We start from the raw sequence: 56,816 nt of genomic DNA, 5'->3' as shown, positions 1-56,816 counted from the left end.
CCCGTAGAACAGGGCCTCCGGAAACTCCCGCAGAATATCGTCCACTGCGTGCAGGGCGGCGTCCACCATTAGGGCTTTATCGGCACCGGCGGGGCTGCGCTCGCCGGCTTCGGCGGTCACGGCAGCTGGGGCAAATTCGTGGTCGGCAAAGGTGGCCGGGTCGGGGTTTGGGGCGGCCAGGGCCTGCTCCCAATCGGCCCGCACCAAAGCCGTAGCTTCGCTGGCAAGGGCATTGAGCTCTTCTGCGGTAAAGCCTTGCCGGAGCAATTGCTGGTGCAGGCGCGGCAGCGGGTCTTGTTCCTGGTGGGCGCCGAGGTCGTTGCGGTACCACTCGCGGCGTACCCCGCTGGTGTGGTGGCCCAACAAGGGACATTTGGCGTGCACCAGCGCGGGCCCTTTGCGGGCCCGGACGTGGGCAAAAGCGTCGCTCAGGCCTTGGTGCGACGACCCAAAATCGGCACCGTCCACTTGCAAACGCAGCATGCCCGGAAAGCCAGCCGCAAACTCGTACGCATTCATGGCGCGCATTTCGCGGCCCGTGGCCGAAATCCCCCAATCGTTATCCTGCACCAGGTAGATGATGGGCAGCTGGTGCAGCACGGCCATTTGCAGGGCTTCGGCAACTTCCCCCTCCGTCATCGCGCCGTCGCCAATGGAGCAAAGCACCACCGGGTTTGCAGCCGAATTCTCAGTATTCAGGCGCTGATTTGGGCTTCCCACCTCCTCGTTTCGGGGATACTTCAAGCCCTGACTTTCAAAATAAGCCAAGGCGTGCGCCATGCCCGTGGCCGGAATTGCCTGCATGCCCGTAGCCGAGCTTTGGTGCGGAATAACCGGTATGCCAGCGCGCCGCAACGAAGGGTGCGAATAGTAAGTGCGCCCCCCACTGAAGGGGTCATCGGCCTTGGCGAGCAGCTGCAGCATCAGCTCGTAGGGCCGCAGGCCCAAGCCCAGCAGCAGGGCATCGTCGCGGTAATAGGGCGCGGCGTAATCGGTTTCGGTGAGCAGAAAGGCGGCGGCCAGCTGCACGGCTTCGTGCCCACGGGCCGTAGCGTGCACGTAGCGCGAGGCGGTAGCCTTTTCTTCCTCATAGAGAGCAGCCATCGCGGCCGCCGTGTGCATGAGCCGGAAGGCCCGCCGCTGCAACTCTTTATCGAGGCCGGGCGCTGGGGCCGCGGTGGGGGTGGTAAACGCAGCCGCAGCGGCCGCGGCGGCCGCCGTAACACGGGTAGAAGCCAGGTTGGCGGTATCAGAAACTGCAAATTCGGACATCAGAAGCGTGAGAAGTTAGGCCACAAAAGTACACCCCACCCGCGAGCCTATCTTTGTGGCCGCATGAGCAGGCCGCTGTTTTTGCCTCATTCGCTGTGCTCCCCTTGCAGAGTTTTCCCTGTATTCCGCATTCCAATGCCCGCTGCTCCTACATCCTCCCCCACCATTCGGCCCGAAATTGAAATGTGGTTGGCTGACTTTCAGCTGCGCCTCTGTCAGCAGTTGGAAGCTGCCGACTCCGGCGCGGTCCACTTCCTCACCGATACCTGGCAGCGCGAAGGCGGCGGCGGCGGCCGCTCCAAAGTGCTGGAAAAGGGCCATATTCTCGAAAAAGGCGGCGTCGGTTTCTCGGCCGTTTGGGGGCAAATGAGCGAGGCCGCCGCCCGGCAGCTGCACATGCCCGACCCTTCTTTTTATGCTACTGGTGTGAGCGTGGTGCTGCACCCGCGCAGCCCGCAGGTGCCCATTATCCACATGAACGTGCGGTATTTTGAGGCCGGAAACGGCGAAAGCTGGTTTGGTGGGGGCATCGACCTCACGCCCATTTACGTGAACGAGGCGCAGGCCCGTCGCTTCCACGCCCGGCTCCGGGAAGTGTGCGACCGGCACAACCCGGCCTACTACCCCAAATTCACCCGCTGGGCCGATGATTATTTTTTCCTGCCGCATCGCCAAGAAACCCGGGGGGTGGGCGGTATTTTCTTTGACCGGCTGACGGTGGGACCGGACGGTTCGGCGGAAGCGCTGTTTCAATTCGTGCAAGACGTGGCCGAGCTGTTTGGCCCTTTCTACACCGAAATCATGGCCGAAAACCACGCCCTGCCGTTTGGGGAGCGCGAGGAAGCCTGGCAAAGCCTGCGCCGCGCCCGTTACGCCGAATTCAATCTGGCGTTTGACCGCGGCACACGTTTCGGACTGGAAACCGGCGGCCGCACCGAGTCCATTCTCATGAGTCTGCCGCCGCGCACGGGCTGGGCCTACAACCCCGCTCCGCCCGCACCGGGCTCACCGGAAGCCACCACCTTGGCATGGCTCCGCAAAGGAGTAGATTGGCTGGCCAATGCTTGAATTCATCAAAGCCCTCGACATTCAGCTCTTGCTGGCCGTGAACCGGGCCCAAAATCCGTTTCTGGATGCCGTTATGGGGTTCGCTTCCGAGCGCACGGCCTGGATTCCGGCCTATGCCCTGCTCATTGGCTTTCTTATTTACTTGTTTCGCCGACAGGCTTTGCTGCTGCTTCCACTGGTAATCGGGGCCGTTGGCTTGGCCGATATCATTACCAGTCGCTTATTCAAGCCTTTTTTTGCCCGGCTCCGGCCCTGCCACGACCCGCAACTCAATGGTTTGCTTCACCTGCCCAATGGCTGCGGCGGCCAGTTTGGATTTTTATCGTCGCACGCGGCCAATTCTTTTGCGTTAGCCGTTTTTCTGGCGGTGGTGCTGGCCCCGGGTCGGTTTCGGGCCCTTAAAATTGCGGCTTTTCTGTGGGCGCTATTAATGTCGTACAGTCGCATGTATCTTGGCGCTCACTATCCGACTGATGTACTGGGCGGCGCCGCTCTGGGCAGCCTGTTGGGCTGGGGGGCCGCCACGGCTTTCCGGCACTTGGCGGCTCGGGGCCGGCCGCTTCCCACTTAGGCAACATTCTTTATGTCTGACTCAGCCCGCCGCTTTCTTTTTCTGCTTTCCAGCACCCGTCGGCTCGGAAATAGCGAGCAGTTGGCGTACTGCGCCGCGCATCCACTGCCCGCTCAAACCGGACAGCGCTGGCTGCATTTGAGCGACCACGCGCTGCCAGAGTTTGTGGACCTGCGCCACACGGGCGCGTTTCACGCCCCTACGGGCAACGCCCAACTGCTGTTGGAAGCTACTCTCGACGCAACGGATGTGGTGCTCGCGGCGCCGCTCTACTTGTATAGCTTGCCGGCTGCGGCCAAACATTACCTCGATTATTGGAACGCCTGGCTCCGCACTCCCAACATCGCTTTTAGCGAGCAGATGCAGGGAAAAACCTTGTGGGCCATCATCGTGAGCAGCGGCAAGCGAGACGAAGCCAAGCCACTAGAGGCCACCCTCCGCCTCACTGCCCAATTCATGGACATGCGATGGGGCGGCATGCTCTACGGCACCGGCTCCCGACCCAACGACATTCAGCAGGACGCAGCAGCCTTAAAGCAGGCGCAAACCTTCTTTCTCAACCCAGCCACAACCTAACGGGCATCGGCTGGCCGCAATTTGCGCGGCCAAAAGGCGGACGGGGCTCAACGCCCCAGCAGTTTGGCCACGTATTTTCCCACAATGTCAAACTCCAGATTCACGGTCTCGCCCGCGCGCAGCTGGTGAAAGCTTGTGTGCTCGTAGGTGTAAGGAATAATGGCTACGGTAAAGTTCTCGTCCGTGCTTTCGAAGCAGGTCAGGCTGGTGCCATTCACGCAAATGGAGCCTTTCTCCACGGTCAGGCGACCGGGACCGGGCGCGTGGCCAAACCGAAACAGCCAGGAACCCTGCTGGTCGGTCACACTCAGGCAAGTGGCCGTGGCATCGACGTGGCCTTGCACAATGTGCCCATCGAAGCGGCCATTGGCCGCCAAGCAACGCTCTAAGTTGACGTGCCGGCCGGGTTGCCAGTGCCCCAGGTTGGTCACGCGCAGGGTTTCGTCGATGGCCGTGACGATGTGGGTGCCCGCCGCGGCGTCTACGGCCACCACGGTCAGGCACACGCCGTCGTGGGCCACGCTTTGGTCGATTTTTAATTCGGCGGCAAACGGCGACGCGACGGTAAAGTGTCGGTTGCTGCCTTGGGTATCGACGGCCACAATGGTGCCCAACCCTTCAATAATTCCAGTAAACATCCTGTCTTGAGTTAAAAGCAGGGGGCAAGCGCCCCGGATTCAAATGCAAAGAACGGCACCCGGAAGCCAGGGGCCGTTCTTGAGACTTAGTGCAAGCACAACCGCGCGGGCGGCCGATTGATTAAATGATTAGCGGTCGGATTTATCCATGGCCCGCCAGTCGAGTTCGCCGCCTTCGCGGCGGCGCAAAAACACCGTTTGGTCGTCCTTCTGGGTTTTGCCGAAGGTCAGGTCGGCCCGGCAATCGAGGCATCGGATGGAGGTGTACTTGAATTTATCCTGCGCCACGCGACTCGTCAGGTCCAGGTTATCGGAACCACAGAGGCCACAAGCTGCTACATCCGAGAAGCTGAGCCGGTCGTATTCGGCTACGGTTTCATGGAAATTATTCCCCTGCACGGTGAAGTGAAACTGCTTGCGCCCAATGCGCTTGGAAATCATCATTTGCAACATGAAATGCAAGAAATAGTAGGTGAATTGAAGGTTTAAAATTACGAAATATCACCCTGATAAACAAGCGGATATTCAACCTAAAAAGCAATAAAAAAGGCGCTGTGCAGCGCCTTTTTTATTGCTGCGAAGTGTGGCGGTTATTGCTGCACAAACTTGACGGTGCGGCGCACGCTTCCGGCACTCACTTCACAGAGGTAAGTCCCTTTTGCCAAGCGGCCAAGTTTCAAGGGAGCTGTGGTGGCCGTGCTTGCCGCCAGCTGCTGCCTGCCAACCACGGCCCCGCGGGCATCCAGCACGCGCACGCTCAACGGCTTGCCCCGCAGCTCGGCGGGCAGGGCCAGCGTCAGCAATCCGTCGCCAATGGGATTCGGAAACAATCCCAACTCCTCGCCACTGGCGGCCCGGCCGTCCGTCGTATCCAACGGGGTGCCGGGATTTAACGCGTTGTAGGCTTTTACAAAATTTGGAATGCCGTAGCCCAGGCTGGCATTGGGCGCGGTGCTTTGCGAAGCGGTGTTGCGCAATGCGGCAATTACTTGCTGGGCGGTGAGCGTAGGGTTGGCTTGCCAGAACCCGGCCACCATGCCGGCCAAAATGGGGCAGGCATAAGAAGTGCCGTTGCCCCGGAACGCCGTGCCATTCGGTGCCAGCACGGCCGCGGCGCGGCCCATGGCCGCCAGCGTGGGCTTCACGCGGCCGTCGGAAGTTGGCCCGTAGCTGCTAAAGCTGGCCCGGATGCCCAAAGAGTCCACCGCACCCACCGAAATGATAGAATCGGCATCGGCCGGGGCCGAGATGTACCGCCAGGGGTTAGCGCCTTCATTGCCGGCAGCACTCACCACCAGAATGCCCACGCGGGCCGCAATGGTGGCAGCGCGCGAGCTGATGGCCGTTTTGCCGTTCATATCGGCGTAGGTGTAGGATACCGACGGTGCATCGAAGGTGGTGTAGCCCAGCGAGGAACTGATGATATCCACGCCCACGGAATCGGCGTACTCTGCCGCGGCCAGCCAATTGGCTTCTTCAATGGGATGCTCGGAATTCACGTCTTCGGTGAGGCACAAATGGAACGTGGCCTTGGGCGCGCTGCCGATGTAGAATCCTTCCTGATTGCCCGCCATGGCCGACAAGCAGTTGGTGCCGTGGCTGCTGCGCTGGTACACGTCGCGGCCGCCGTCCACAAAATTGCGGGTGCTCACCAAGCGCTGCTCCTGGTAGAGCGGCTGGAGCGCCGGAATCTGGTTAACTCCCGGGAATCCAGCGTCGAAGACGGCAATCTGCATGCCTTCGCCGCGAAAGCCGGCATCGTGCATTGCCAGGGCGCCAATCTGCTCGTTTTGGCGATACGCCATGCCGTATTTAGCGCGCGTAGCCACGGTGCCGCGGGCCGCCGCCGGGGCCACTTGCTCCGGTGGCAGCGTGGGCGATACGCTCCGGAAGCTGCGGTTGAGGGTAGCGGCACTGCGCACCGCAGGCAACGCCGTGATGCGGGCCAAAGTGGCCGAATCGCAGGACACAACCGCGGCGTTGAACCATCGAGACGTGTACAGCACCTCGGGCCGGCCGCTGACGCCACGCACCTGCGTCACGTAAGCGGGGTTCACGGGCAGGTCGCGGGGAAGCACGGCAATGCCTTGGCGGGTGCGCCGGGCCACCGAGCGCGCCGAAAGAAAGGCCTGCGGCTGGGCCACCGAAAACGGCGTTCCCGCTTTGTCACGGAAGTAAACCAAATGGCGCCGTACCGTGCCTTGCGCCACAGCGGGGGCCACCGCCAGCACGTTGAGCAAGCCAGCCGCCAAAACTACTGCCAGGCTTTTTGCTAAAGAAAATACCATCGAGAACCAGAACTAAGAGGAAGGAAGTGAGCAGACCGCCTAGCGGGGGCCGTAATCAATCAGTGTTTCTTCGCGCGAAAAACCCAATGTGTACGCACCGGGCGGATAAACCTGATTCCCGTTGAAATCAACATAGGTGTAGGGAAGGATGTTGACCCGGCGACGAAAAACCGGCCCCACGCCCTTGGCAAACACCTGCTGGTAGCTGGAACGCTTTACCAAACTGTTTTCGGCCGCGGCTCCGGTGTTTTTGGTGGTCAGGGTTTCGGCATAGGTCTGTGCGGGCGCACTGCCCACCGCGGCCGTGGTAAAGGCCTCCCCAATCCGGCTGTACTGGCGGGTTTCGGCGGTAATGGTGTCGTTGAAGTTATTATTGAAGGCGTTCAGGTTCCACGAACGGCCTTCGCGCACCGGGAAGATTAGCTCCAGCGTGCGGGTGTTGTTGCGGTTCAGGGCCACAAACTGGTCAGTGGCACTCAGCACAAAAACGCTGTCGTTCCGGAAGGTCGTACTCGGCGGCACTTTCACGGAGCGCACCATGCGGTACGCCGTTTTGCCGGCCGCATCGGTGAAGGTTTCGTTGATTGTCTCCTTGAATTCGTACACGGTTGCGGTGGGCACGCTGGTTATCAGCCCCGAACCCTGGCCCGTTGCCTGGCTCCAAGTAGTGTCCACAACGGCATAGGTCCAGAAATTCCCCACCGCAATTGGGTAGAAGTCCTTCCCCGTTTCCGGTGCCGGCATGGTTTCATTCTTACAGCTAGCCAGGCACAGGGCCGCCGCTACCAGCGCCAGCCCCGCACGGCCAGCAGCCGCTTTCGCCTTCAAAGTCGATACAAAAAAATGCATATAGGGGCAGAAAAGGAGCTGGATTGACTTAGCGGATAGATTCCGCAACAGCAAAAGGTAAGGGGAATTCTCCAATTACGTGGCGCTCAATCCAACCGCCGCCCAGTACGTCCTGGCCGTCGTAGAACACGGCCGCCTGCCCCGGCGTGATGGCGTGCACCGCCTCCTCGAAATAGACCCTGATTTTACCGTCTACTTCTTCCAAGAACGCGGGCGAGCCGTCGTGGTTGTAGCGCACTTTCACCACGGCCGGCACTAGGCCCAGGCCCGCGAGGCTGGCTCGCTTGCCCATGTTGAGCTTGCCCACCACAGTGGCTGTGCTGGCCAGTTCGTCGTAGTTGCCCAACACCACTTCGTTGGTATCGGGACGAATTTCCAGCACGAATGCGGGGTAACCGAGCGCCACACCCAGGCCCTTGCGCTGGCCAATGGTGTAAAACGGATAGCCTTCGTGCTTGCCGATGACGCGGCCGTTTTTGGTCACGAAGTTGCCGCCGGCCACGCGGGCTTCCAGGCCCGGCACGCGCCGCCGCAGAAAGCCCCGGTAGTCGTTGTCGGGAATAAAGCAGATTTCGTAGCTCTCGGGCTTGTTCACCAACTCGGTGAAGCCGCGCCGACGGGCTTCGTCATAAATTTCGGTTTTGCGCATGCCGCCCAGCGGAAACAGCGTGCGGCTCAAGCTCTCTTGGCTCACGCCCCAGAGGGCATAGCTTTGGTCTTTGTTTTCGTCGAGGCCTTTGCTCACCACAAAGCGGCCGGTTTCGGCATCCTTGCGGATGTTGGCGTAGTGGCCGGTGGCAATGAACTGGCAGCCGAGTTGGTCGGCGCGGCGCAGCAGGGCATCCCACTTGATGTGGGTATTGCAGAGCACGCAGGGGTTGGGCGTGCGGCCGGCGAGGTACTCATCGGTGAAGTTGTCGATAACGAAGTCGCCAAACTCGTCCCGGATATCGATGATGTAGTGCGGAAAACCCAGCTGCACGGCAATATCGCGGGCATCGTTGATGCTGTCGAGCGAGCAGCAGCCGGTTTCTTTTTTGGACCCGCCCGCGCTGGCGTAATCCCAGGTTTTCATGGTCATCCCGACCACTTCGTAGCCTTGCTCGTGCAACAGCACGGCGGCGACACTGGAGTCAATTCCGCCGCTCATCGCGACGAGTACTCTTCCTTTTACTTCGGTATTCATATGTGTGGTGCAATTCACCCGGAGCTTGAAAGGTTCCGGCCGGCAACTGCAAAGGTAGCTGGCAGCACAGGCTTTGGCTTGGGCCTCCCCACACTATACAGTTGCGGCCGGAGTTTAACACCCCGATTTACTTCCCGCGCCCCTCCATAATAATCTTCAGCGTGTAAAGCAATACGCGGAAATCCATGGCCAAACTCATGTTCTCAATATAGAGGATATCAAATTTGAGCCGCTCCACCATTTGCGCCACGGTTTCGGCATAGCCGTACTTCACCTGGCCCAGCGACGTGAGACCGGGGCGCACGCGGTGCAGGTGCCGGTAGTGGGGCGCAATTTGCACAATCTGCTCGATGAAAAACTGCCGCTCCGGCCGCGGTCCCACAATGCTCATGTCGCCTTTGAGCACGTTCCAGAACTGGGGCAGTTCGTCGAGGCGCACCCGGCGCATGAAGCGGCCCCAGTTGGTGATGCGGGGGTCGTAGTCGGAGCTCAGGGCCGGGCCGGTTTTCTCGGCATCCATCACCATCGACCGGAACTTGATGATGTTGAACGGCTTCCCGTTTTTGCCAATCCGTTCCTGCCGGTAAAACACCGGGCCGGGCGACGACAACTTCACCATTAGGGCCGTGAAGGCATACACCCAGCAAGCTAGTACCAAGAACAGCACGGAGCCCACCACATCGATAAGTCGCTTGAGCACCACCTGCCACACGGGCAACAAATCCTGTTTGATTTCAATGAGTGGCGTGCCAAACATGTGGGTCACTTTCACCGACCCCAGCAGCATCTGGTACAGGTCGGGCAGGATGCTTACGCGGGCCCGCGTCCCCTCCAGCAGAGCCAAAATATCCTGAATGAGCCGATGCTCGCTGGGCTCAATGGCAATGACAATCTGCTCAATCTGGTGGGCTTGCACCAACTCCGGCAACTGGTGGTACGCACCTGGCGTGGGCAGCGCCAGCGCCAGGTCCGGGTCTACGGTATCGGCCACGGGCGTGAAGCCGACGAGCCGCAAGCCCAGGTGCCGACTGGTTCGCGACAGTTCGTAAAACGTACTCATAGCCAGTGCGTTGGAGCCCACCAGCAGCGTAGGGAAGTATATGCGCCCCTTGCGAATCTGGCGTTGGATGCTACTCACGGTCACCGTGCGGAAAACGGCAGAAATGAAAAAATGCAGCAGAAAATACGCCGTTATGGTTTTGTAGTACAGCCGGTAATTCACGACTCCTTCGTCATCGAGCAGCAGCGCGAAGAAGATAACGACGGCGCCCAGCAGCGAAACCCGGGCCAGGCGGATAATCTCGGACAGCCGCGACTTGCGGTAGATGTCGCGGTATTCGCCGATGAGAATGTACAGAACAGTCCAAAAAATGGCAATGGCCAGGGCCGAAGCCGTCAGGTCGAACAGGGCGCCCTCGTTGAAGTGGTAGCCCGTCAGTTCGTTGAGCAAGTACTTGCGCAACAGGAAAAAGCACATCCAAGCCAGGAGCGCTGCCCCAAAATCGGCAGCCACGAGCTTAAAGTATTGGAAGCGGCGAATCAGCAGCAAAGTATCGGGTCGGGTAGTATTTTAGCGGCCAATGGGTGGAAAACGCGCCGGGCAAAGGTAGGGCCACGGGCAGTGTGTAATTATCACTTCACCGCATCCGGGTTGTTACAAAAGGTGGCCCGCCCCGTTTCCAATCTGTTGATTTCTTTTTTACCCAGGAGCACAGCCCCGGTACCCCGGCCGCTGTTCTGCTCCTGACCAAGCTTCTTCCTGTGACTTCCTCTGCCGATACTTACCGCCACCAAGGCCAGCGCCGGGCGCTGGTCCGCGAACTGCGCCAGCGTGGCATCCACGATGAGCGGGTGCTTGCGGCCATTGCGGCCGTGCCGCGGCACCTGTTTTTTGAGCCGGCGTTTGAGGCCCACGCCTATCAAGACAAAGCCTTCCCCATTGGCGAAGGCCAGACCATTTCGCAGCCCTTCACGGTAGCGTACCAAACCCAGCTGCTTAAGCTCCAACCCACCGACCACGTTCTGGAAGTGGGCACGGGCTCGGGCTACCAGTGCGCGGTGCTGCTGCGCCTCACGCCCCACGTCGATAGCATTGAGTTCAACGAAGTGCTTTTTGCGCGCACCCGGCAACTGCTGGCTCACTTGGGTGCCAGCGGCGCCCGGCTGCACTGCGGCGATGGCTCCCTGGGCCTGCCGGAGCGCGCGCCTTTCGATGCGATTCTGGTGACGGCCGGGGCTCCGTCGTTGCCGCCGGCCCTGTTGCGCCAGCTGCGCGTGGGCGGCCGCCTGGTTATCCCCGTGGGCGATAACCAAACCCAGCGCATGGTGCGGGTCACCCGTGAGGGGGCCGAGTCCTTCGTCCGCGAGGAATTTGAAGAATTCCGCTTTGTACCCCTGCTGGGGGCCAGCGGCTGGCAACAATAGCCGCGCCGCGAGGAGTCGCGCGGGAAGAAATTGTTCTCCCACTGCCCTTCCCAGGGGGATTTTTCGCGTTAACCAAAGCTGATTTCTGGGCGGTTTATTAATGCAATTAAGTGGATTGAACCGCGTGCCTTAGTCGCGCGTTCGGTATCCAACTCGCTTTCCCGACACCGGAAATAAAGGCAGTTGCAGCGAGCAAAGCTGCGGCAATCATCGATAACTTTGGCTACGAGCCTTTCCGTCGTTTGCCGGGGCCGTGGTTTTTTCTTGGGTCCGACTATTTTCTTTAGTGCTCATGCTGAAAAATCTTTTACCCTCGGTGCTGCTTGTCACCTTTGCTTGCTGTAGCTGGAACGCCAGCGCCCAAACACTGGCTCAAGGCCGCGGCCGAAACTGGTGCGGGGCCACCGCCGAGCAAGAGCGCTACTTCGCCGAAAACCCCGGCGCCCGAGCCGCCGCCGACGCATTTTACCAAAGCGTGGAGAACCAGCTGCTGTTTCAGCAGCGTGGCATGGCCGTGGCCCCGGACGTAACCATTCCCGTGGTGGTGCACGTCATTCATGCCGGCGGGGCCGATAACATCAGCGACGAGCAAATATTCAGTGCCCTGGAGGCCCTAAATACCGATTATCAAAAGCTCAATCCTGACACGGTGAGCACCCTGCCCCTTTTCCAGCCCATTGCGGCATCGGTTGGGTTTCGGTTTCGGCTGGCCAAAAAGGACCCGAACGGTAACTGCACTACCGGCATCACCCGGCACTACGCCCCCACTCTGGTGAACGACAACCAGAACGGCGCCGTGCAGGCCGTGGCCATTTGGGACCGCGCCCGCTACCTCAACATTTGGGTGGTTAACAGCATTGGCACCCCAACGGGCAACTACGGCATTGTGGGCTACTCCAATCTGCCGCAAAATTCCTCCGCCACCCGGGACGGCTTTGTTGTTCGGGGCGACTATTTTGGCAACCTGGGCACCAGCAATCCATCGCGCGCCCTGAGCCGGGTGGCTACCCACGAAATTGGTCATTATTTTGGGTTACGGCACACCTGGGGCAGCGGCAACAACCCCGAAATTGCCGGCAATTGCAACGACACCGACTTTGTAGCGGATACCCCGCCCACCAACGGCACCTACGAATGTGATTTGAACTACGCCCCTTGCGGCACCGTGGCCAACGTGCAGAATTTCATGGACTACGCGTCTTGTCCGACCATGTTTACCCAGGGCCAGCGCACGCTGATGCGCACCGCACTTAATACGTATCGCACGGGCCTCACCACCGCCGCCAATCTGGTAGCCACGGGCACAAACGACGGCTACGCGGCCCCCAATTGTGCCCCTATTGCGGCCTTTGGCACCGCGCCCGGCGCCCGAACCACGGTGTGCGTTAATACCCCGGTGACTTTGCGTGACTACTCGTCGAATGTGACGGCCAGCGGCGGGCCGCTTACTTACACGTGGTCCTTCCCGGGCGGGAACCCGGCCACAGCCACCGGCCAAACCGTCTCGGTGAGCTACCCCACGGCGGGCTTTTATACCGTAACCGAAACGGTGACCAACAGCGCGGGCAGCAGCACCAGCACCGCAACCAATCTGATTCGGGTGGAAGGACCAACTGGCGGCGAAATGGCCCCTTTCACGGAGTCGTTTGAGAACCCCGGCTTCCCAAACATATTCCCGGCACCCTCGCTGCGCAACTACGAATTATCGGGCCTTACGGCCACCGGGGTGCCCTCTAATTACCGGTGGGTGCGGCAGGCAGGCCTGCCCGCTGCCACCGGCGATGCGTACCTGGTGGTAAACAACCGGCAGTATCCAACCGAGGCAGTAACCACCCTCATAACGCCCAATATCAACCTCAACGCCGTGCCCACTCCGGCCGTTTTCAGCTTTGCCCGCGCCTATGCATTGCGAACCGCCAGCACTAGTGACCAGCTCCGCATTTCGTTTAGCAGCGACTGCGGGGCGAGTTGGTCCAGTCCGGTTGTGTATAGCGCGGCAGAGCTGAGCACGAAAGGCCTCACGCCCATTGACGGTTTCCAGCCCGCTACCCCCACGGATTGGCAAACCCTGAGCGTGCCGGTTCCGGCGCAGTTTCAGGGTAATGGCTTGTTCAAAATTCGCCTTCAAATGGTGAACGGAACCACGCAAGCCAACAACTTTTTCCTGGATGACCTGCGCATTTCTGGCCCGCTGGGTACCAAAGCCGACGCCCTAGCCAACCGCGGCATCAGCGTTTACCCCAATCCGCTCACCCACGAAACGGCCGTTCACCTCAACCTGACGGCCCCTACCCAAGTGCAGCTCCGGCTGACCGATGTGCTGGGCCGCGACGTGCTCACCCTCCCCGCCAAAATCTACGGCGCCGGCCTCCAAACGCTGCCATTGCTCGCCACCGGCCGCTCGCTACGGGCAGGTATTTACGTCGTGCGTATTTCTCTCGACGGCGAACTATTCACCAGCAAGCTCACAGTGGAATAATCGTCCTGAGGCAAACAAACTGTTCTAAGATTATAAAAGCCCCGGTTGCTGGCTGGGGCTTTTGCGTGCGCGTGGTACGGGCTGATGGCGGGCTGTACCTTTGCGGCGCTGCTGCCGGGCTTACATTTTTGGCAGCAGTGCTCTTCATCACCCGTTATAGCTCCCTTTGCTGATGCGCAAGCAAAAAAACGTGGCCGATTCCTTTGTCATCATGACGGAATTGGTGCTGCCCAACGACACCAACACGCTGAATAACCTGATGGGTGGCCGCATGATGCACCTGATGGACATCGCCGCCGCCATTTCCGCCCAAAAGCACTCCAATCGCATCGTCGTGACGGCCTCGGTCGACAACGTTTCTTTTCGCGACAGCATCCGGCTGGGCAACGTGGTCACGCTCCAGGCCCAAGTCACGCGCGCCTTCAGTTCCAGCATGGAAGTCCACATCGACGTGTGGGCCGAGGACATTCCCAGCGGCACCAAAGTAAAAACCAACGAAGCCTTTCTGACTTTCGTGGCTGTGGACCAGGCCGGCCGGCCCATCGACGTGCCCGAAGCCATTCCGGAGTCCGAGGAAGAAATACGCCTTTACGACGGCGCTTTGCGCCGCCGGCAGCTCCGCCTCGTGCTGGCCGGCCGCATGAAACCCGACGAAGCCCAGGAGCTAAAAGCCCTTTTTGCCCTGGACTAGTCGCGTCTGCTAATTGCAACTACCAATCAAATCAGGCTCATCTGTCAATTTAAATTCACTTCCTCATGTCTGCTGAAAAGCTTGCCTTCCTGCAAAACTTCTACACCGACGTGACCCTCTATGTGCCGTCGGAGCCAGCCCCGGCGCCCGCACCCGAAGCCCCACTACCCGCCAAAGTACCCGACCCGCCCCAGAAAGCGGTGGTAAAGCCGGTGCGTGAAGTGCAGCTGCCTTCCAGAGGCTATAGCAACCCCTCGGCAGGCCTCGAACGGCTCGCCAGCAGCTACGTCCACCCCCAAACGATGCCCGAACCAGCCTATCCGGCTGCAACTCCTTCCGTCGAGCAGCCGGCCTTGCCAGTTGCAGTAGCCCCTATCGCGGCGCCCCTGCGGCCAATGGTGCCTCCGGCCACAGAGCCGCCCGCGGTGCCCGCAGTACCACCGGTAATGCTTACCCCGTTTACCACGCTGGGCAGCAATGCAGCAGGCGTGATTTTCTTGTTCCGGTTGCCGCAGGAGCAATTTCTTAAGCTGCACCGCAACGTTTTTTTGAATAAGATGCTCCAGGCGCTGGGCCTGGTAATGGCCGATGTTGTCCTCGTCAACGTGGAATCGGACCTGCCCGTCGCGCTTGTGAACCTGCGCCGGGAGCTAGCTGCCACGCACATCGTTGCCTTCGGCAAAAACCTGCTGGATACCACCATCCGCAACACGCAGATATACGAACCGGTCCTTTTCCCCAGCCTGAACCTCTCCTACCTGTCCTCCGCCACCGTTGATTTGGTCGAATACGACGTTAGCCTGAAGAAGCGTCTCTGGCCCGGCTTGCAGCGCATGTTTCTGGGCTAAGTTGACCAACAGCAGCAGCGGCCCTCCCATAGAACAGAAAGCCGCTTGGGCAATTCTATGGAGCGTTTGCAGCCAGGCATGCTGCTTTATAATTTAATTCTGAACAACAAAAAAGGCCCGTCTGCATGCAGACGGGCCTTTTTTGTTGTTTAAAAGCAATTACTTGAGCACCTCGGCCAGCTTGGCGGCGAGGGCTTCGCCGCGCAGGTTTTTGGCGATAATCTTGCCTTGTGGGTCAATCAGGTAAGATTGCGGGATGGATTTTACGCCGTAGGCTGCTCCACCTACGCTATTCCAGCCGGCCAGGTCCGAAACGTGGTGCCAGGTCAAACCGTCGGTCTGAATGGCTTTTTCCCATTTGCCTTTGTCTTGGTCCAGCGACACTGAATAAATGGTAAAACCCTTGTCCTTAAACTGATTATAGGCCTTTACCACGTTGGGATTTTCCTGGCGGCAGGGGCCGCACCAGCTGGCCCAGAAATCCAGCAACACGTACTTCCCGCGCAGGCTGCTAAGGGCCATGTTGCCCCCCGTTGGCTTTGCTAGGTTGATTTCCGGGGCCATGGCGCCGGTGGCCGTCGCCCGCATAGGCTCTAATCGCGCCGTTAGCTCCTTGGTGAAAGGAGAATTGGGATTGGCCTTGCGCTGAACGGATGCAATGGAATCAGCGAACTGAAATTCTTCGTCCGGATTGAGGAAGGCGCCGACCGCGAAACCGCCTACCACCGTCGTGGCGTTCTGCCGAATCAAGGTTTTAATCTTGTTGTTGTTGCGGCCCTGAATGGTATAGAACTGCTGTTCGATGGCCTTCATTTCGTCGGCTTTGCCCGCCTGGCCAGCCGCGTTGTAGCGTTGGCCCAGGCTTTCCATCTCGGTTTTGGAGCCCTGCATCACTTGCGTGAGCTGCCGGAGCACTTCGGCATCCTTGCTGCCCTTCACGGTGTAGGTCACGGGCAGGCTTTTGGCATCGCCACTGAGTTGCACCTTGGTTTTGTTGTCCAGCATCAACAGCACCTGGTTGGCGTCGTCCACCTTCAGCTGGAAAATGCCCGCCGTTGGGCTGGTTCCTTTGAGGGTAAATTTACCCGAGGCGTCGGTTTTGGTCTGGCCTTTTTCTACAAACTGGTTCGACACCAATTCGGAGAGCCGGATGACGGTACCGGCCGGCGCGTTCTTTAGCTGGCCCGACACTTCGTAGCCATCGGCGGCATCGGCGTTTTGGCAAGCATTGGCCAGGGTCAGCACCGTGGCGGCCAGAAAAACAGATTTAATCATAGTGGAAGGATGTAACATACGCTGATGCTTGTGCATATAAATGGCCAACGCACGGGGGAAAGTTTATTGTTCCAGGGCTTGAGTCACCAAGCCCTGGTATGCGCACAACTAAACTGAGTGCAATGCGCGGCAGTTCGACAACCTACCCGTCCAGCGCCGTACGCAGCAGCTGGTTAGCCAGCTTCGGGTCGGCTTTGCCGCCGGTGAGCTTCATGAGCTCGCCCATGAACATGCCCGTGAGCGACTTTTTGCCGGCCCGGTACTCCTCTACTTTGGCGGGGTTGGCGGCTAGCACTTGCTGCACCAGCGTGGCCAGTTCGCCGTTGTCGGCTTGCGTGAGCAGGCCCAGGCTTTCGGCCGCGCCGGTGGCGTTGGCCGAGGGATGGTCGAGCAAATGCGGAAAGAGCTGTTTAGATGCCACCGAATAATTGAGCTTGCCCGCATCAATCAGCTCAATGATACCGGCCAGTTGGGCGGTATCGAGCGGAAAATCGGCCATGGTCAGGGCCCGCTCGTTGAGGTAGGATTTCACGGGGCCCATCACCCAGTTGGCGGCGGCTTTGGCGTTGGGCGTGAGGCGCGACAGCTCATCAAAGAACAAGGCCACTTCCTTCTGGTCCACCAGCACCGAGGCGTCGTAGTCGCTCAGGCCCAGCTCGCCTGTGAAGCGCGAATACAGCTGCTGCGGCAGGGCCGGCAGTTCGGCGGCCACGCGGTGCAGCCACTCATCGGAAATGATGAGCGGGGGCAAGTCCGGCTCCGGGAAATAGCGGTAGTCGTTCAGGGTTTCTTTGCTGCGCTGGCCGTTGGTGGTGCCGCTGGCCGCGTCGAAGCCGCGGGTTTCGCTGTCCACCTCCCCACCGGCTTCGATGATGGCAATCTGCCGCTCGATTTCGTAGGCAATGGCGCGCTGCACGTTGCGGAAGGAGTTCATGTTCTTCACTTCCACCTTCATCCCGAACTTCTCGGCGCCTTGCAGCATCACCGAAATGTTGGCGTCGCAGCGCAGCGAACCTTCTTCCATGTTGCCGTCGCAGATGCCGAGGTACTCCACCAGCTTCTTTATTTCGATGAGGTAGTTGTAAGCCTCCTCGCCGGTGCGGATGTCCGGCTCGCTCACAATCTCAATCAGCGGCACGCCGGCGCGGTTCAGGTCCACGAGGGTTTCGGTTTCGCCGGCCAAGTGCATGCTCTTGCCCGCGTCTTCCTCCATGTGAATGCGCGTGACGCCGATTTTCTTCACCGAGCCGTCGGCCAAGCGCACGTCAACGTGGCCGTCGTGGCAAATCGGGGTTTTATCCTGCGTAATTTGGTAGCCCTTGGGCAGGTCGGGATAAAAGTAGTTTTTGCGCGCAAACAGGTTGTCGCGCCGAATGGTGCAGTTGGTGGCCAAGCCCATTTTCATGGCAAACTCCACGGCCGTGCGGTTAACCTTGGGCAGCGTGCCGGGGTGGCCGAGGGTAATTACCGAAAGGTTGGTATTCGGCGCCACGCCGTATTCGTTTTCGTCGGCCGAATACATTTTGCTGTGCGTGAGCAACTGAGCGTGTACTTCGAGGCCGATAACGGGCTGGTATTTGGCAAGGGTGGCTTCGTCCATATCAAAAAACGCGGGGTAATAGTGGCTATTTGCCCCTAAAGGTAACGCGTAGGCCGAAGCCGACCACGCGGCCCTTGGTCTGGTTTAGCAAGCTTGAATACTGAAAGGAGAAACCCCAACTGGGCACGAAAACTCGTAACGTGCCCTGCCGGGCGTGGCGTTGCCCTGCAAAATTTGCGTTGCACTGTTTCAATGCTTATTTCAATGCTTACTGAATGGCAAACGTTATGGGCAGAGTGTAGGCAACGGCCACCGGCTTGCCATCCTGGTGGCCCGGCTTAAATGGTTTTAGCTGCTGAACGGCCTGCACCACTGCGGCATCAAGCGACGGGTAAACGCCTTGCACCACCTTGATATCGGCCACCTTTCCCTCGTCGGTGACGTTAAATGAGACGATTACCTTGCCCGATTTTCCAGCTTTGAGAGCATCACGCGGATACTTTACCGCCCGTTGAATGGCGTAAACCACGACTTTGCTGCCGCCGTCACCGACTGAATAAATGGGCATCTGCTCGAACTGAAAAAACGGAACGGGTTGGCCGTCTTCCCCGAAGCACTCGCCGGTTGACGCAAAATCACTACCCTTGGCATCATACGTTTCGCGGCGCTTCAATTGGCCGTTGGAATAGTACGTCCGGAGTACTCCTGACCGTTTTCCGTGCATGAATTCTTCGTGAAATTGTATCTGACCGTTGTCGTGCCATCGCTCGGATACACCATCCAGGATTCCCTTGCGGAAATGCTCAAACGACCGCACGCTAACGAGTTTGCCCGGCATGGCGTAGAACCTGACTACCGCGCCAACGCTATCGGTGGGTGCGATTTCGCGGCGATAGCGGGCGCCCGCTGCCGACGGCAGCACCACGTAGGCAGAATCCAAGAATTCTGTTTTTGCCGGCGGATTTATTTGTTGCCCCAAAGCGCTGGTTGCCCCGAAGCTACCCAGCAATCCCAAAAACAGCACTAGCTTTTTCATCAATATGCGTCCCACGCGACGATGCTTTTACTGACCGATTAGCCCTTCTGCCTTGGCAATGGCCGCCGCCAGCCCGGCCACGTTCTTGCCGCCGGCCGTGGCGAAGAACGGCTGCCCGCCGCCGCCGCCCTGGATTTCCTTGGCCAGCTCGCGCACCAGCGTGGTGGCGTTGAGCTTGCCGGCCCGGGCAATTTCGTCGTCGAGCATCACCGCCAACTGGGGCTTACCGTCGATTTCGGCCCCGAGCACGGCCACGAGGTTGGGCACTACCTGGCGGAGGTCGTAAGCTAGTTTCTTCAGGCCCTCGGCGCTGCTGGCTTGCACTTGCGCGGCCAGGAAATTCACGCCATTCACAGCCTTCACTTGCAACACCAGCTGGTCCTTCTGCTGGTTGAGGCTTTGCTGCTCAAACTGCTCCAGCTGCTTGCGCAGGGCCGCAATTTCTTCGCTCTGCTTTTCGATGCTGGTGATGAGGTGCTGGGGGTTGCCGAGCGTTTCGCGCACTTGGGCCAGCAGGTCAAGCTGATGGTCAACGTAGGCTTCGGCCCCGGCGCCGGTCACGGCCTCAATGCGGCGCACACCGGCGCCTACGGCGCTTTCGGTCGTGATTTTCAGGTAGCCGATGCTGCCCGTATTTGGCACGTGCAAGCCTCCGCACAGCTCCACCGAGAAGTCTTTATCGAAGGTGATGACACGCACGAATTCGCCGTATTTTTCGCCAAAGAGGGCCATGGCACCGAGGGTTTTCGCTTCGGCAATGGGCACGTTGCGGCGCTCGTCGAGCGGGATTTGCTGGCGAATCTTCTCGTTCACGATGCGCTCAATTTCGCGCAGCTGGTCGTCCGTTACTTTGGTGAAGTGCGAGAAGTCGAAACGTAGAAGTTTCTCGTTCACCAACGAGCCTTTTTGCTGCACGTGGCTGCCCAGCACTTCACGCAGGGCGGCCTGCACCAAGTGAGTAGCCGAGTGGTTTTGGCGAATCTGGCTGCGGCGCGCCACGTCCGGAATGGCCAGGAAATCGGCATTCAAGTCTTCCGGCAAGTGCAGCAACGTGTGCACAATCAGGTCGTTTTCGCGCTTGGTATCAATCACGCGCACCTTGGACAGCGGCGATTCCAGGTAGCCCGTATCGCCGATTTGCCCGCCGCTTTCGGCGTAGAAGGTAGTTTGGTCGAGCACCACTTGATACTCGGTTTTGCCCTTGGCGGTGGTTTTGCGGTAGCGCAAAATGCGCGCCGGGGCCTCGTCGAGGTCATAACCTATAAATGCGGGCTGCTCGTCGGTGTCGGCCACAATGGTCCAGTCGCTCTGCTCGGTTTCCTGGGCATTGCGGCTGCGGTTTTTCTGTTGCGCCAGCTCCTTTTGGAAGCCCTCCTCGTCCACGGTCAGGCCTTTTTCGCGGGCAATAAGGGCCGTCAGGTCCAGCGGAAAGCCGAAGGTATCGGACAGTTCAAACGCCGTTTTGCCGTCGATGCGGTTGCCGTTGGCGCGGGCGGTGTCTTCGAGGGCATCGAGGCGGCGCAGGCCGGTTTCCAGCGTTTTCAGGAAGGCAATTTCCTCTTCCTCAATCACGCGCTGCACGAAAGCAGTTTGCGCCTTCAGCTCGGGGAAGATGTTGCGCATCTGGTCGGCCAGCACCGGAACCAACTTGAATAGGAAGGGCTGCTTTTGATTGAGCGACGAAAACGCGTAGCGCACAGCCCGGCGCAGAATGCGGCGGATGACGTAGCCGGCTTTCACGTTGCTAGGCAGTTGGCCGTCGGCAATGGTGAAAGCAATAGTCCGAATGTGGTCGGCGATGACGCGGATGGCGATGTCCGTCTTCTCGTTTTCGGTGGTGGGCTGGTCGGTCACCTTGGCCGGGGCTGTGCCGTGGTACTCCACTCCCACTTCCTGGGCAATAAACTGGATGAGAGGCTGAAACACGTCGGTGTCGTAGTTCGACTTCACACCCGACACGGCCATCATCAGGCGCTCGAAACCCATACCAGTGTCTACGTGCTGAGCGGGCAGCTTCACGAGGCTTTTGTCGGCCAGGCGCTGGAATTCCATGAATACGTTGTTCCACACTTCTACCACTTGCGGGTGGTCGGCGTTCACCAACTCGCGGCCGGATTTGGCGGCCCGCTCCTCTTCGGAGCGTAAGTCGATGTGAATTTCAGTGCACGGGCCGCAGGGACCGGTGTCGCCCATTTCCCAGAAGTTGTCCTTCTTGTTGCCGGGCAAAATCCGGTCGTCGGTGGTGTACTGGCGCCACAGGTCTTGCGTCTCGGAATCGGCGCTCAGGTTGTCGCCTTGGTCGCCTTCGAAATACGTCACGTAGAGCCGGTCTTTGTCGAGCTTATACACTTCGGTGAGCAGCTCCCAGGCCCAAGCAATGGCGTCTTTCTTGAAATAATCACCAAACGACCAGTTCCCAAGCATCTCGAACATGGTGTGGTGGTAGGTGTCGTAACCCACTTCCTCCAGGTCATTGTGCTTGCCGCTCACGCGCAGGCATTTCTGGGTGTCGGCGATGCGCTTATAGGGCGCGGGCTTGTTGCCAAGGAAATAGTCCTTAAACGGGGCCATTCCGCTGTTGATAAACAGCAGCGTGGGGTCGTCTTTCACCACAATCGGGGCCGAAGGCACAATGTGGTGGCCTTTGCTGGCGAAAAAATCGAGGAATTGCTGGCGGACGTGGCTGGCGGTGGGAAGTGACATAGGGGGTACGCTAGGCTGCGGCCAGGCAAATCAAGAGGGTTCTGTAGAATACAACTGCCCATAAAATGACAGTTAGTAGCGCCCCAAAGCGCTTCAGGCAAAGTTAGCCTGCTTCCCCTGAAGTAACCAATGCCCTGCACCCACCGCCTGGATTACTTGTCTAAGTACTCCTGCACCGACATCTGCTCGTAGGCCTGCGCGCGGGCTACATCGGCTGCCTCCACCGCTCCCTGCTGCCAGATTACCCGACGCTGGTGGTTGTCAAACACAAACTGACGGTCGGGCATAACGAAGCCAAATCCGTCGCTACTGGAGGCGAAATAGGCAAATTGGGACACCTTGGACCGAAAAATATCATTGCTCCAGGGATAGGCATGCGTAGGCAGATTTAGTTGATTAAGCACCGTAGCGGCCACGTCTACCTGGGAGCACACGGTGTGGACTACCGTGTCGCGCCGGGCTAAAGCTCCCCCAAGCCAGAGCATGGGAATGTGGTAGTTCTGCACCTGATTCTGGTAGGGCAACAATAGCTCGCCATGGTCGGACAGGATAACGACAAGTGTATTATCCCACCAGGGCTGGATTTTCGCCTGAGTAATAAAGTCGCCCAAACTTTTATCGGTGTAATACAGGGAATTCTTAAAGCGGCTGTCATCATCCGCCCCCGCAAATATGGCGGGCATCGGCACCTCAAAGGGCTCGTGGCTGCTGGTGGTAAACACGGCGTGAAAGAAGGGCACCGAACTTTCCCGGGACCGACGGTTGATGTCTTGCAGCACATAGTTGAGCACTACGTGGTCGTGCACACCCCACTCAGAGTTCTGGTCGCGGCGGCTGAACATGTTTTCATCCACCACTTCCTGAAATGATGACACATAGGAACGCATGTTGTAAAAGTTCAAGTTGCTGCCCAAGTAAAATTTAGTGCTATAGCCAGCCTGCTCCATGTCCTGGCAGAGCACGGGCAGTTGGCGGCTTTTGCTCGGAATATCCATAATAGAAGTGGTGGGCTGCGCCGGAAACCCGCTAAGCAGGGCTACCATGCCCTTATCACTCCGGTCGCCGCTGGCGTACAGGTGGTCGAAGAGGATACCTTCCCGGCACAGGGCTGCAAAGCGGGGCGTAACACCCGGCACACCCCCCAAGGGTTCCACGGCTTTGGCCGTAAGGCTTTCCCAGACGATAAGAAGAATATTAGGCCGGGGAGTTCGCAAAAGTTGTGGCCGTGCTACTGCGGCCGCCGGCTGATACAGGCTCCGCACCTGCCGAAGGGCAGAATCGGGCTTAAAGAATCGGTAAGGATTCTGGCGCGCATATGATTTTCGGCCCCAGGATTCGACAAAATTCCACCCCACGTTCAGGGCCAGATGGTTGGCAAAGGGCACGTTACAGAAATAGGCACTGCTCTGTCGTAATGAACCGTGTATTGCAAAGCTGCCCCGCAGGAGCGGCAGCAGCACGGCCGCCAGCAGGAAGCTGACGCCCAAGGTCCGCAGCCCTAGCGGCGAACGAAGCTGCCAGTAAGTTGACAGGAACACGAGCCCGCCCAAGACGGCTAGAAATGCCGCCAGCTTGAACACGCTCGAATATAACACAGAGGCCATGCCGGCCACTAGCAATGCAGCGGCGGCGGCGGCCAGGCCCAGCACGGCTAGCACCCGGGGAAGGTCAGCAGCGGTTAGGGTTAGCGCGTCGGACCGGGCTGCCAACGGATGCAACAGCCAGCGGTAGGCCAGCAGTGGTCCTAGCACCCACAACACCAGTAAGCCACTCAAAAGCAGCAGTGGCGTAGATTTCGCCGAGGCCAGCATGAGGTTAGGGGTGGTTACGTACTTGAGAAATGTACTGTCGATGCGGTACTCCCACGCACTATACAACTCCAAATCGGCCACCGAAAGCAAGCTGATAAGCAGCAATAGCAAGGCTGTATAAATCGTGAGTAAGGGACGCACAAAGCGGTTTGGAACCAGAGCCTCCCCTCCCAACAGCAACGTGGGCAGTAGCGCAAGCCCCGCTGCCGCTGCCACATCCAGCCGCAGCCCCTGCAAGAATGCCCGGCCCAATAGCTCAGCCCCTATTGAGTCGGTACGGCCGACGTGGTAAAGCAGGAATACCGCCCGCGAAAGACTAAAAAAAAGCAGCCAGAAGAGTTGATACCGAAGCCAGAAAGCAAAGATGTTTTTCATAGCAGCCTGTTTCAAGTGATACCCAATACGGAGAGTCAATAAAATTTACATTTATTAATTGAAAATTACAAGTTGATAAACACAAAATCTTTCAATTACTGGCTTCTGGGAAAACTTTGGACGTCACTAACATTTCGCATTTTGTGCCCTAAGCCTTAGCTTGCGATTGTTATTATGCGATTATTATTACTTATCGCAGCAGCTCAGTGGCCCATTACATCTTTTGCTGCGCCTGAACGACGTAGTTCCGCAACCATTGCAGCGAAATCCCCGCCCTATAGCCCGTCATAATGCCCTACAAAGAGCGCAGCATCGAAAAACAATACTTCACCATCGGCGAGGTGGCCGCCCAGTTTAAGGTGGCCGAGTCATTGGTGCGCTTCTGGGAGACGGAATTTGACGAGCTGCGCCCCCGCCGCAGCAAGAAAGGCAACCGCCTCTACACCCCGCAGGACATCGAGGTTTTCCGCACCATCTACCACTTGGTGAAGGAGCGCGGCTACACCATTCCCGGCGCCCGCGACATGCTCAAGCAAAAGGGCCCGCAGTTGAAAGAGAAGATTGACGTGGTCCAAAGCCTGGAAAAAGTCCGCTCGTTCCTGCTGATGCTGCGCAAGGAAGTGGAAGCCGCGGGCAAAGCCGAGCCGGAGGCCTAACCCTGTGCCCTGGTTTCTGATGAACGACGACTCCCTCTACCACGAACTTGCCCTCACTCTCCTGCCCGGCATCGGCCCGCAGCTCACGCGGCAGCTGATGAGCTATGGCGGCTCGGCCAAAGCGGTGCTCACAATGCCGGCAGGCCGGTTGCGCCGTATTCCCGGCGTGGGCGACGCCACCATTAAAATTCTGACCGGCGCCGAGCGCGAAAAAGCGTTTCGCAAAGCCGAAGCGGACATGCGAAAAGCCGAAAAGGAGAACGTCGAAATTCTTTTCTATACCAACAAGCGCTTTCCCAGTCGCCTTAAGTTGATTCCGGATGCGCCCGCCATTCTGTATTACCAGGGCACAGCTGACCTAAATGCGCCCAAAACCGTGGCGCTGGTGGGCACCCGCAAAGCCACCGAGTACGGCCGGGAGCAAACGGAGCGTATTGTGAAAGGCCTCGTGCCCCACCAGCCGCTGGTGGTGAGCGGCCTAGCCTACGGCATCGATATCATGGCCCACCGCGCGGCCCTGCAGGAAGGGCTGGAGACCGTGGGTGTAATGGCCACCGGCCTCGACATCATCTACCCCGCCGTGCACCGCAAAACGGCCGAGAAAATGCGCGAGCAAGGCGGCCTGCTCACCGAATTTGCCTTCGGCACCCCGCCCGACCGCTACAATTTCCCGTCCCGCAACCGCATCATCGCGGGCCTTTCGGATGGCACTGTGGTAGTGGAAGCGGCCATCAAAGGCGGAGCCCTCATCACCGCCGAGCTGGCCCTTAGCTACGACCGCGACGTGCTGGCCGTGCCCGGCAACCTGGGCTCAACCGCCTCCGAAGGCTGCAATGCGCTTATCAAAAGCAACAAGGCCGCGCTTTATGCGGAGCCGCTCGACTTGGAGCAGTTGCTGAACTGGGATGCGGCGCTGCACCAATCGGGCAAGTTCAAGCCCGTTCCCACTTACTCGGCCGATGATTTTACGGTTGAGGAATTTGCGCTGATTACCGTTCTGGCAGCTGCTACGGGCAGAGAAATGCAAATGGATGAGCTGGCCTGGAAGGCACAACTGGCCATTCACGCCGTGGCGTCGCTCCTGTTGAGCCTGGAGTTTCGGGGTGTGGTGCGGGCATTGCCGGGCAAAAAGTTTGGCTTGATTTAGTCCCCGAATGTTATTTGAGCCGCAATGAACCTAGTCTTGTACAACGGCGAACAGTTGCCAAGCCAAGCTTGCGGCCTACTGCTGCCCAACCGGGGCCTGGCTTTCGGCGATGGGTTCTTCGAAACCCTTGTTTTTGTCGACAACCGCCTCCGTTTTGCCGCTGACCATCATGCCCGAATGCAACGGGCCGCCGCTGCCCTATACTTGACGTTGCCAGCCGCCTTGGCTACGGCAGGTGCTTTGGAGCAGACCCTCACGGAACTGACTCGGGCCAATAATCAGCCCGCGGCCCGGCTGCGCCTGCAGCTTTGGCGGGCGGGCGGCGGCCGCTACACGCCCCTCACGACTACTTGCGGGTGGTTGGCGACCGCCGAGCCTTTTGGTGCCGATGATTCAGCCGTTTCCCATGCTGCCTTCGCGTTGGAAACCTATTCCATTTACTCCCCACTGAGCTTTTGCAAGGGCCCGCAGGCGTGGCTCTACGTGCGCGCCGCCCACGAGCGGCAGCAGCGCGAGTTAGATGAAATCATCCTATGCGATGCGGCCGGCCACGTGGCCGAAGCCGGAGCCGCGGCCATTTTTTGGATAAAGGACGACGTGCTGTTTACGCCTTCGCTTGATAGCGGCTGCGTGGCTGGGGTGCGCCGGGGGCAGGTAATGCGTGCGGCCTATCAAAAAGGCACAGAATGCCAAGAAGGCCTGTTTACCCAAGATAAATTACTTGCAGCGGATGCGGTTTTCACGGCTAATGTAGCGGCTATTAGGCCATTGAAACAGGTTGAGAACACAACGTTTCACAAGCCAAATCCACTTCTTACTGCATTAAGAAACGATAAGTAATGGTAACGGTATCAACGGCTACGTTGCTGGGCTTGAAGCGTAGGGAGTGCGACACCCGTAAGGCTTCGGCATCCAAGTCGGCGTAACCTTTTTCCGCGTAAACGGCATCTCCGCCTTCAGCCTTTAGCTCGCGACGGATAATTGTCGCCCGGCTCACGCTTCCGTCGGCCGCCACAGTGAGGTGCACATGCAATTTTCCATCTATTCCTGCTCGCAACGAATTGCTTGGATATTTGAGTTGGCGGTTTGTGAAATGGTATAACTGCTGAGCTTCCCGGCGCTGAGCAGTGTCAATTTGTTGCCAGAAACGTGGCAAAATCGATGAAGCGACAGTGGCTACTTGTGGCTTTGCTGCTGAAGGCGGTACGCGGCGCTGTAAATGCAAAGGCATACCAGGCGCAGAATAGCCTTGCGCCTGAGCTCTAAGCTGCAAAAAGAACACTCCAGCCAGTAGCAGCGCCGTTCTCATAGTGGTAATTTACACCGCCACCGGCGCTTTTATTGCGGGCCAAGGCTCGTAATTCTCCAGTTGGAAGTCCTCGTACTGAAAGCCGAAAATATCATTCACCTCAGGGTTTATGCGCATCTGGGGCAGCGGGCGTGGCTCACGTTCCAATTGCAGCTTGGCTTGCTCCAAGTGGTTGCTATACAAATGGGTATCACCGCCCGTCCAGATAAATTCGCCGGGCTGCAAGCCCGTAACCTGAGCCACCATCAGGGTGAGCAGCGCGTAGGAAGCAATGTTGAAGGGCACCCCCAGAAAGAAGTCTGCGGAGCGCTGGTAGAGTTGGCACGACAGCTTGCCATCGGCAACGTAGAACTGGAACAGAGCATGGCAGGGCTGCAGCTTCATTTCGGGCAATTCGGCCACGTTCCAGGCCGAAACGAGGATGCGGCGCGAATCGGGCTGAGTCTTGAGCTGCTGGATAATCGTGCTGATTTGGTCGATGTGGCCGCCGTGGCCATCGGGCCAGGAACGCCACTGGTGGCCATACACGGGCCCTAGCTCCCCGTTGGCATCGGCCCACTCGTCCCATATTTTTACGCCGTGTTCCTTGAGGAAGGCAATGTTCGTGTCACCCTTCAAAAACCACAGCAGCTCGTGAATGATGCTCTTAAGGTGGACTTTTTTGGTGGTCACCAGCGGGAAACCCTCGGCCAGATTGAACCGCATTTGCGGACCGAACAGGGACAAAGTGCCCGTGCCGGTTCGGTCGGATTTCACGGTGCCGGTTTCAAGAATTTGACGGAGAAGGGCTTGGTACTGGCGCATGAGTTGGTACAGCAAATGTTCCCAAAAATACTCACGGGCAAGGTTCCTCTCAGTTTCCGGCTACATTAGTACCTCATTTAAGCTTTCAATGATATGGTTATGAGCGCACCGAGTCTTGGTATTGATGCCGAGGTTTTTGGTTCAGACATTATTCCAGCCATCGAAAAGTCGTTTGGCATTCAGTTCGAGCAAAATGATTTTGAGGAGGTTAGCACGTACGGTGATTTGTGTAGTACTGTGCGGTCTAAGCTCAATCTGGCGTCTGTTTCCACCTGCACCACACAGCAGGCTTTCTACAAACTGCGCTTAGCCTTGCAAGCCCACGGGGTGCCGGCTACCATTGGCCCTACTTCATTGCTGGAGGACGCACTTCCCGCACAATGGTTCCAGCGGCGCCGGGCGGTGAATGCCATCCAACAGGTGCTTGGCATGGAGTTGAATATCTTGAAAATGCCTGAAGCCGTTGAAAGCTTTTTTGCCATTATGGTGCTGCTGTCGGTTGTAGGCATTCCAGTCGCTGGATTAATAATTGGCTCAAGAGGCGCCACAATATGTGCACTCGGCTTTGTAGCAGCCATCATGGGGCTGATGATTGGCAGTTGGCTAGGGAATACCATACGATATACTACTATAGGCGAAATCGTATCAGCAATGAGCAGCCAGTACTATCGTCAATCGCGACGTGACCCGAGTTCAGTGAATCAGACAGAAATCAATCATCATTTAAGTGAATTATTTAGTTACCATTCAGGCATTGAAGTACGCGAGTTAACTTCTGATGCACTTTTAGCTTATAAGTGATTAGCAGCGGGCAAACCCTATTCCATAACGTCATGCTGAGCTTGTCGAAGCATCTCTACCGCTTCGTTGAGAAAGCTCCAAACGAAGCGGTAGAGATGCTTCGACAAGCTCAGCATGACTCAAAGTCACAATCTCAAACATTATTAAAACGCAAAAAGCCGCCTCGTTTCCGAAGCGGCTTTTTGCGTTTTTAAGCAGCACCCGAGGCTATAGCTACTACAGCTTCACCGTAGCTGGCGCTTTCTCGACTGGTTTTACGGCGGCAGTTTTGGTGCCTTTTTTCATGCAGCAGCTGGGCATTGAGGCGGCCATGTCCTTGCTGCAGCTGGCTTTGGCTTCGGTGGTGCAAACGGCTTTCTTTTTGCCTTTTTTAGCGCCTTTCTCGTCGCCTTCGTGGGCGAAGGCAGTGGAGCCGGTGAAAGCCAGCAGGGCGAGGGCGAATAGGGTCTTTTTCATGAGCAAGTGGCGGTGGGGTGAGGAAACAAAAGGTGAAAAACGAGGGTTTGATGGCTCTAATATACAGCCCGGGGCCGCTGGTTTTAGTACTGGCCCCGACCTTTACCTCCCCTATTATTTCCGATGCCGCGCTCAAGGCTTCTGCCCTGCCGTACGGCCTGCCCGATGCCCATCCGCCGCCTCGCCCACCTCACCCTCGTTCTGCTGGGCCTGCTCACGGCCCTGAGCGTGTATTCTACCGCTCAATTGCGGTTCAATTACAATTTCAACGACTTCTACCCGGCCGGCGACCCCGACCTGGACTACTACCAGGGCTACACCCAACGTTTCGGCAACGACAACGACTACGTGTTGCTGGGCCTGGAAGCCCCCGCCGGAAAAACGGTTTTCGACCCCGCTTTTCTCGCGCAAGTCGATTCCCTCACGCAGCTGGCGCGGCGCCAGCGCTACGTGCTGAGCGTGACTTCGCCCACCACCCTGGCCAACCCAGTGGTTGAAGGCTTCGGCCTTTTCAGCATTCCCTACTTGCACCCCACCGAGCCTGCCCGCCGCGCCGCCGATTCCACCCTGATTTATCGCACGCCCGGCTTAGTGGGCAACGTATTCAGCCCCGATGCCCGGGCGGTTACGCTGGTCCTGCAAATCACCCCGGACCTGGAAAAGCCTCCCGGCGATTCTCTGTTTGCCGCGCTTCACGGGGGCATTACCCGGCTGGGCCTGCCCGATGAGCGGGTGCATTTCGCGGGCAAGCTCGTGGCGCAGTCCGTGTTTGTGGATAGGTTGAAGTGGGAATTGGTGGTGTTTATGTCGCTGTCGGTGCTGCTGGTCACGGGGTTGCTGTGGCTCACTTTTCGGACGTGGTGGGGCGTGGTGCTGCCGCTCATTGTGGTGCTGGGCGCCATTTTGTGGGGCTTGGGCGTGATGTCGGCTTTTGGCGTGAGCATCGATTTGATGACGGCTCTGCTCCCGCTCATGCTGTTTGTGGTGGGCATGTCCGACACCATTCACATCATCAGCCGCTACGTGAGCGAGCTGGGCTACGGGGCCGGCAAGAAAGAGGCGCTGTGGGTCACCATCAAGGAATCAGGGTTTGGGTCGGGATTGTCGGCGCTGACCACCAGTCTGGGCTTTTTCACGCTGATGACTTCCACCATCCGGCCCATTCACAATTTCGGGCTGTTCACCGGAGTTGCCATCATCCTCGCGTTCATTCTCAGCTTCACGTTGCTGCCGGCCATGCTGGTGTTGCTGGGCAAGCCCCAGCTCCGCGAGCCACGCCGCCAGGGCCACAGCTGGGACGGCGTCCTGGGCCGGCTTTTTCGCACGGTACTGCTGCGGCGGCGGCTCATTTTTGTGGTCAGCGGGCTGGTGCTGGCCACAGCCATTGGCCTGTCCACGCGGGTGCGCATCAATTCGTCGCTGCTCGATGATTTGTCGAAAGACGACCCCGTGCGGCAGGATTTTGCTTTTTTCGAACGCCAGTTCGCCGGCGTGCGGCCGTTTGAGATGGAGTTGAAACCTGCGCTCGGCCGCGACATCTACGACCTAGCCGTGCTCCAGCAGACCGAAAAAATCGAGAGCTATCTGGAAACTACTTACGGCCTCCGCTTTGCCGCCTCCCCGGTCACGCTGGTGAAGTCGGTGCGCAAGGCCCTTAACGGCGGCGGACTGGCCGAATATCGCCTCCCCGCTGATACCGTGGAGTTGAAACGCCTGCGCAGCAAGCTCAAGCTTTTCCGCAAAAAAGCCGAATTCAGCGCCCTGGCTCTGCCCGATGGTTCGGCCGGCCGCCTCACGGGGCGGATGGCCGATGTAGGCAGCGTAGAGGCGGGCAAGCTGAACGACGCCTTGCGCCAGCACCTCCGCGCCACCGTGGATACCACCGTGCTGACGACCCGCCTCACGGGTTCATCCAACCTCATCGATAAGAACAACGAAAACCTCACCCTGAACATGATTCAGGGCATGGCCATTGACGTACTGATGGTGACGCTGATTGTGCTGGCCTTGTTCAAGTCATTGCGCATGACCATCGTAGTGCTCATCCCCAACTTGCTACCCATCGTCATAGTGGCCGGGGTGATGGGCCTGGCAGGGGTGAGCATGAAAGTGAGCACGAGCATCATCTTCACCATCGCCTTTGGCATTGCCGTCGACGATACCATCCACTTCATTTCCAAGCTGCGTCTTACGTTGGCCAAGGAGCCCGACATTTTCAAGGCCGTGCGCCGCACCTATCTGCTGGCGGGCAAAGCGGTAATCACTACTTCCCTCATTTTGGTAGGCGGTTTCTCCACGCTGCTGTTCTCAAAATTTGACGGCACGTTCTACGTCGGCCTCCTCATCGGATTGACGCTGTTGTTTGGCGTGGTGGCCGAGCTGACGCTGCTGCCGCTGCTGATTCTTTATTTCTATAAGAGGCCCAAGGCCATTCTACCACAGCCAGTACACATGGAAGTTAAACCCCGGATTTAGGGCAATGGCAATGCCGATTTTAGGAACGTCGGGGTTGACAAAATCGACTTGTTTTTTCAGTTATCGGCCTGGACTTCAAGAATACAACGGTGCTGTTGGGTTTGCCGTTAGCAATAGCTAACCTCCATCTAATCTTGCCAGCATGAGCCAGCCGATACAAGGGAAAGACTTTTACGACAGCGTGTTGCAGTTCTATGACCAGGCTGCCGGATTCTCGAAGCTAGACCCCGGCATTCTGGCCCAAATCAAGGCCTGCAACAGCATCTACAAGGTGAATTTCCCGGTGGAGGTTGAGGGAAAAATTCAGGTATTTGAGGGCATTCGGGTGCAGCACAGCCACCACAAGCTGCCCAGCAAAGGCGGCATCCGCTACAGCGTGTATGTGGACGAAGACGAGGTGAAAGCCCTGGCCACGCTCATGACCTTTAAATGTGCCTTGGTCGACGTACCGTTCGGTGGAGCCAAGGGCGGTGTGAAAATCAATCCGCGCACCAGTTCCGTCGAGACCTTGGAGCGCGTAACGAGGCGCTATGCCAGCGAGCTCATCAAGAAAAACCTCATCGGGCCGGGAATGGACGTGCCCGCCCCAGATTACGGTACCGGCAGCCGCGAAATGGCCTGGATTGCCGATACGTACCTCACTTTCAAATACGGCGACACCAGCGCCTTGGGCTGCGTGACGGGCAAGCCCGTGGGCCAAGGCGGCATCCGCGGCCGGACTGAGGCCACGGGATTGGGGGTATTCTTTGGCTTGCGGGAGCTGTTTACGGACGGTGAAATGCTCAAGAAAATTGGCTTGAGCAGCGGCATTTCTGGCAAGCGCATCATCGTGCAAGGGTTGGGCAACGTGGGCTACCACGCAGCGCACTTCCTGCAAAAGGACGGCGCGCTGATAACGGGCATTGCCGAGCGTGAAGGCGGCATCTACAACGCCGACGGCCTCGACGTAGAAGCCGTGGTGCAGCACCGCACCGACAGCGGCTCGATTCTGAATTATCCTGGCGCCAAAAACGTGGCCGACCCAGCCGACCTGCTGGAATACGAGTGCGACGTGCTGCTGCCCGCCGCCTTGGAAAACCAGATTCACGAGAGCAACGCCGCCCGCATCAAAGCCAAAGTAATTGCCGAAGGCGCCAATGGCCCCGTCACCCGCGCCGCAGAAAAGATTCTATTGGAGCGCGGCATCGTCGTGCTCCCCGACCTCTACCTGAACGCCGGGGGCGTCACGGTGTCGTACTTCGAATGGCTGAAAAACCTGTCCAATGTGCGCTTCGGCCGTATGGGCAAGCGGGCGGAAGAAGCCTCCCTGCAGCGGCTCGTGAACACCATAGAGCAGAGCACGGGCAAGAGCATCAGCCCGCAGGAACGTGCCCTCATCGTGCACGGCGCCGACGAACTGGACTTGGTGCGCTCCGGACTGGAAGACACGATGATAGTTGCCTACCACGAAATTCGGTCGGTGATGAACCAGGTGAAAGGCATTCGCGACCTGCGCACGGCGGCTTTTTACAGTGCCATTGAGAAGGTAGGCGTCAGCTACCAGTCGCTGGGGATATTTCCGTAAGCCCGAATGCATTCGTCAAATAGTTGCAAACCGGAAATTGGTCATCCCAATTTCCGGTTTGTGCGTCCGGCCCTTTTTGTTGATTAGCGGTGTGGGCAGCTTATGGCCGGAACCAAAGCGGGTACCGAATGATTGAGTGGCCACCAGCTTGCAACGCTAGATTGGTCTCTACCCTGTAATTTCGACAAAAAAAGCACATGAAGCATTCCATTTACACCGTATTCAATCGGTTCTTTTTATTGCTGTTTCTGGCTACTACCGGCCTTTTTGCGGCATCCTGCACCAAGGACGACCCCGAAGTCGTCGACTACAGCGGCATCGACGACAACCTCATCAAGAAGTACCTGACGGACAACAGCATCACCACCGCCCAAAAACAGCCTTCGGGCCTGTATTTCCGGCCGATAACCACCAATGCGAACGGCGTAAAAATCACCCCCGGCACCACCGTATCGGTGCTTTATACGGGTCGGTTGCTGGATGCCGCCGGCACGGTGTTCGACGCCACCTCCCTGCGCGCCAACACTCCCATCAACTTCGTGGTTGGCGCCGGGCGGTTGATACCCGGTTTTGAGGAAGGCATTGCGCTGATGCACATCGGCGATAAGGCCGAGTTGATAATTCCGTCAGGCCTGGCATACGGTTCGCGGGCCAATGGAAATATTCCCGCCAATTCTGTGGTGCGCTTTGAGGTCGAAGTGCTCGATTACAAGGCAATCGACGACGCGCTAATCACAAAGTATTTCGTCGATAAAAACGTCACAACTGCACAGAAGCAGCCTTCTGGCATTTATTTTTTACCTATCACCACGAACCCAACGGCTCTAAAGCCTACCGTAGGCTCCTTGGTTTCTGTACTATATACCGGCCGCTTCCTTGACGCCAACGGTACCGTTTTCGACGCATCTTCCCAGAATGGCAATACCCCGTTATCCTTCCGTATTGGCGGCAATTCTGTCATCAAAGGATTTGAAGAAGCTATTACGCTCATGCACAAAGGCGACAAAGCTGAGGTATTTATTCCTTCCTCGCAAGCCTACGGTCCGGCCGGCGCCGGCACTTCCATCGCGCCCAACACCGTACTGCGCTTTGAGTTGGAGTTGGTAGACGTGCGGTAGCCGCTGCTGGCGCGAATCAGCTGATTCGCGCCAGCAGCGCCGCGTGGTGCGGTGCCCGGCTCAACACCAATTCATTGCCCAGCAGCACCAGCTGCTGCCGCGCCCGAGTCAGGGCCACATTCAGCTTGCGGTCCACCTGCCCAGTTTCATCCGGCGACACCATCAATTCCAGCTGGTGCTCGTGATGGCAGCAAAAGCTCACAATGATGACCTCGCGCTGGCTGCCCTGGTAGCGCTCCACGGTGTCGACACTAACCTGGGCCAGCGCCGGCAAACCCAGCTCCATTGCCAGCTGCGCCAGTCGGGCCCGAATGCGGGCCGCCTGGTTCCGGTAGCTGGCAATAATGCCCAGCGTCGTTTCTGGGTTGAAGGCCTCACCGTAGCCCTGCGCTACGTAGGCGGCTGCGCGGGCCGCCAGCTCGGCCTCTTGGGCCGATTCTTTCATGGATAAATCTTCGGGCACCCGGCGGGTGGGCACAAACACCACCCGCTGCGAGCGCAACGCCGCCGCAAACGCATCGGCTACATCGGGCACCGGCCACGCCGCCCGGCTAAGCGGGGCGGCCTGCCAGGGCTGCGGGCACCGGAGCTGGTTTTCGTAAAAATCCTGGTTGACCAGCGCGGCCAGCTCCTGGTGCATGCGGTACTGGTCGGCCAGGGTGCCGTGGGCGTGCGGCCAGTGCGCCTCCGCCCGCCGAAACAGGCGCTCGAAGTAGGAGTTGCGCAGGTTGGTCAGCCCCAGTTCTTCGCGCAGTAAGTCGGCGCATTCAGCGGCAATGGCGCTGGTTTCGGGCTCCTGGGCCACCACAGCGGGTAGCTGCCGGTGGTCGCCGATGAGGATAAACTTCCGCACCTTGGCCAACAGCGCCAGCATCGGCGACTCCAGTACCTGGCTGGCCTCGTCCACCACGGCCATGTCGAACTGCTTCAGCATAAACAGTTCCGGCTTGCCCAGCAGGCTGGCCACCGTGCCCACGTAAAAGGGGCACGTCCCCAGCCGGTTACGCACGGCCTGCCGGCTGGTGCAGTCCCGCAGCATATTATCCAGCAAATAGGGCCGGTACATGGGCGCCGTCCCCAGCCGCGAGCCCACCCGAATGAACGGCAGCTTGGCCTCCACCAGCTGCTCACAGATTTCGTCCACCGCCCGGTTGGTATAGGCCGCCAGCAGCACTTGCTTGTCCTGTTTGTATAAATTGACGGCCAGTTCCCGTAGCACCGCGCGCGTTTTGCCGGTGCCGGGCGGGCCACAGAGCACAAACCAGTCGGGCGCGGCCAAGGCCCGGGCCACCACTTCCGAAGCCGTGGTGGCCGGCTCGGCGGCCGGGCTCCAGCCTTCGGGCGGGCGCGGCCCAATGCGGCCCAACAGGCGCCGCCGCCTCTCCGGCGCCAAGCTCAGAAAGGCCGATAACCCCGCCCATTCCCGCCGGAAGGTATCGTACGTATCCGGCTCCAGCGCCCAGTGCGAATGCCCCAGCAGGTAGCGCGGCGCCATGCGCCGGTTGCGCACACTCAGCACCACTTGGCCGTCGGTGCCCAGGTCTTCGGCCAGCACCACTTTCACCACCTGCGCATCGAGCACGGTGAGCTGATGAGCCGCGGCCGCGGTAGCAGCCATTTCTGCAGCCGCATCGGCACCGTCCACGGCACGAGCGTGGCGGCGGCGCGGGTAAAGAATAAGGGTGTCGCCGGCCCGGAAGTTTACTTCTCGCCCCCCCGCCGAACGCTGAAAAATCAAGTGCGGCCCCAGTCCTTCGCGGGCATCGTCCTCGGCATTGCTGTGGTCCTCCAGCAGCACCAAGTCATCCAGCAAGCTGAAGTTTTGATGCTTGCGGGCCTGCGGTAGCAGCCACAGCCCGGCCTGGCCACCGGCATCGCCCGGCCGGGCTTCGTCGCCGAGCAGGGTCAGGCGCATCTCCCGGGCCGTGAAGCGGGCCAGTTCCAAGCAATAGGCGCGTTCCACGGGGTCGGCCGCGGCCCAGGCGTTGGCCACTTTCTCGGCTTTGGCTTTGCCGAAGGAAGGCAGCGCCATCAAGTTTGGATGCAGCACCGGCGCCAGCAGGTGCGCCGTTTGGCGCGGGCCGGTGGCGCGAGCCAGCTGCAGCTCCGTCCCCACCAATTGGTTTCGGGCCGAGAGCAGCCGGTCTATCAGTTCCTGGTCCTGGTCTACGCGCCGCACGGCGGGCTGTCCACTGGCCGCATTCGAATACAGAATACTGGTACGCCCGCGCCCGGCCGTCTCCCCATCGGCCCCAAACACCGATTCGAGCAGCAGGCGGTAGAGCTGCGCCTGCGCCGCGTGGTTGCTCCACGGCTCGGCATGCGGCACTTTGGTGGAGCTTTTCAGCTCTATCAAGTCGTAGCCGGTGCTGCTTTCGTGCAGCAAATCCAGCCGCCCCTGCAGGCCATAGGTAGCCGATAAAAAAGTAGGTTCGAGGAAGCAATCCGCTAGCCGCAACGGCTCTTGCTGGTAGCCGGTACGGCTTTGGGCCACAAATCCCTGCGCCCGCGTCTCGCGCAGCGTCCGGTGGTGCCGCCGCAAGTCGTTGAGCAGCTCAGGCACGCCCGTTCGCGTCTGAAACTCCGGCAGCGTACTCAAGGACAGCGGCGAAGTCCGAAACAGCCGCTTGTTCAGGAAAGTCTCCAGGTCGAATTCCTCACCGCTTTCCCGTGCGGTGCTAGTTGCAGTAGCTTCTTCAGAAGAATCTTCCGCCTGGGCTCCACCAAACGGCATTATCCTGTCCCGCAGCGCCAGGAGTTTCTCAAGCCGGTTTTTTGCCTCGTCCTGCTTTGTTTTGCCTTCTAGTTTACGGGCCGCGTGGCTTACTTCCTCGTCCAGCAGCAGGTTCACCAGATTACCCAGCACCAGCGGCCGCGAGGTTTCATCGGGTAAAAATGCGTTCAGCAGCGCCCATTCTGGCATTGTCCCGTCCCGTTGCGCGCACTCAGCCACGGTGGTCACACTTATCAGATAGTCCGGCTCCAGCACCACGCGGCGCGCCCGCACGCTGCCATCCGGCAGCAGCACCGGCCCAATCAGGTGCAGCGTGGGGTGCAGCGCCGCCGCCAGCGGTAGCACGTTTTCATACGCTACCGGCAGCACCAACCCGAACGGCGCGGCGGGCCGGCCATCGGCCGGTGTGGCCATTTCCACGGTCAGTTCGCCGGTGGCTTCGTCGGCGTGCAGCACGTTCACCCGCCACACGGTGCCCGCCGGGCCGGCATCGGGCAGCAAGGCTTGTTCCGCTGGCAGGCTGCTTCCAGCAGTCAATGTTTCGGGTATCGGCAGTTCCGGCAGCGCGGGCCCGTCGTACACGGCCCCGGTCAAAGACAGCACCAGCGCCGCCACGGCCGCAAAACCATTTGCCACCTCCGTTGGCGTGCCGGCGTAGCTTTCGTGCACTACCAGGTTGGCCGCCAAGCGCAGTGCCTGAAGCCTGGCGCGCAACGCCACCGGCAAATTCCGCTCATACGCCACCAGCCCAATGGCCTGGCTGAGGTTGACAAACGGCGCTTCCTGCCGCTTGCACTCGTCGCGCAGCACCGTTTCGAGGAGCTTGCGCAATTTGGGCAGTTGGTCGGCGGGCGCGGCGGCCACGTCGGTGGCAAGGGCCGCGAGCCGAGGGAAGTAGCGAGTGGGCATCTGGGGTAGAAAATGAGCAGAAATCCTAATTTACAAAGCGGGGCAGCTACCCCTTAAGCACGTCGTGCCGCTTCGCTAAAAGTAACAGGCACGGCCCCAGCATTTCGCCCCCAGCATTTCGCCGCCCCACACTTAGCGGGCGCCCGTGAACCCCTGCGGCGCCAGCAAGCGCCCGCCCCGATACATATTTATGTACAGCGTCACGGGGGTAGCTTTGCCCGCCCACGTCACCTGGTACACGTCTAGCAAGGCCGTATTGTCCACCGCGCCCCGCCGCGTTTTGAAGGCGCAGCAGCTGGCCTGGCGCGCGTAGGTAACGTCTTGGCCATTCGGGCCTTTCAACGCGTTCAGGTAGCGCTGCTGATTGCGGGCGCCCGCCGTGCGGCCGCCACCCACCCGCACCGGGTTTTCGGCCGTGTAGCCGTAGGTGGCGTCCTCGCTCACCCCGCGCACCACAAACGGCAGCACGGTACTGCTCGCGTTTGCGTTAGCCACCGCGGGCACGGCCGACGTACCGTACAGCGTTGGTGTTTTTTGGCTGGTGCTGCACCCGGCCATCATTCCCCCCAAAACTCCCCAAAGGAGCCATGTTTTATTTCTCATGACCACAAAATTGTTGATGACTGCCTGCCTGCCCTCCGTCCCATCGCTGCCACAAAGAACGCAGAAGCCCACCAAACGGCCCTTTTTTCTTTCGGTCGCCGTGTTCGGCCTCCTCTGCGCCGCCCCGCTCAGCGCCGCTTTCGGCCAAACCGATTCGCTGGTGCTCGACAGCCGCCTGCCCGCCCTGCTGCGCGAACGGTCCGTACTCACCCGCCAATACGCTGCAGCCAGCGCCCAGCGCCACAGCCTCTTTGGCAACAAACCCTCCAAAAAAGACCTGCAGGAAGTGGTCGACGCCCTCCAGGGCATCGTCGACAAAGACCAACAAATTGTCGACGTCCTCAACTCCACCGCCCGTCAGGCCCGCACAACTTCCGTACGCCTCGCCGCCACTACCACGCACCTGGAAAGCACGAGCCGCGACGACCGCAACAACACCTCCGAGCGCCTCTCCGAGCTGCAGAACGAAACCGAAAACCTCCGTCAGCGCGAAAAACAACAGCTTGCCCGCCAGCGCGACTTCGAAGCCGAAATAGCCGAAGTCAAGCAAGGCCAGTTTGTGCGCGACGCCCTCATTGCCCTCCTGGCGGTGGTCAGCATCGGCCTGGCAGTGGCTCTCAACCGCCGCAAAGCCCCGCCGGCCCGCCGCAAATAGCCGTACTTTTCCAGCTAGTCCCCGGTCTGCCCGCCCTGGGCAGTCCAACCGGTAGCCGCCCCAAAACTCCCAAACATGCTCTCCACTTTCCCCTTCCAAATCGCGCACCTGCCGCCGCCCACGCCCCCCGAGCGCCAACTCGCCATCTTCGCCGACGTCGGCGGGCTCGAAGAATACTACGCCCTCTTCCTACACCACGGCTTCGGCGGCACCGCAGAGTCCTGGGTCGAGCACATCGAAACCATCATCGAAGAACATCAACCGGAACTGCTTGATGAAATTGAGTTCGAAGAAGGCGGCCACACCTTCGTCGCCTACGCTCCCAGCCAAGCCGTCGCCGACCAATTCCTCGCCTGCGTCCTGCCTTTCTTCGGCACCCTCCCCCAGCTGCAGAAGTACCTCAGCCAAACCGACCCCGACGACTTCTTCGCCTGAGCCACCCGCTCAATCCCTCCTAAGTACAAACCACTGCCCGCCAAACACTCTTTTCAGCCCCGGCCTGCGTACCGGTAACGCCCACCGACTCCGCACCCATCCCGGGTCACGCCAAAAGATATTCGGCCACCTTCAAATCTACTCCTGGTCACTCAAAACCCATCAATCCTCGTTTCAAAGCCATTCCGGCAAGCTCTTAATCCAGCCTGTCCCGCTCCAAATCGTTTTTATCTCGCTCCAAAACCATCCCATCCTGCTCCAAATCCAATCCGTCTTGGTAGCCAGAACTTACAATTTCGCCGTTCGCTGCTAGTAGGCTAAATTCCCTCCGACCTTCGCCACTCATTTCCCTTTTTCGTTGTTACCTCAGCAACGAAATCAATCCGCATTCTTTTGTCCGAAGTATTCACCCCCACCGACCCTTACGCCCTCGAAAAAGAGCTGCGCCACACCCAGGCCCTCATGCAGTTGGAGCAAAAGGAAGACCTCGAGCAGTTCAAGCTTAAAAACGCCAAGGCCAGCATTGCCGAGCGCCAGCAGCGCGGCCTCACTTGGTACCCCGTCACCATCGTCAAAGAAGATATCGGCTTCGGCGGCAAAGTCGTGCTCGAACTCGAACGCCCCGCCGGCCAGCAGGGCCTGCACCTCTTCCAGGTGGGCAAAAACGCCTCGCTATTCGGCAACGTCCCCGGCCGCGCCGCCACCGACCGCCCCACCCTCAGCGGCGTCATTACCAGCGTGCGCCGCAACAAGCTACTGCTCGCCACTACCAAAGAAGACCTCCCCGATTGGGTCTTCGACGGCGGCAAGCTCGGCATCGACCTCACCTTCGACGAGGTCAGCTACCGGGAAATGGACTACGCCCTGGGCAAAGTCATGGGCGCCTACGGCGACCGGCTGGCCGAGCTGCGCGACGTCCTCCTCGGCGCCAAAGAAGCCCGCTTCCGCCAGGAAAAAGCCGATGACCTCTTCTACCCCAGCCCGCTGAATGACTCGCAGCTCGCCGCCGTGCGCCACGTAATGGCCGCCCAGGACGTGGCCATCATCCATGGCCCCCCCGGCACTGGCAAAACCACCACCCTGGTGCAAGCCATTATGGAAACCATCCGGCGCGAGCGCCGCGTGCTCGTGTGCGCCCCCAGCAACACGGCTGTGGACCTGCTCACCGAAAAGCTGGCCGAGCGCGGCGTCAACGTTATCCGCATGGGCAACCCCAGTCGCGTCTCCGACCTGCTGCTCGAGCACACCCTCGACGCCCAAATCATGGCGCACAAGAGCTACAACGAGATGCGCTCCATGCGCCAAACCGCTGACCAATACCGCGAAACCGCCAGCAAGCACGTCCGCAACTTCGGCTACGAGGAGCAGCAGCAGCGCCGCCTGCTCAAGGAAGAAGCCCGCCTGCTCTTTCAACAAGCCGACGACCTCGAACGCTACATCACCGAAGACCTGCTTGAATCCGTCCAGGTCATCACCTGCACCTTGGTCGGCGCCTCCAACCGCAACATCCGCCACCTCACCTACGAAACCGTCTTCATCGACGAAGCCGCCCAGGCCCTCGAGCCCGGCTGCTGGATTCCCATTGCCAAAGCCAAGCGCGTGGTGCTGGCCGGCGACCACCACCAACTCCCGCCCACGGTGAAAAGCGAGAAAGCCGCCCGCGACGGCTTGCGCGAAACCCTGTTCGAAAAGTGCATCAAGCGCCAGCCCGCCACGGCCCGCATGCTTACCGTGCAATACCGCATGCACGAGCAAATCATGGAGTTCAGCTCCGAGCAGTTTTACGAGGGCCAGCTCGAAGCCCACCACACCGTGCGCCACGCCGGCCTCGACGCCTACGACCTGAGCTTTGCCCCCGACCTGCCCGTTGAGTTCCTCGACACTGCCGGCTTCGGCTTCCAGGAAATCACCATCCCCGAAAGCCGCTCCACCGCCAACCCCGAAGAAGCCGACCTCCTGCTCAAGCGCCTCGCCCAGCTCCTCGAGCCCTACGACCAGGCCGAGCACGAAGAAGACCTGCTCACCATCGGGGTCATCGCTCCTTACCGCGCCCAACTCAACTACCTCAAGGACGCCATTGAGGAAAACGACGAGCTAAACGGCCTGCTGGCCCACCGCATGCTCAGCGTGGGCACCGTCGATTCGTTCCAGGGCCAGGAGCGCGACATCATCGCCATTTCCCTCACCCGCAGCAACAACCACGGCGAAATCGGTTTCCTCTCCGACATCCGCCGCATGAACGTGGGCATGACCCGCGCCCGCCGCAAGCTCCTGCTCGTCGGCGACTCCTCCACGCTCAGTTCCAACCCCTTCTTCAAGGCCATGCTGGAATACATCGAGCGCATCGGCGGCTACCGCACGGCCTGGGAATTGCAGGATTAATTCTCAACTTGCGCAACGCTAGTCGCTGCAGAAAATACTCTGCAGCAGGCTTTGGCACCGGATTCATCCATGCAAGGGTTCATACGTTTTTTCTGCCTCCTATCACTCTTTGCGTATCTACCGAGCAGTAATTCCAGGGCAAAGTCTGCGTCGGAATTATTGCTCGGCTCATGGATAAAAACGCGTATCCAAGCCAAAACAGGCGAAGAGCTGCCGATTACTTTTCGCTCCAAAAAAGCTTACCTGCGCTTTAGCTTCTATAAAAACGGCCAGGGCTTTAAAAGCGTCGATTTCAGGGATAAAGGGTTTGCAATGGCCTATGCCATCAAGAGCAATACGCTGGTTTTTGGCATCAATACTTATACTGTAGAGTCGATTGACAGTGCCCACCTGGTTTTGCTTGAGGAAGCAAGCGCAGGCACCGATGAACCCGCCATTCGGTACACCTTTACCCGCGAGCAACAGTACCAAAACACCCTGCCTGCAGAACAGGAAACCGCCGTTTACCGCCGGGACAAACTCGTTTACAAGGAAAGCCAAAAACTGACTCCGGAACTTCAGTTGAAGTCTTCATTGGATGCCTTCCTCCTTGACAACATTAGTGCGTTGCATGCATCAAGCAGCGTTGCTGGCTTTTTCGTGGCCAGTTTCGTGGTGTTGCCCTCTGGCAAGCTTGATACCATTCAAATTCACAAAGGCCGAAACCAAGCTTTTGACAAGCAATTTGTCAAAGCTATTCGGAAAACGGATGGCTTATGGAGACCGGCCATGCTCGATGGCAACACGGTAGCTGTTGAAAAAGAAATCCGATTCAAGTTTTCCACTTTCGCCACGCGGATGGACTACGACCAGAAATATAACATGGCCATCAAACTGAAAAATCAGGGAGAATACCAGTCCGCCATCGCGCTGTTATCCGTCTGCATTCAGCTTGACCCCTACGAAATTGATGCCTATTACCACCGGGCCACCTGCTACCAGGAAAGCAACCAAATTCAAAACGCTTGTACCGACTGGCAACAAGTGAAAACGCTGGGTTCGAAGGACGCCGATGAATGGCTGGCTAAATTTTGCAAATAATTCAGGGCGAGCCTACCGGTGTCGTCGTGTCCACTACGCGGCTTGTTCTTACGGTAATTCAATAACCGAAATCGTGTGCGGGGCGTCCGACTTCGTGTTAATAAAATTCTTATCCGGCTTGTCAAAATTGGCGATGTAGAGGCGCTTGCCTTTCATCAGCACCTCGGCAGGCTGGTCGAGCAGGCCGCCCGCGCCGTCGGTGTCGCCGTTTTGAGCCAGGGTGGTCACGGCGTTGCCGTTGCGCAAGTCCACCATTTCAATGGCGTTTTCGCGGGAGTTGCAGAGATACAGCTTATCGGTGCTGCGGTCGATAATCAGGCCGTCGACGCAGGGAATCTGCTTGCCTTTGAGCGACAGCACTTCTTGTTTGGCTAGGCTGCCGTCGGGCTTCAACGTGATTTTGTAGAGTGTGCCGTCGCCGAAAGAACCGGTGTAGAGGTTGCCTTGGCTGTCGTAGTCCAAGCCATCGGCACCGTTGTCAAGGCCGGTTTCGTTCACTTTGGTGGTAAAGAAAGCCAGCATGTGCGGGTCTTGCGTCTTCGGCCTGAGGTGCACCACGCCTTTGTTCAGTTCAGCTAAGGAAAAGCGCAGAATCGCGCTGCCCTTGTCGTTTTTGGGCAGGTCCCACTGGCTGTCGGTTACGTAGAGCGTATTGCCTTTCCAGGCCACGGCATTGGCCAAGGCAAAGCCGTCGGCCACGGTTTCAATCTTGCCGGGCTTGCCGTTGGCAATTTGCACGCGCATCAGGCGCGACTTAAAATTCTTATCGTTTTCGTATTGATTTTCGGCGTAGTAGAGGTGCCCGTCGGGCCCGAAGGCCAGGTCCATGGGCGCTGCCTTTTTCGTGCTCGGCTCCACAGGCAAGTTGGTAGCGTAGGGCCGGATGGTTTCCCCTACTATCTCCATTAACGAGGCTGGCTTGGAATTATCAGCCAGGTTTGGAACCGATAGAATAATGCTGCCATTGGGCGCCAGGGCCATGCCATCGGGCGTGTTGTGGGCTTCGTCTAATGAAAACAGTAGCCTGGGAGTGCCAATCCGGCTCACACTGTCCGCCGGCGCGGCCGAAGCCGGAGAATCGGTTCTGACCACAGCTTCCTTGGCGACGGCTTCGGCCTCCGTAGTGGGTGGGTTTTGCTGGCAACCGGCCAGCAGGGTGCCGCTCAGTAGCAACGAAAAAAGCGTGCGCATGGGTAGAAATTTAAATCGACTGACAATCCAAATGGGGCTGTGCCTCCGGTTCTCATAACGCGGGGCCTTTGATTGAGTTACGCGCCGTCACTGCGCAAATGGGCTGGCAACACCCCAGCATTTGGCCTTTCCACGGTTTTTGCGTACCTATCTTGCCTGAAATTTCTTCCCAATAACTCCAATGGCTGGTGCTGCCAGCCGCCCCCCTCCCCATGGCTACAATCAGCGACAAAAAAGTTGTCACCATCACCTACGACCTGAGCGTGACCGACGAGAACCAGGAAAAAGTATTGGTAGAATCGGCCGAAGCCGATGCGCCCATGGTTTTCCTGTTCGGCCACAGCGGCCTTCCCGAGGAATTCGAAGCCCAGCTCGACGGCAAAAACCCCGGCGACGATTTCCAGTTCAGCCTTACCCCCGAGCAGGCCTACGGCGAGTACGACGAGCAGGCCTTAGTCGAAATTCCCAAGGAAGTATTTCTCATCGACGGCAAGCTGGATGAGGAGATGCTGCAGGAAGGCAACTTCCTACCCATGGCCGACAACGAAGGCAACCACATGCAGGCCAAGGTGGTGAGCATCGGCGACACGGCCGTGCAAATGGACTTCAACCACCCGCTGGCTGGCATGGTCATGCATTTTGTGGGCAAAGTGCAGGCCGTACGCGACGCGACCGCCGACGAGCTGGCCCACGGCCACGCCCACGGCGAAGGCGGCCACCAGCACTAGGTTTCAGGATTTCAGCGTCGAAATTCAGCTACCCTTCCAGCACCAACGGCTGAAAACAGGAACGTCCTGCTGCGCGCCACCGAAGCATCTTTACCGCGAAGAGTAGTCATTTACTACTGCGGTAGAGTCGCTTCGGCGGCGCTCAGTAGGACGTTCTTTTTTATCCCTAAAACCGCTCTGTTCACCCCAAAAAGCCCGCGACTTGCGCTTGCAGCTCCGGAAAAAACTCCTCAAAGTCAGCTTCATAGGCCGCGTAGTTGGCCTGCAATTCCACCACTGCCGTTTCCATGCCGGAACCCGGCGAGGCGCGGCGGCTTAGGCCATTTAGCGCCCGGGCAATACTCTCAACGTCAGCGTAGCTTAGCAGCCAGTCGTGTTGCGTCATGTAGGGCAGGAAATGCTGCACGCGGGGTGGCATTTCGGGCTGGCGGGCATTGAGCAGGGCGTAGATGCGCTGGGCAAAATCGGCGAGGCTTTCCGGGGTGAACTCCGCAAACTTTCGGGCCAGAAAATGGTCGAGAAACATGTCGGAAATCACGCCCGCGTATTTGCCATAGCCGGCAGTGCGCAGGCGTTGGGTGGCCCGCCGCACCACGGGGTGCTGGTCGGTAAAAGTATCGATGGCCCGGTGCAGGCGAATACCGGCTTGCACGCCCGGCGGGTAGTTTTCCAGCTGTTTGCCGGGCACGGAGTCGGCAATGAAGTTGCCCAGCAGCACATCAGCGTACGCCGGTGTTCCGGGCCGCCCGGAGAGAAACAAGTGCGCGAGAAAATTCATGGGTTTGAGAGCAGGCAGGTCCTTCAGAAATCACAACAGTAAGAAACAAGTACTGACCAAGGCCGTAAACCCAACTCATTACTTTCTTCTCATTCCCTTAAGACCCTATTCCCATGGCCGACCAAGTTGCCGTAAGCCACGACGTATCAAAGCTCGTCGAAAAAATCAAGGACATCAAGATTGCCATGATGACCACCGTTGAGAACGGCCACGAGCTGCACTCGCGCCCCATGTATACCAGCCAGCCGGAGGACGACGGCACCCTGTGGTTTTTCACGGAGCTGGACTCGCAGAAAGTAGACGAGTTGCAGAAGGACCGCCACATCAATTTGGGTTATTCCAAACCAGACGATAACCTGTACGTGGCCATCACCGGCACGGCCCAGGTGGTGACGGACCGCGCCAAAATCAAGGAACTGTGGAGCGAAGGCCTCCGCGGCTGGTTCCCGAACGGCTCCGACGACCCGAACATTGCCCTGCTTAAAGTTACGATTACCAAAGGCGAGTTCTGGGATTCGCCTAACTCGACTCTGCTCCGCGCCTACACCTACGTGAAGGCCGTGGTGACCGGCGAGCGCGACCAACCCGGCCCCGACCGGCAATCGGTCGTGATTCCGAAGTAATTTCCACGCATTCCAGTTGCGTCAAAAAAGGCCTGAAGCAATTCCGGCCTTTTTTTGTTGATTGAAATCCGCTGGCGGGCCAACTGGCCGCTGGCCCGCCGCCTGCATGCCACACACCACCCTCACCGTATTCACCCTCAAGCCCGGCAATCGGCGCTGGGGTTTGGCCCAGATGGGCACTTCTCCAGCTTCCCTGCACCGCGTACCGGGCCTCCGTTTTTTCAAGCTGATGGGCAGCGGCGCCAACAACGGATTCGGCTTCTGGCCCAACCTGGACCGCTACGGTTTCATGGGCGTGTGGGAAGATGCCGCGGCGGCAGCAGTTTTTTTTGGCCAGCATTCACTATGGGCGACATACAAGGTACGAAGCAGCGAAATGTGGACGGTGCAGCTGGCGCCCCTGAAAGCGCACGGCCTGTGGGACGGCAAAACGCCGTTTGACTATCCCATTTCCCAACTACCGGCCGAAAACGCGCCCCTGGCCGTGCTCACCCGCGCTAGCATCCGCCTACGCAAAACGCCCCGGTTCTGGCAGTTTGTCGAACCCACCAGCGCGGCCTTGGCACAGGCCGGTGGCGTGCGCGCCGCCATTGGCCTGGGCGAGCTGCCGCTGGTGCGGCAGGCCACGTTCAGCGTATGGGAGTCGGCGCAGGCCATGCAGGAATACGCCTACCGCGATGTACGTCATCGGGAAGTCATCAAACTCACGCGCAGCGAGCAGTGGTACGGCGAGGAGTTGTTTGCTAGGTTCCAGGTGCTGGCCAGCAGCGGCACCTTGGATGGGCAAGACCCGCTGGCGGGGCTACTCGCGGCACCTGAGTCTTACAGCCGGTAGCGCGACAGCCAACTCCGGGCATTGGTTACGGTCGAATCCGAAGTGGTTTTGACCGTGACTCCCTTCGTAGGATTAATGGTGGTTCCGCTGGGGCTGGTGTGCCACGTAATGTCAGAAACTTCGGAATTTTTCTGGCGGGGGCTCACAAGCTGGTTGCGGCCTGCGCCTTCAAAAACGTGCACCGCCACCCCGGATTTGCAGGGCGCGAGCACCTCAAAAATATCATTACCCGCCAATCCATACAGCTCCACGGCCGAGGTTTCCCGGCGGTCATACGTGCGTTCCGTGACCAGACTATCGGCTTGGTTGGGCCGCTGAACAAACACCTTCACCCGCAAGCGGCCCGGCCCGGCATCGCTGAGCACAAACCGCTCGGCGTAGTCGGTGCCTACCACCCACGCCTCCTCGGCCAGCAGCTTGTAATAGCTCTGGGCTACCTCGGCCAGTTGCTCGCGGCGGGCGCGCAGCAAGGGCTCGAAATAAGCCGAAATGCTGGCGCGGGTTTCGGGCGGGCCCGCGGTAAAAGCGCGGGCGATGGCCGCATCCGTCAGGCGCAGCCGCAGCGAATCGGCCACTTGGCGAAAGTCCTCGGCGGTGAGCGTGCCCAGCAATGTGCGGTCGAGGGAGCGGGCCGTGGCCGTGAGGCCATCAATCGCGCCGGGCCGAATGCGTGCGTGGAAGCTCTGGTACTTTGGTACGAACCAGGAAATGATGCGGGTAAAGAACCCATCGTCGAATAGAAAAAAGGCTTGGTCGCGGTCGCGCGGGATGGGCCGGTAGGTCATTCGGCCGGCGTGGGTAAAACTGGCCCAACGCCACTGGTCTTCTCGGCGGCTCCAGTCGCCCAGCCACACGTCCAGCAGGCGAGCCCGCAAGTAAGTCCGCGCATCAATCTGGGCACTGGGCCGCTCGTGGATGGTGGCCAGCATCAGGCCGGTGCTGTGCACGGCGGGCGAGTGGCCAAAGCTGGCCACGGTGCGCTGGTTGCCATCCGGCCGCTCTTCCAGCAGGTACAGGTCGTTGGCATAGGCTGCCCGGAACTTGCCCAGCGCCGGGTCGTCCGGCAGGTACACCAGCCGCGGATTGGTGTGGTAAACTCCTGCCGCCTCGGCCAACTGGGCGGCCACGTAGGCGCCGTAGGGCTGGGCCACGCTGGTTTGGTCTTTCATGAGCCCGCCCAGCAGCCAGCGCTGCCAGCTGGAGGTGAAAGCGGCGCTGGCATCTTTGTCGACGGAACGCAACACGTACTCCTGGCCGCTAGCGGCGCGCAGGCGCAAGGTTCGGCTTTGGTAGCTGCCGCCCGCTTGGAGCGGCACCAAGCCCCCCGGCACGGCAGTGGCCAAACGAAACACTGGCACCGTAACGGGCGTGGCCCATATCTCGCGATAATGCTGCCCCCAAAAGAAGCGCCACACGGCCCCCCGGTTGTACTCGGGCCCGGCGGCCCGGCGCACGGTGGTTGAATCAGGCGCCCATTGGGTTGGCACATTGCGGGCAGCGTTTTGGCCGTTGCAAGCCATCGGCAACAAGGCAACCGCGCAAGCCAACCCACGGATAAAGCCGGCGCAACTATCAAATATCCTGGACATAGCCGATGAATTTTCCAAGGCCATCGCGCCCTTGTACGGGCTGAAAACGGCGGCCTTGCCTTGCCTATACCGCAAACGCATGGCCAATGGTTGTACGGTTGTGCTTCCCAATGGTCGACTTTTGGCAGGGTTTTGCGTTAAAGGCCCAAATCCCGCCCCCTAATTCTCCGGATGCCTCCACTTTCCGCCCAACCGCCGGTTTCTCATTTCTGTCTTTTACTGTTCGGACTGGCGTTGGCGACTACCAGCTGCGCCCGGCGTGATTTTTTTCAGCCCGATGCGCGCATTGGCGTCGGCAGTTCCGAGCCTCTGCCTCCCGCCACCGACAGCGTGCTGACCGTAGCAGGCCGCCAGTACAACCGCTACTCCAAATTCTACCAGTTTTTCTGGGGGCATCACTACCGGCCGGTGTGGGCCGCGCCCGCCAAGGTGCAGGTGCTGCAGCTGGCCACTGCCGCTCCCGGGGGGCTGAAAGCCGGCAAGCCCGGCGGGGGATTCCAAAGCATCAGCATGACGATGGAGGGCACCAAAGAACGAGAGTACGCGCTGCGGGCATTGGATAAGAACCCCGTCAAAACGTTGCCTAAGTTTCTGCAAAACAGTTTTTTGTTGAATACGGTGCGCGATGCCACATCCGCCGCTATGCCCTACGGCGCCCTCACGGTGCCACCCTTTGCCCAAGCGGCCGGAGTGCCTCATACCCGGCCGCGGCTAGTTTATGTGCGGCAGGATGAAACCGGGTTGGGCGAAATGTCGGAACGGTTTCAGGGCAAAGTGGCCTTGCTGGAAGAGAAGTACGATGCTCTGGCCTCGCGTACGGCCGACCTCGCTGGCGCCACCGACTTTAAAGGCGGTGAGTCCGTGTTGGAACAAGTGTACGCCAACCCCGCGCATACCATCGATGAGCCCGCCTTCTTGCGGGCCCGCCTGCTGGACGTGTGGCTGGGCGACTGGGACCGCCACGAAGGCCAATGGGACTGGGCCGAATTCAAGAAACCCGATGGCCGCGTCCGATACCAAGCCATTCCCAAAGACCGGGACCAAGTGTATTTCCGGTTTGATGACGGCATAATCCCCTGGTTTGTCAGCCGGCGGTTCATTCTTCCCCGGTTCCAAACGTTCAAACCCAACTACGGTAACGTAGCGGGGTTGGTACAGCAAGGCGACTTTATCGACCAGCGCGGCCTCAAACAAATGACTCGCACCGATTTTAGCCGCACCGCGGCCGACTTACAGCGGCGCCTGCCCGATTCGCTCATTGAACGGGCCCTGCGCCGCTTGCCGCCGGCCGTCTACGCCCTCGAAGGTCCTACCCTGCGCAGCGCGCTTAAAGCCCGCCGCGAAACGCTGCCCCAAGCCGCCGAAACCTTTTACCTGACGCTGGCCCGCAAGCCCGTGGTGGGCGGCACCGCTCAGGCCGAACGGTTTGTGGTGCAGCGCTATCCCGATTCTACCACGGTGCGCGTGTTTTCAACCGCCCCGAATAAGGTCGCCCGCCGGGATTCGCTGCAATTTCGGCGAACGTATTTCAATGCCGAAACGCGCGAGCTCAGCTTGGAAGGGCTGAGTGGAAACGATGTATTCGAGCTAGAAACTATAGGCGCCGGCCGACCCATCGCATTGCTTGTGTACGGTGGCGCCGGACAGGACATACTTCGCTTAAAAGGCTCGGGCAATCGGCTCAAACTCTACGATGAAACCTCAGATTTGACCGCCGCCCAAGCCCCGCGGCCCCAGCCGCCCAAGAAAAAACGTCTCCCCTACGACCGCACCCTCGACACCAAAGGTCGCTAACTCGAAATCTCAGCCATTGGGTACCATGGGGTGATTTTTCAGAAAGCTCCTTAGTACTGCACACAATTTCCGAATGCCGTCGCCTCTTCAAACTTCTGTAGTGCTCATAGGTGCGCTGGCCTGCCTAGTAATTGGTCCCGGCTGCGTAAGAAAACAGTACTTCCAAGCCGACGCCCGGCCGGATTCGGCCCTTGCGCAGCCCCTTTCGGCTTCGGCCGATAGTGTGCATGGCGTCACGGCGGGCCGGCAATATGCCCGGCATGGCCGCCTGTACCACGCGCTGATTGGCCGGCACTACCGGAGCACCTGGGCTGCCCCCATCGCGGCGCCCGTACTGCGCCTCGCCACCGCTCAACCGGGTGGCTTGAGGCCCGGCAAAGTGGGCGGCGGGTTCAACAGCACCAGTCTCAATTTAAGTACTCCCACGGGTCAGGGCTACGTCCTGCGTACCGTGGACAAAGACCCCATCAGGGCTACGCCCAAGCTGCTGCAAGGCACTTTTTTAGTGAATGTGCTGCGCGATAATGTGTCGTCTACCAACCCTTACGCATCGCTGGTTGTGCCGCCATTTGCGCAAGCGCTGGGCGTGGCCCGGGCGCAGCCCAGCCTCTACTACGTGCGGCCCGATGACGCTTTCTTTCAAACGGATTCGTTGCGCCTTTTTCGGGGGCAACTCGCTTATCTGGAAGAAAAATACGCCGTTGCGCCTCCCAGCAGCGGCGCGGGAAACCCGGCCAGCAGCACAACGGCATTTACGGGGGTGTTCGCAAGCCCCAACCAGCGCATGGACCAAGCGGCCTTGCTGCGGGCCCGGTTGCTCGACGGCTGGCTGGGTGACTGGGACCGGCACGCCGGCCAGTGGAACTGGTTGGTCCGAACACAGCCCAATGCCGGGTTCGCCAGCATTTTGCCGCTGCCCAAAGACCGGGACATGGTTTTTTATCGGCTCGATGACGGAGTGCTGGGTTGGCTAATCGGGCATTTGGCCATTCGCCACTGGACCACTTTCCGGCCGCGCTATCCCAATATTGCCCATCTGATGTCGAACGGCAAGTACCTGGACGAGCGGAGTCTTAACCAGCTCTCGCGGGCCGATTTTGAGGCAGCCGCACGGGCGATGCAGCAGAAACTACCCGATTCCCTCATCGGCCGGGCCGTGCGCCGGATGCCGGCCGCCGCCTTTGCCTTGGAAGGCCCGGGCATTATCTCCGCCCTTCAAGCCCGCAGAGCCGCTTTGCCTGCTTTTGCAGCAGCCTACTACCGGCAGTTGGCCCAGCATGTGCTTGTTGGAGGCACCGCCCAGGCCGAACGGTTCGAAATTCATCGCTACCGTGACTCCACGGTGGTGACGGTGCGGCTGGTTACGGCGGGGAGTTCTGACCAGCCCCCCCAGTTTCGCCGCACTTTTTTGCCCGCCGAAACCCGCACAATTCAACTGGAAGGGCTCGCAGGCAATGATATCTTCACCATTGAGCAGCACGGCAACCAACCCGTGCGGCTTCCTGCCTTGCGCCTTTACGGCGGGCCGGGCACCGATGAATTACCAACCAACTTTCTTGGTCGTGGTGCCAGTTTTAGCCAAGACAGCGCACCAGCAAAAAGCGCCTACGACCAACCGCCCAAGGAGTAGTCGGCGGCTTATTGTCGAGATAGCAAAGCAAGCAATCTGAACACATTACGACTATCTGCCAACGACCACAATCCCAGGAATGGAACACCAGCAATGGTGCGGCTACGCTTCTTCCAACATCTTCAGTACTAGCCGTTCCACGGGAGTAAGCAAATCGCCGGGGGCAGCTTCGGCATCGTGCTTACGCAAGTATTCAATGAGTTGCCCCGATTTGAATAACTCCACCACCTGCGGATGAATGTAGTACTTGGAGCACACGGTGGGTGTGTTGCCCAAGCCGGTGGCAACTTCTTTCACCGCTTTTTTCACCACTTTTTCGGGGGCCAAATCGGGCTCCTCGTGCAGTACGGCTTCTAGGCACTGCACCATTTTCACGGTGCCGCCCCAGGTGCGAAAGTCCTTGGCTGACAGGGCCAGTCCGGTGTGGCGTTGCAGGTATTCGTTCACATCGCCCGATTCGAGGGCGTGGCGCTGGCCGTCGCTGGAATAATACTGGAACAGGTGCTGGCCAGGAATTTCCTTGCACTTGCGCACCAGTTTGGCCAGGCGGGCATCGTGCAGGGTTACGTCATGCGGCACCCCTTTTTTGCCCACGAAGCTGAAATTCACGTCAGCGCCCTCAATCGCCACGTGCTTGTCGCGCAGCGTGGTGAGGCCGTAGCTCTTGTTCTTTTTGGCATATTCTTTATTGCCCACCCGGATGAAGGACTGGTCCATCAGGGTCAGCACCAGGGCCACCACTTTCTCGCGGTCCAAGGTTGGGCGGCGGAGGTCTTTGTTGAATTGCGCGCGCAGCGCCGCTAGCTTTTCGCCAAAGGTGCGCAGCCGGGAAAACTTGGTCAGGCTCCGCATTTCGTCCCACGCGGTATGGTAGCGGTACTGCTTGCGGCCCAGGCTGTCTCGCCCGGTTACCTGCAGGTGGGCGGTTGGCGACGCCGCAATCCAGACATCGGCCCAGGCCGGCGGAATCACAAAGCTCACAATGCGGTCCAGCGTTTTCGCGTCGGTAATTTTTTGGCCTTTCGCGTCGTGGTAAGTAAAACTGCCGGTTCGCGTGGTTTTTCTGGTGATGCCGGGCCCTTGGTCGGTGGCGTAGCGCAGGCCTGCCATTTGTGCTTGGCGGGCCGGGTCTTTGTACACCACATGCGCCTCTTCCTGAGGAACAAGGGTCTTCTTTTTGGTTTTGGAACGGGGAGCGGTGGTAGTCGGCATAGGGAGGAGAAAGGAGCCCTGAAAAGTGGGCACTGGCGTAGTACGCAAGCCGAACGCTGGCGGCCATTTTTAGCCGTTGCCACGGTCCAGCCGTAGGTTTGCCCTATGAAGTTGCTCGATGCCCTTTCCTCGGTCACTGAATGGACCGACCACCTCCTCACCCGTTCCCGGGCGCGGGCTGGTTGGCTCCGCCCCCTCCAACTCGATGCGTACCGGAGCTACGGCACGGCCGCCAAGTTCTACATCAAGGGCCGCTTGCTGGCCGAGCGCGGGCTGGGCACGCAAACCGCCACGGACTCGCGCTGGCGCAATTTCCAGAGCATGGTCCGCCGCTTCAACAGCCGGGAAGTGGCCGGCGCCGACCTCGTGGCCGAACTGCCCGACGGCAGCCAGCACCTCGTCACCACCGACGACGAAGGCTACTTCACCCTCATCATTGAGCCCCACGCGCTGCCCGAGCCCGTGGCCTACCTGTGGTATCCGGTGCCGGTGAAAGTATCGCGCCTGCCCTCGCAATTCCGTGCACCACTGCCGGCCGTTCAGGGCGCAGCCAAGGTGCTGGTGCCGCCGGCTACCGCCGAATTCGGCGTTATCAGCGACCTCGACGATACCGTATTTGAGACGAGTGCCACCAACCTCATGAAAATGCTGGCGCGCACCCTGCTCAGCAATGCGCATTCCAAGCTGCCCTTTGTGGGCGTGGCCGATTTCTACCGCCGCCTCCAGCGCGGCAATACCAACAAACCCGACAACCCTTTTTTCTACGTGAGCAGCAGCCCGTGGAACTTATACGACGTGCTCGATGAATTTATGGGCATCCACGAAATGCCGCCCGGGCCGCTCCTGCTGCGCGATTTGGGCATTGCCCGACCCAAAACTACGGCCCCGCCCGGTATCACGGGCTCAGCGGCCGTGCACTTTGGGCACAAGCTACACGAAATCAACGACGTACTAGCTACCTATCCCCAGTTACCCTTCGTGCTCCTCGGCGACAGCGGCCAGGAAGACGCGCGCATCTACCGGGAAGTAGTGCGGCAGCATCCCGGCCGCATCCGCGCCATTTACATCCGCGACGTGCAGGTGCCCGCCCGCGCCCTGCTCGTGGGGCCCATCACCGAAGAACTACAGGCCGAAGGCGTACCCATGCTGCTGGTAGCCGACTACGCCACCGCCGCTGCCCACGCGGCCAGCATCGGGCTGATTGTGAACGAGCCGGCTCCCAAAGCGGGATAACTGGCCCTCCCGTTACCAGTTCATTGGCTATTGGTGTGGTCGGCCGCTACTACCCAATTGCCGTCAATCTGCCGCATTACCAACAGAAAGTAGCCCTGCACATCGCCGGCCACTGGCCGCGCCAAGTGCCAGCGCCCAATTACCTGTGCCGCGTTGGTATTCAGCACCGTTACGCGCAAGCTGCTGAAATCCAACTGGCCCATGGCGGCGGCATCGGGGTAGTTTTTTTTGTAATTATCGAGCGTTTGCTGCCAGCCGTAGGTGGGGCCTTTGCGCCCGAGGAAAACCAGGGAGTCGGACTTCCAATACCCTTGCATGAAGCCGGGAATGTCGCCCCGATTCCAGGCGGCGGCCTGGGTGGTCAGCACGGTGCGGATGGCGGCGGCGGCTTGCTCGTTGTCGGCAGTTTTGCCCGCCGTTGGCGGTGCTTCTGAGCAGCTTTGCAGGCTCAGGAACAATCCGGCCAGCAGGGTTTTTCCACTGAATCTTAGCGAAACATCCATTTTATTTATTCAATAACGTTTTGACGTAGGAAGTACCGCCCAGCCGGCGCATGTTGCGCATCACCCGCTGCTGTTTGGCCCGGGCCACTGGGCCGGGATTGGATGCCCGAAACCGGAGCGGATTGGGCAATACCCCGGCCAGTAGCGCGGCTTCGGCGGTGGTGACCTGGCTGGCGGGCTTGCCAAAGTAGCGCTGGCTGGCCGCTTCGACGCCGAACGTGCAGTCGCCCATCTCCGCCACGCTCAGGTACATTTCCATTATGCGCCGCTTGTCCCACAAAAACTCAATCAGCACCGTAAAATATGCCTCGGCTGCCTTGCGCACGTAGCTGCGCCCGTGCCACAGAAACACGTTCTTGGCCACTTGCTGCGAGATGGTACTGCCGCCTACTATGTGCGTGCCGTCGCCGTTCCAGTTGCGTTTGGCGGCCTTGGTGATGGCATCAAAATCAAAGCCGCGGTGCAGGAGAAAGCGTTGGTCTTCGGCCGCCACCAGCGCCAACGGGATGGCCGGGGCCACCTCGTTTAGGTTGCGGAACTGGTAGCGAATCTGCCGGGATTCTTCCTGGATGCCGTAATAGCCGCGGCCCACGGGGGCGTGCGCGCGCCGTTCCAGCATCAGCCAGGTAGCGGGCGGCGCCACCCAGCGGTAAACGAGCACCCAGGCCACCGAAGCCAGAAACAACGCGGCGCCAACCTGCAGCAGCAACCGACCCGTTTTTTTAAGAATTACCGAGATACTGGGAAGCAGTGGAGTGGATGCCATTGCGGCAAAAGTAGCGCGGCAGGCGGGGTTTCGCCATTCCCTCCTACCTTTCGTCCGCTTGCGGTTCCACTTGCCGGCCTTATTTCCCGCCCGCCGCCGGCCATCCTAAACCTAACCCACGCCTCAACTTGTTGATGCAGTAGTTGGCCTCTCAAATCCAGTCACGGTTCCCATGTCGCGCTTGTTACCACTGTTTCCGCTCAATCTGGTGGTTTTTCCAGGCGAAAAACTCAACCTGCACATCTTTGAGCCCCGCTACCGCCAGCTGGTCCGCGAATGCATTGAGCAGAATATTACCTTCGGTATTCCGCCGTACCTGGATAATTCACTCAGCGAATTGGGCACTGAAATGCGCCTGCTGAGTGTGGAACAGACCTATTCCAGCGGAGAACTGGACATCCGAACCAAAGCCGTGGGCGTGTTTCGCATCAATAAATTTTATCGGCAGGCCCCGGGCAAACTCTACGCCGGCGGGCAGGTAGAAGAAGTGGTGCAGGACGACGTGGCCGACCCCATACTTCGTGAAATCATCACCAAGCAAGTGCGGCAGCTTTACGAAGCGCTGGGCCTGCGCAAGCTGTTGCTGGAGCTGGCCCCCGACTATTGCATCTTCGACGTAGCGCACCACATCGGCTTCAGCACTGAGCAGGAATACCAGCTTTTGGCCACCACGAGCGAACAAGAGCGCCAAGAAATGGTGCGGGAACACCTCGACACCATCCTGCCCGTAGTTCTCGAAACCGAACGCCTTAAAGAGCGAGTGCGCCTCAACGGTCACTTCAAAAACCTGACACCGCCAAATTTCTAGGCCACGCCACAAACCAAAGGCGGCGCCCCAGCGACGAAACTGTCGTCGGGGCGCCGCCTTTTTTGTTGTGCGGAATCGGTTATTGCTTCAAGCCGGCTGGTACTCCCTGGGGGAAATCAGCGGCAATTTCCTGTTCCAGCTTGCCGATGCGGTTGCCGGGGTCGGGGTGCGTGCTCAGGAACTCCGGGGTGGAGCTGCGGCCACCGGCCTGCGCCAGAATGTTCATTACCTCAATCATGGCGCGGGGGTCGTAGCCGGCCTGGGGCGTAAAGTCAACAGCCAGTTTGTCGGCTTCCAACTCATCGTTGCGGCTGAAACGCATGCCGATTACTTTGGCAATGGCCGCCGCAATAGCCGCTTTGGCAATG

General features: G+C 59.3%; 49 protein-coding genes (2 of these 49 only partly in view). 25 read left to right on the top strand and 24 right to left on the bottom strand.

Annotated elements, in window-relative coordinates; genetic code table 11:
• Positions 1-1,272 carry the 5' portion of an alpha-ketoacid dehydrogenase subunit alpha/beta gene (locus tag I2I05_RS15985; protein ID WP_196283262.1) on the bottom strand. It extends 939 nt beyond the left edge of the window, so only the first 1,272 of its 2,211 coding nucleotides appear in the window; it begins with the start codon at positions 1,270-1,272; its stop codon lies off the left edge, out of view.
• Positions 1,273-1,407: 135 nt separating this feature from the next.
• Between I2I05_RS15985 and hemF the strand changes: the two genes are divergently transcribed.
• From hemF to I2I05_RS15970, 3 genes are read left to right on the top strand one after another with little or no spacing between them, the layout of a single operon-like run.
• Positions 1,408-2,340, top strand: a complete 933-nt coding sequence (gene hemF / locus I2I05_RS15980) for an oxygen-dependent coproporphyrinogen oxidase (RefSeq protein ID WP_196283261.1) — start codon at positions 1,408-1,410, stop codon at positions 2,338-2,340.
• Positions 2,333-2,911 (top strand): phosphatase PAP2 family protein, encoded by a 579-nt coding sequence (locus I2I05_RS15975; protein ID WP_196283260.1) that lies wholly within the window; start codon positions 2,333-2,335, stop codon positions 2,909-2,911. The genes hemF and I2I05_RS15975 overlap by 8 nt, the downstream gene beginning before the upstream one ends.
• Before the next feature lie 12 nt (positions 2,912-2,923).
• The gene (locus I2I05_RS15970) at positions 2,924-3,487 is read left to right on the top strand and encodes a flavodoxin family protein (RefSeq protein WP_196283259.1); all 564 of its coding nucleotides are present in this window, start codon (positions 2,924-2,926) and stop codon (positions 3,485-3,487) included.
• A 47-nt stretch (positions 3,488-3,534) separates the two neighbouring features.
• On the opposite strand, the gene I2I05_RS15965 is transcribed toward I2I05_RS15970, so the two are convergent.
• The 6 genes from I2I05_RS15965 to I2I05_RS15940 all read right to left on the bottom strand — a co-directional run bounded on the left by I2I05_RS15965 (position 3,535) and on the right by I2I05_RS15940 (position 9,997).
• Entirely contained in the window at positions 3,535-4,125 is a 591-nt protein-coding gene (locus I2I05_RS15965; RefSeq protein WP_196283258.1) for a riboflavin synthase, read from the bottom strand.
• Between the two features lie 129 nt (positions 4,126-4,254).
• Positions 4,255-4,569: a hypothetical protein gene (locus tag I2I05_RS15960; RefSeq protein ID WP_196283257.1), complete on the bottom strand. Its 315-nt coding sequence runs from the start codon at positions 4,567-4,569 to the stop codon at positions 4,255-4,257.
• Positions 4,570-4,715: 146 nt separating this feature from the next.
• Positions 4,716-6,413, bottom strand: coding sequence for a S8 family serine peptidase (locus I2I05_RS15955; protein ID WP_196283256.1), 1,698 nt, complete (start codon positions 6,411-6,413; stop codon positions 4,716-4,718).
• 39 nt (positions 6,414-6,452) lie between these two features.
• Positions 6,453-7,262, bottom strand: a complete 810-nt coding sequence (locus I2I05_RS15950; RefSeq protein WP_196283255.1) for a hypothetical protein — start codon at positions 7,260-7,262, stop codon at positions 6,453-6,455.
• A gap of 28 nt (positions 7,263-7,290) precedes the next feature.
• Positions 7,291-8,448, bottom strand: a complete 1,158-nt coding sequence (gene mnmA / locus I2I05_RS15945) for a tRNA 2-thiouridine(34) synthase MnmA (protein WP_196283254.1) — start codon at positions 8,446-8,448, stop codon at positions 7,291-7,293.
• Positions 8,449-8,575: 127 nt separating this feature from the next.
• Entirely contained in the window at positions 8,576-9,997 is a 1,422-nt protein-coding gene (locus tag I2I05_RS15940) for a sugar transferase (RefSeq protein ID WP_230688366.1), read from the bottom strand.
• A gap of 212 nt (positions 9,998-10,209) precedes the next feature.
• On the opposite strand from I2I05_RS15940, the gene I2I05_RS15935 reads away from it, so the two are divergent.
• The 4 genes from I2I05_RS15935 to I2I05_RS15920 all read left to right on the top strand — a co-directional run bounded on the left by I2I05_RS15935 (position 10,210) and on the right by I2I05_RS15920 (position 14,890).
• Positions 10,210-10,872, top strand: a complete 663-nt coding sequence (locus I2I05_RS15935; protein ID WP_196283253.1) for a protein-L-isoaspartate(D-aspartate) O-methyltransferase — start codon at positions 10,210-10,212, stop codon at positions 10,870-10,872.
• 292 nt (positions 10,873-11,164) lie between these two features.
• On the top strand, positions 11,165-13,351 hold the full coding sequence (locus I2I05_RS15930) for a M43 family zinc metalloprotease (protein WP_196283252.1): 2,187 nt from the start codon (positions 11,165-11,167) through the stop codon (positions 13,349-13,351).
• A gap of 172 nt (positions 13,352-13,523) precedes the next feature.
• On the top strand, positions 13,524-14,042 hold the full coding sequence (locus tag I2I05_RS15925) for an acyl-CoA thioesterase (protein ID WP_196283251.1): 519 nt from the start codon (positions 13,524-13,526) through the stop codon (positions 14,040-14,042).
• A 65-nt stretch (positions 14,043-14,107) separates the two neighbouring features.
• Positions 14,108-14,890 carry a hypothetical protein gene (locus I2I05_RS15920; protein ID WP_196283250.1) on the top strand — a complete coding sequence of 261 codons (783 nt, stop codon included), beginning with the start codon at positions 14,108-14,110 and terminating at the stop codon, positions 14,888-14,890.
• Between the two features lie 159 nt (positions 14,891-15,049).
• Here I2I05_RS15920 and I2I05_RS15915 read toward each other — a convergent pair whose 3' ends face one another.
• From I2I05_RS15915 to I2I05_RS15895, 5 genes are all read right to left on the bottom strand, one after another.
• Positions 15,050-16,165 carry a TlpA disulfide reductase family protein gene (locus I2I05_RS15915; RefSeq protein WP_196283249.1) on the bottom strand — a complete coding sequence of 372 codons (1,116 nt, stop codon included), beginning with the start codon at positions 16,163-16,165 and terminating at the stop codon, positions 15,050-15,052.
• Between the two features lie 142 nt (positions 16,166-16,307).
• Positions 16,308-17,765 carry an Asp-tRNA(Asn)/Glu-tRNA(Gln) amidotransferase subunit GatB gene (gene gatB / locus I2I05_RS15910; RefSeq protein WP_196283248.1) on the bottom strand — a complete coding sequence of 486 codons (1,458 nt, stop codon included), beginning with the start codon at positions 17,763-17,765 and terminating at the stop codon, positions 16,308-16,310.
• 208 nt (positions 17,766-17,973) lie between these two features.
• On the bottom strand, positions 17,974-18,741 hold the full coding sequence (locus I2I05_RS15905; protein WP_196283247.1) for an energy transducer TonB: 768 nt from the start codon (positions 18,739-18,741) through the stop codon (positions 17,974-17,976).
• 27 nt (positions 18,742-18,768) lie between these two features.
• Positions 18,769-21,444: an alanine--tRNA ligase gene (gene alaS, locus I2I05_RS15900; protein ID WP_196283246.1), complete on the bottom strand. Its 2,676-nt coding sequence runs from the start codon at positions 21,442-21,444 to the stop codon at positions 18,769-18,771.
• A 152-nt stretch (positions 21,445-21,596) separates the two neighbouring features.
• Positions 21,597-23,630, bottom strand: a complete 2,034-nt coding sequence (locus tag I2I05_RS15895) for an LTA synthase family protein (protein WP_196283245.1) — start codon at positions 23,628-23,630, stop codon at positions 21,597-21,599.
• 290 nt (positions 23,631-23,920) lie between these two features.
• Here I2I05_RS15895 and I2I05_RS15890 point away from each other — a divergent pair, with 290 nt between their 5' ends.
• The 3 genes from I2I05_RS15890 to I2I05_RS15880 are packed head-to-tail and all read left to right on the top strand — an operon-like array spanning position 23,921 to position 26,273.
• On the top strand, positions 23,921-24,286 hold the full coding sequence (locus I2I05_RS15890; protein WP_196283244.1) for a MerR family transcriptional regulator: 366 nt from the start codon (positions 23,921-23,923) through the stop codon (positions 24,284-24,286).
• A gap of 19 nt (positions 24,287-24,305) precedes the next feature.
• The gene (gene dprA, locus I2I05_RS15885) at positions 24,306-25,433 is read left to right on the top strand and encodes a DNA-processing protein DprA (RefSeq protein WP_196283243.1); all 1,128 of its coding nucleotides are present in this window, start codon (positions 24,306-24,308) and stop codon (positions 25,431-25,433) included.
• Positions 25,434-25,457: 24 nt separating this feature from the next.
• Positions 25,458-26,273: an aminotransferase class IV gene (locus I2I05_RS15880; RefSeq protein ID WP_196283242.1), complete on the top strand. Its 816-nt coding sequence runs from the start codon at positions 25,458-25,460 to the stop codon at positions 26,271-26,273.
• Here the strand turns inward: I2I05_RS15880 and I2I05_RS15875 are convergent.
• Both I2I05_RS15875 and I2I05_RS15870 read right to left on the bottom strand, forming a co-directional pair.
• The gene (locus tag I2I05_RS15875) at positions 26,248-26,742 is read right to left on the bottom strand and encodes an energy transducer TonB (protein WP_196283241.1); all 495 of its coding nucleotides are present in this window, start codon (positions 26,740-26,742) and stop codon (positions 26,248-26,250) included. The two genes, I2I05_RS15880 and I2I05_RS15875, sit on opposite strands and share 26 nt — an antisense overlap.
• 9 nt (positions 26,743-26,751) lie before the next feature.
• Positions 26,752-27,546, bottom strand: coding sequence for a thymidylate synthase (locus I2I05_RS15870; RefSeq protein WP_196283360.1), 795 nt, complete (start codon positions 27,544-27,546; stop codon positions 26,752-26,754).
• Positions 27,547-27,645: 99 nt separating this feature from the next.
• Here I2I05_RS15870 and I2I05_RS15865 point away from each other — a divergent pair, with 99 nt between their 5' ends.
• Positions 27,646-28,347, top strand: a complete 702-nt coding sequence (locus I2I05_RS15865; RefSeq protein ID WP_196283240.1) for a hypothetical protein — start codon at positions 27,646-27,648, stop codon at positions 28,345-28,347.
• Between the two features lie 216 nt (positions 28,348-28,563).
• On the opposite strand, the gene I2I05_RS15860 is transcribed toward I2I05_RS15865, so the two are convergent.
• Entirely contained in the window at positions 28,564-28,803 is a 240-nt protein-coding gene (locus I2I05_RS15860) for a hypothetical protein (RefSeq protein ID WP_196283239.1), read from the bottom strand.
• A 165-nt stretch (positions 28,804-28,968) separates the two neighbouring features.
• Here I2I05_RS15860 and I2I05_RS15855 point away from each other — a divergent pair, with 165 nt between their 5' ends.
• The 3 genes from I2I05_RS15855 to I2I05_RS15845 all read left to right on the top strand — a co-directional run bounded on the left by I2I05_RS15855 (position 28,969) and on the right by I2I05_RS15845 (position 33,960).
• The gene (locus tag I2I05_RS15855; protein ID WP_196283238.1) at positions 28,969-31,278 is read left to right on the top strand and encodes an efflux RND transporter permease subunit; all 2,310 of its coding nucleotides are present in this window, start codon (positions 28,969-28,971) and stop codon (positions 31,276-31,278) included.
• Positions 31,279-31,420: 142 nt separating this feature from the next.
• A complete protein-coding gene (locus I2I05_RS15850; RefSeq protein WP_196283237.1) occupies positions 31,421-32,842 on the top strand; it encodes a Glu/Leu/Phe/Val family dehydrogenase in 1,422 nt (473 codons plus the stop codon).
• 197 nt (positions 32,843-33,039) lie between these two features.
• On the top strand, positions 33,040-33,960 hold the full coding sequence (locus tag I2I05_RS15845) for an FKBP-type peptidyl-prolyl cis-trans isomerase (RefSeq protein WP_196283236.1): 921 nt from the start codon (positions 33,040-33,042) through the stop codon (positions 33,958-33,960).
• A 16-nt stretch (positions 33,961-33,976) separates the two neighbouring features.
• Here I2I05_RS15845 and I2I05_RS15840 read toward each other — a convergent pair whose 3' ends face one another.
• Both I2I05_RS15840 and I2I05_RS15835 read right to left on the bottom strand, forming a co-directional pair.
• A complete protein-coding gene (locus tag I2I05_RS15840) occupies positions 33,977-37,603 on the bottom strand; it encodes a DEAD/DEAH box helicase (protein WP_196283235.1) in 3,627 nt (1,208 codons plus the stop codon).
• A gap of 132 nt (positions 37,604-37,735) precedes the next feature.
• Complete coding sequence (locus I2I05_RS15835; RefSeq protein WP_196283234.1) at positions 37,736-38,206, bottom strand: hypothetical protein; 471 nt, start codon at positions 38,204-38,206, stop codon at positions 37,736-37,738.
• 100 nt (positions 38,207-38,306) lie between these two features.
• Between I2I05_RS15835 and I2I05_RS15830 the strand changes: the two genes are divergently transcribed.
• From I2I05_RS15830 to I2I05_RS15815, 4 genes are all read left to right on the top strand, one after another.
• Positions 38,307-38,861 (top strand): hypothetical protein, encoded by a 555-nt coding sequence (locus I2I05_RS15830; RefSeq protein ID WP_196283233.1) that lies wholly within the window; start codon positions 38,307-38,309, stop codon positions 38,859-38,861.
• Positions 38,862-38,936: 75 nt separating this feature from the next.
• Complete coding sequence (locus tag I2I05_RS15825) at positions 38,937-39,296, top strand: Imm51 family immunity protein (protein WP_196283232.1); 360 nt, start codon at positions 38,937-38,939, stop codon at positions 39,294-39,296.
• A 393-nt stretch (positions 39,297-39,689) separates the two neighbouring features.
• Entirely contained in the window at positions 39,690-41,678 is a 1,989-nt protein-coding gene (locus tag I2I05_RS15820; protein WP_196283231.1) for an AAA domain-containing protein, read from the top strand.
• Between the two features lie 69 nt (positions 41,679-41,747).
• A complete protein-coding gene (locus I2I05_RS15815; protein ID WP_196283230.1) occupies positions 41,748-42,758 on the top strand; it encodes an energy transducer TonB in 1,011 nt (336 codons plus the stop codon).
• Positions 42,759-42,806: 48 nt separating this feature from the next.
• Here I2I05_RS15815 and I2I05_RS15810 read toward each other — a convergent pair whose 3' ends face one another.
• Positions 42,807-43,949 carry an SMP-30/gluconolactonase/LRE family protein gene (locus tag I2I05_RS15810; RefSeq protein ID WP_196283229.1) on the bottom strand — a complete coding sequence of 381 codons (1,143 nt, stop codon included), beginning with the start codon at positions 43,947-43,949 and terminating at the stop codon, positions 42,807-42,809.
• A gap of 212 nt (positions 43,950-44,161) precedes the next feature.
• Between I2I05_RS15810 and I2I05_RS15805 the strand changes: the two genes are divergently transcribed.
• The gene (locus I2I05_RS15805; RefSeq protein ID WP_196283228.1) at positions 44,162-44,677 is read left to right on the top strand and encodes an FKBP-type peptidyl-prolyl cis-trans isomerase; all 516 of its coding nucleotides are present in this window, start codon (positions 44,162-44,164) and stop codon (positions 44,675-44,677) included.
• Between the two features lie 181 nt (positions 44,678-44,858).
• On the opposite strand, the gene I2I05_RS15800 is transcribed toward I2I05_RS15805, so the two are convergent.
• Entirely contained in the window at positions 44,859-45,455 is a 597-nt protein-coding gene (locus I2I05_RS15800; RefSeq protein ID WP_196283227.1) for an acyl carrier protein phosphodiesterase, read from the bottom strand.
• Between the two features lie 113 nt (positions 45,456-45,568).
• On the opposite strand from I2I05_RS15800, the gene I2I05_RS15795 reads away from it, so the two are divergent.
• Both I2I05_RS15795 and I2I05_RS15790 read left to right on the top strand, forming a co-directional pair.
• Positions 45,569-46,078 carry a pyridoxamine 5'-phosphate oxidase family protein gene (locus I2I05_RS15795; protein WP_196283226.1) on the top strand — a complete coding sequence of 170 codons (510 nt, stop codon included), beginning with the start codon at positions 45,569-45,571 and terminating at the stop codon, positions 46,076-46,078.
• A 106-nt stretch (positions 46,079-46,184) separates the two neighbouring features.
• A complete protein-coding gene (locus I2I05_RS15790) occupies positions 46,185-46,913 on the top strand; it encodes a spheroidene monooxygenase (RefSeq protein ID WP_196283225.1) in 729 nt (242 codons plus the stop codon).
• Here I2I05_RS15790 and I2I05_RS15785 read toward each other — a convergent pair.
• On the bottom strand, positions 46,901-48,502 hold the full coding sequence (locus I2I05_RS15785) for a hypothetical protein (RefSeq protein WP_196283224.1): 1,602 nt from the start codon (positions 48,500-48,502) through the stop codon (positions 46,901-46,903). The genes I2I05_RS15790 and I2I05_RS15785 overlap by 13 nt on opposite strands.
• Positions 48,503-48,673: 171 nt before the next feature.
• Between I2I05_RS15785 and I2I05_RS15780 the strand changes: the two genes are divergently transcribed.
• Positions 48,674-50,296, top strand: a complete 1,623-nt coding sequence (locus I2I05_RS15780; RefSeq protein WP_196283223.1) for a hypothetical protein — start codon at positions 48,674-48,676, stop codon at positions 50,294-50,296.
• 73 nt (positions 50,297-50,369) lie between these two features.
• Positions 50,370-51,926 carry a hypothetical protein gene (locus I2I05_RS15775; RefSeq protein WP_196283222.1) on the top strand — a complete coding sequence of 519 codons (1,557 nt, stop codon included), beginning with the start codon at positions 50,370-50,372 and terminating at the stop codon, positions 51,924-51,926.
• A 102-nt stretch (positions 51,927-52,028) separates the two neighbouring features.
• Here the strand turns inward: I2I05_RS15775 and I2I05_RS15770 are convergent, their stop codons facing one another.
• The gene (locus I2I05_RS15770; protein ID WP_196283221.1) at positions 52,029-53,138 is read right to left on the bottom strand and encodes a DNA topoisomerase IB; all 1,110 of its coding nucleotides are present in this window, start codon (positions 53,136-53,138) and stop codon (positions 52,029-52,031) included.
• A gap of 105 nt (positions 53,139-53,243) precedes the next feature.
• On the opposite strand from I2I05_RS15770, the gene I2I05_RS15765 reads away from it, so the two are divergent.
• Positions 53,244-54,371: an App1 family protein gene (locus I2I05_RS15765; RefSeq protein ID WP_196283220.1), complete on the top strand. Its 1,128-nt coding sequence runs from the start codon at positions 53,244-53,246 to the stop codon at positions 54,369-54,371.
• Positions 54,372-54,391: 20 nt separating this feature from the next.
• Here the strand turns inward: I2I05_RS15765 and I2I05_RS15760 are convergent, their stop codons facing one another.
• A complete protein-coding gene (locus tag I2I05_RS15760; protein WP_196283219.1) occupies positions 54,392-54,874 on the bottom strand; it encodes a YybH family protein in 483 nt (160 codons plus the stop codon).
• Between the two features lies 1 nt (position 54,875).
• Entirely contained in the window at positions 54,876-55,640 is a 765-nt protein-coding gene (gene mtgA / locus I2I05_RS15755; protein WP_196283218.1) for a monofunctional biosynthetic peptidoglycan transglycosylase, read from the bottom strand.
• 172 nt (positions 55,641-55,812) lie between these two features.
• On the opposite strand from mtgA, the gene I2I05_RS15750 reads away from it, so the two are divergent.
• Positions 55,813-56,448, top strand: coding sequence for an LON peptidase substrate-binding domain-containing protein (locus I2I05_RS15750; protein ID WP_196283217.1), 636 nt, complete (start codon positions 55,813-55,815; stop codon positions 56,446-56,448).
• 79 nt (positions 56,449-56,527) lie between these two features.
• Here the strand turns inward: I2I05_RS15750 and I2I05_RS15745 are convergent, their stop codons facing one another.
• On the bottom strand, positions 56,528-56,816 hold the 3' end of the coding sequence (locus I2I05_RS15745; RefSeq protein WP_196283216.1) for a M48 family metalloprotease. It continues 524 nt past the right edge of the window; the window shows 289 of its 813 coding nt (coding positions 525-813); the start codon falls outside the window, past its right edge — the gene reads right to left on this strand; the stop codon is at positions 56,528-56,530.

The sequence above is a fragment of the Hymenobacter jeongseonensis genome, assembly GCF_015694725.1.
In the GTDB taxonomy this organism is placed as follows: domain Bacteria; phylum Bacteroidota; class Bacteroidia; order Cytophagales; family Hymenobacteraceae; genus Hymenobacter; species Hymenobacter jeongseonensis.
The sequence above is the reverse complement of the archived record's forward strand: the minus strand, read 5'-3'. Positions and strand labels throughout refer to the sequence as shown.

What these genes read in the sequence shown, in the direction of transcription:
- hemF (WP_196283261.1), top strand. Translation starts at nt 1,408, where the DNA reads ATGCCCGCTGCTCCTACATCCTCCCCCACCATTCGGCCCGAAATTGAA.
- I2I05_RS15975 (WP_196283260.1), top strand. Translation starts at nt 2,333, where the DNA reads ATGCTTGAATTCATCAAAGCCCTCGACATTCAGCTCTTGCTGGCCGTG.
- I2I05_RS15970 (WP_196283259.1), top strand. Translation starts at nt 2,924, where the DNA reads ATGTCTGACTCAGCCCGCCGCTTTCTTTTTCTGCTTTCCAGCACCCGT.
- I2I05_RS15965 (WP_196283258.1), bottom strand. Translation starts at nt 4,125, where the DNA reads ATGTTTACTGGAATTATTGAAGGGTTGGGCACCATTGTGGCCGTCGAT.
- I2I05_RS15960 (WP_196283257.1), bottom strand. Translation starts at nt 4,569, where the DNA reads ATGATGATTTCCAAGCGCATTGGGCGCAAGCAGTTTCACTTCACCGTG.
- I2I05_RS15955 (WP_196283256.1), bottom strand. Translation starts at nt 6,413, where the DNA reads ATGGTATTTTCTTTAGCAAAAAGCCTGGCAGTAGTTTTGGCGGCTGGC.
- I2I05_RS15950 (WP_196283255.1), bottom strand. Translation starts at nt 7,262, where the DNA reads ATGCATTTTTTTGTATCGACTTTGAAGGCGAAAGCGGCTGCTGGCCGT.
- mnmA (WP_196283254.1), bottom strand. Translation starts at nt 8,448, where the DNA reads ATGAATACCGAAGTAAAAGGAAGAGTACTCGTCGCGATGAGCGGCGGA.
- I2I05_RS15930 (WP_196283252.1), top strand. Translation starts at nt 11,165, where the DNA reads ATGCTGAAAAATCTTTTACCCTCGGTGCTGCTTGTCACCTTTGCTTGC.
- I2I05_RS15925 (WP_196283251.1), top strand. Translation starts at nt 13,524, where the DNA reads ATGCGCAAGCAAAAAAACGTGGCCGATTCCTTTGTCATCATGACGGAA.
- I2I05_RS15920 (WP_196283250.1), top strand. Translation starts at nt 14,108, where the DNA reads ATGTCTGCTGAAAAGCTTGCCTTCCTGCAAAACTTCTACACCGACGTG.
- I2I05_RS15915 (WP_196283249.1), bottom strand. Translation starts at nt 16,165, where the DNA reads ATGATTAAATCTGTTTTTCTGGCCGCCACGGTGCTGACCCTGGCCAAT.
- gatB (WP_196283248.1), bottom strand. Translation starts at nt 17,765, where the DNA reads ATGGACGAAGCCACCCTTGCCAAATACCAGCCCGTTATCGGCCTCGAA.
- I2I05_RS15905 (WP_196283247.1), bottom strand. Translation starts at nt 18,741, where the DNA reads ATGAAAAAGCTAGTGCTGTTTTTGGGATTGCTGGGTAGCTTCGGGGCA.
- alaS (WP_196283246.1), bottom strand. Translation starts at nt 21,444, where the DNA reads ATGTCACTTCCCACCGCCAGCCACGTCCGCCAGCAATTCCTCGATTTT.
- I2I05_RS15895 (WP_196283245.1), bottom strand. Translation starts at nt 23,630, where the DNA reads ATGAAAAACATCTTTGCTTTCTGGCTTCGGTATCAACTCTTCTGGCTG.
- I2I05_RS15890 (WP_196283244.1), top strand. Translation starts at nt 23,921, where the DNA reads ATGCCCTACAAAGAGCGCAGCATCGAAAAACAATACTTCACCATCGGC.
- dprA (WP_196283243.1), top strand. Translation starts at nt 24,306, where the DNA reads ATGAACGACGACTCCCTCTACCACGAACTTGCCCTCACTCTCCTGCCC.
- I2I05_RS15880 (WP_196283242.1), top strand. Translation starts at nt 25,458, where the DNA reads ATGAACCTAGTCTTGTACAACGGCGAACAGTTGCCAAGCCAAGCTTGC.
- I2I05_RS15875 (WP_196283241.1), bottom strand. Translation starts at nt 26,742, where the DNA reads ATGAGAACGGCGCTGCTACTGGCTGGAGTGTTCTTTTTGCAGCTTAGA.
- I2I05_RS15870 (WP_196283360.1), bottom strand. Translation starts at nt 27,546, where the DNA reads ATGCGCCAGTACCAAGCCCTTCTCCGTCAAATTCTTGAAACCGGCACC.
- I2I05_RS15865 (WP_196283240.1), top strand. Translation starts at nt 27,646, where the DNA reads ATGAGCGCACCGAGTCTTGGTATTGATGCCGAGGTTTTTGGTTCAGAC.
- I2I05_RS15860 (WP_196283239.1), bottom strand. Translation starts at nt 28,803, where the DNA reads ATGAAAAAGACCCTATTCGCCCTCGCCCTGCTGGCTTTCACCGGCTCC.
- I2I05_RS15855 (WP_196283238.1), top strand. Translation starts at nt 28,969, where the DNA reads ATGCCCATCCGCCGCCTCGCCCACCTCACCCTCGTTCTGCTGGGCCTG.
- I2I05_RS15850 (WP_196283237.1), top strand. Translation starts at nt 31,421, where the DNA reads ATGAGCCAGCCGATACAAGGGAAAGACTTTTACGACAGCGTGTTGCAG.
- I2I05_RS15845 (WP_196283236.1), top strand. Translation starts at nt 33,040, where the DNA reads ATGAAGCATTCCATTTACACCGTATTCAATCGGTTCTTTTTATTGCTG.
- I2I05_RS15840 (WP_196283235.1), bottom strand. Translation starts at nt 37,603, where the DNA reads ATGCCCACTCGCTACTTCCCTCGGCTCGCGGCCCTTGCCACCGACGTG.
- I2I05_RS15835 (WP_196283234.1), bottom strand. Translation starts at nt 38,206, where the DNA reads ATGAGAAATAAAACATGGCTCCTTTGGGGAGTTTTGGGGGGAATGATG.
- I2I05_RS15825 (WP_196283232.1), top strand. Translation starts at nt 38,937, where the DNA reads ATGCTCTCCACTTTCCCCTTCCAAATCGCGCACCTGCCGCCGCCCACG.
- I2I05_RS15815 (WP_196283230.1), top strand. Translation starts at nt 41,748, where the DNA reads ATGCAAGGGTTCATACGTTTTTTCTGCCTCCTATCACTCTTTGCGTAT.
- I2I05_RS15810 (WP_196283229.1), bottom strand. Translation starts at nt 43,949, where the DNA reads ATGCGCACGCTTTTTTCGTTGCTACTGAGCGGCACCCTGCTGGCCGGT.
- I2I05_RS15805 (WP_196283228.1), top strand. Translation starts at nt 44,162, where the DNA reads ATGGCTACAATCAGCGACAAAAAAGTTGTCACCATCACCTACGACCTG.
- I2I05_RS15800 (WP_196283227.1), bottom strand. Translation starts at nt 45,455, where the DNA reads ATGAATTTTCTCGCGCACTTGTTTCTCTCCGGGCGGCCCGGAACACCG.
- I2I05_RS15795 (WP_196283226.1), top strand. Translation starts at nt 45,569, where the DNA reads ATGGCCGACCAAGTTGCCGTAAGCCACGACGTATCAAAGCTCGTCGAA.
- I2I05_RS15790 (WP_196283225.1), top strand. Translation starts at nt 46,185, where the DNA reads ATGCCACACACCACCCTCACCGTATTCACCCTCAAGCCCGGCAATCGG.
- I2I05_RS15785 (WP_196283224.1), bottom strand. Translation starts at nt 48,502, where the DNA reads ATGTCCAGGATATTTGATAGTTGCGCCGGCTTTATCCGTGGGTTGGCT.
- I2I05_RS15780 (WP_196283223.1), top strand. Translation starts at nt 48,674, where the DNA reads ATGCCTCCACTTTCCGCCCAACCGCCGGTTTCTCATTTCTGTCTTTTA.
- I2I05_RS15775 (WP_196283222.1), top strand. Translation starts at nt 50,370, where the DNA reads ATGCCGTCGCCTCTTCAAACTTCTGTAGTGCTCATAGGTGCGCTGGCC.
- I2I05_RS15770 (WP_196283221.1), bottom strand. Translation starts at nt 53,138, where the DNA reads ATGCCGACTACCACCGCTCCCCGTTCCAAAACCAAAAAGAAGACCCTT.
- I2I05_RS15765 (WP_196283220.1), top strand. Translation starts at nt 53,244, where the DNA reads ATGAAGTTGCTCGATGCCCTTTCCTCGGTCACTGAATGGACCGACCAC.
- I2I05_RS15760 (WP_196283219.1), bottom strand. Translation starts at nt 54,874, where the DNA reads ATGGATGTTTCGCTAAGATTCAGTGGAAAAACCCTGCTGGCCGGATTG.
- mtgA (WP_196283218.1), bottom strand. Translation starts at nt 55,640, where the DNA reads ATGGCATCCACTCCACTGCTTCCCAGTATCTCGGTAATTCTTAAAAAA.
- I2I05_RS15750 (WP_196283217.1), top strand. Translation starts at nt 55,813, where the DNA reads ATGTCGCGCTTGTTACCACTGTTTCCGCTCAATCTGGTGGTTTTTCCA.